Raw genomic sequence first — 50,523 nt, 5'->3', positions numbered from 1 at the left:
CGACATCCTCGCGGCCGCCCGGCTCGACGAAGCCACCGCCGCTTCCGTCGCCACGACGCTCCAGGCCCTGGCCACACCGTCCCGCCTGCTGATCCTCACCACTCTGCGGCAGCGCCCGTACCCGGTCGGCGAACTCGCCTCTGCCGTCGGCATGGAACAGTCCGCCGTCTCCCACCAACTGCGCCTGCTGCGCGCCCTCGGCCTGGTCACCGGCCGCCGCGACGGCCGCCGCATCGTCTACAGCCTCTACGACGACCACGTCGCTCACCTCCTCGACCAGGCCGTCCACCACATCGAGCACCTGCGCCTCGGCGTGCGCGACCTCGACTGACAGTGTGTCCCAGCTGCCGCGACACTCCCCTCACATATGCCTGGATTGCCCTATATTGAGCCGACGATGCACGGCCTGCGACAGCAGCACACACAGGCCACCCAACGGCACCCCAGGAGCAGCGCATGGCCACCGCCGCCGAACACCGCACCCACGACGACCACGCCCACACCCACGGCGAGGGCTGCGGCCACGTCGCCGTCCCGCACGGCGATCACACGGACTACGTGCACGACGGGCACCTCCACAAGCCCCACGACGGCCACGTCGACGAGTGCGTGACCGCCGGCCACACCACCCACGAGAATCACGACCACCAGCACGGCGAGGGATGCGGACACGTGGCCGTGCCCCACGAGGACCACGTCGACTACGTGCACGACGGCCACCACCACGCCGCCCACGAGGGGCACTGGGACGACCACTGACGCAACGGACATCGTCCGCGAGCCAACACAAGGCAGGTACGTCCACCAACCCGTCAGCACCCTCGGAGTGGGCCACCGCAACCACTGCCGACCGGAGCCGGACTGCGCCGCATCGCACGCCTGGCGAGCACGTCAATAACTGGCAACGGTTTTCATGTAGGACGGGAAGCGACTTGGTTTTGACATTCGTTTTCATTTAGCGTGATGCGCGCCCGGTGCTGCACCGGCCGCGCATCACGCGTGTGAAGACACCGCCCCGACCTGTCATGGAGGAACCATGCCCCCGTCCCCGTCCCGGTGCCTGGCACTGATAGCCGGCGCCGCATGCCTCGCCCTTCTGGCGGGCTGCGGCAGCTCAGCGGGCTCCGGAAGCGATGGGAGCGCGCAGCGTCCGGCGTCCTCGTCGGCCGTCCCGGTGGTCGCCTCGACGAACGTGTACGGTGACATCGCCCGGCAGATCGGCGGCGACCACGTCGAGGTCACCTCAGTCATCAGCGATCCCAGCCAGGACCCGCACTCCTACGAGGCCAACACCCAGAACCAGCTGGCCCTGTCCAAGGCGAAGGTCGTCATCGAGAACGGCGGCGGCTACGACGACTTCATCGACAAGATGCTGAAGAGCGGCGGCAACTCGTCCGCGGAGGTGATCAACGCCGTCAAGGTCTCCGGCAGGACCGCCCCCAATGGGGGTGAGCTCAACGAGCACGTCTGGTACGACTTCCCCAGCGTCGCCAAGATCGCTGACAGCATCGCTTCCGCCTTGGGCAAGACCGACCCCGCGAACGCCGCGACCTTCACCGAGAACGCGGACACCTTCCAGGCGAAGCTGAAGCCGCTGGAAGCGAAGGAAGCCCAGATCAAGAAGGAGCACGGTGGCGATGCGGTGGCCATCACCGAGCCCGTGCCGCTCTATGTGATCGAGGCGAGCGGCCTGGTCAACAAGACGCCCGCGGAGTTCAGCGAGGCCATCGAGGAGGGCGGCGACGTCTCCCCGAAGGTCCTGCAGGAGACCCTGGCGCTGTTCACCGGCAAGAAGGTCAAGGCTCTGGTTTACAACGAGCAGACCTCCGGCCCCCAGACGGAGAAGGCCGAGCAGGCGTCCACGGCGGCAGGCATCCCCGTGGTACCCGTGACCGAGACCCTGCCGAAGGGCAAGGACTACCTCGGCTGGATGACCGCCAACGTTGACGCGCTCGCGAGCGCGCTGGACAAGTGAGGCGGCCGGGCATGGCCTCCCTGCCCGGAGCCCGGCGAGGCGGGCGCGTGGGCGGCGCCGCGGCGATCAGTCTGCGCGGCGCCGCCCTGTCCTACGGCGACCGCACGGTGTGGAGCGGCCTTGAACTCGACGTGTACCCGGGCGAGTTCGTGGCTGTGCTCGGACCGAACGGCGCGGGCAAGACCAGCTTCGTCCGGGCGCTGCTGGGCCGGCAGCCGCTGTCGGCCGGGACCTTGACCGTCCTCGGCCGGCCGCCCCGCGCGGCCAGTCGGGGCATCGGCTACGTCCCCCAGCAGGCCGCCCTGTCCGCGCAGTCGATGCTGCGGGCCCGCGATCTCGTCCGCTTCGGCATCGACGGACACCGCTTCGGGCCGCGACTGCGCACCGGCGCCGTCCGCCGCCGGGTGGACAAGATCCTCGAGTCGGTCGGGGCGTCGGCGTATGCCGATGTCCCGCTCGGCCTGCTGTCCGGCGGCGAACGCCAGCGCGTGCGCATAGGGCAGGCCCTGGCCACCAACCCGCGGATCCTGCTGTGCGACGAACCACTGCTCTGCCTCGACCTGCACCACCAGCGGGCCGTCACCGGCCTCGTCAACGCCCGGCGCCGTTCCCACGGCACGGCGGTGGTCTTCGTGACCCACGAGATCAACCCGGTGCTCGGCCTGGTGGACCGGGTGCTGTACCTGGCCGGCGGCGGCCACCGGGTCGGCACCCCCGAGCAGGTCCTGACCTCCGAGTCGCTCTCCGAGTTGTACGGCACGCGGGTCGACGTCGTCCGCGTCCACGGCCGGGTCGTGGTCGCGGGAGCGCCCGGCGAGCCGGCCACACCTCCCCCTCACACCCACGAGACCCGCGACACCCGCGAGACCGACGGAGTCCGCCCATGACGCTCGCCGACGGGATCTGGCACCAGATCTTCAGCTTCGACAACTACGGCGAACTGCTCACACTGGTGCGCAAATCGCTCATCGCCGGTGCGGTGCTCGGCCTGGTCGGCGGCCTGGCCGGGGTCTTCGTCATCATGCGCGACCTGCCCTTCGCCGTGCACGGCATCAGCGAACTGTCCTTCGCGGGCGCCTCGGCCGCGCTCCTGCTGGGGACGAACATCGTGGCGGGCTCGATCACCGGCTCCCTCCTCGCGGCCGGCGCGATCGGCGTCCTGGGCGCGCGGGCCCGGGACCGCAACTCGGTGATCGGCATCATCATGCCGTTCGGCCTGGGCCTGGGCGTGCTCTTCCTCGCCCTCTACAAGGGCCGGGCGGCCAACAAGTTCGGCCTCCTCACCGGCCAGATCGTCGCCGTGGACACACCCCAGACGACCTGGCTGCTCGGCACCTCCGCCGTCGTACTCATCGTCCTCGCGGCCATATGGCGACCGCTTGCCTTCGCCAGCGCCGACCCCGACGTCGCCGAGGCGCGCGGGGTGCCGGTGCGTGGCCTGTCGATCGCCTTCATGCTCTTGCTCGGACTCGCCATCGCCCTGTCGGTACAGGCCGTGGGCGCGCTGCTGGTCCTCGCCCTCATCACCACACCCGCCGCGGCGGCCGCCCGAGTAACCGCATCGCCGGTCCTGCTGCCGGTGCTCAGCGTGGCCTTCGCCGTGGCCTCGATCGAGGGCGGCATCCTGCTCGCACTGGGCAGCAGCATCCCCATCAGCCCTTACGTCACGACGATCTCGTTCACCCTCTACGCCGTCTGCCGACTGGCGGGCAGCTACCGCGCCCGGCGGTGGGGAGCCAGGAGGCCGACGCCGCAATCCGCCTGACCGACGGGAGCGCCTGTAGGCCGACGGGTGTGCACGCACGCGCTGCCGCCCACTCCCCCAAGCTCGTCAGTCGGCCAGCCAATTAGTAATGAGATTCGTTTTCATGTAACGTCCTGCGTGCTCACCGATCCAGGAGGACCTCATGGCCGTGCCCAAGCGCAAGATGTCCCGCAGCAACACCCGCCACCGCCGCGCCCAGTGGAAGGCGGCCACCCCGACGCTCGTCCCGATCACCGTCGACGGCGTCCCCTACCTGGTGCCCCAGCGGCTGGTGAAGGCGTACGAGCGCGGCCTGCTGCGCCCCGAGGGCTGACCGTTCATGCGCTACGGCCGACTGCCCGTCACGGTCCTGTCCGGATTTCTCGGCGCGGGCAAGACGACTCTCCTCAACCACGTGCTCGGCAACCGCGAGGGGCTGCGCGTCGCGGTCATCGTCAACGACATGAGCGAGGTCAACATCGACGCTGCCCTGGTGCGCGGCGGCGAGGCAGCCTTGTCGCGCACCGAGGAACGCCTGGTCGAGATGACCAACGGCTGCATCTGCTGCACCTTGCGCGACGACCTGCTTCAGGAGGTCGACCGGCTGGCCCGCGAGGGCCGTTTCGACTACCTGCTCATCGAGTCGTCCGGCATCTCCGAACCCATGCCGGTGGCCGCGACCTTCGCCTTCGCCCGCGACGACGGCGCCACCCTCGGCGAGGTCGCCCGCCTGGACACCATGGTCACGGTCGTCGACGCCGCGGGCTTCCTGCCCGAGCTGACGAGCGGCGACGAGCTCGTCGAGCGCGGCCTGGACCAGTACGAGGAGGACGAACGCACCGTCAGCGACCTTCTGATGGACCAGGTCGAGTTCGCCGACGTCATCGTGCTCAACAAGCTCGACCTCGTCGACGACGAGACCGCGGACCGACTGCGGGCCACGCTCACCCGCCTCAATCCGGTCGCGCGCGTCGTCCCGGCTGTCCACGGCCGCGTGCGGGCCGCCGACGTACTGGGCACCCGGCTGTTCGACCTGGAACGCGCCCAACAGGCCCCCGGATGGGTGATGGAGCTCAACGGGGACCACGTTCCCGAGACCGAGGAGTACGGGATCTCCTCGACCGTCTTCCGCGCCGAACTGCCGTTCCACCCCGGCCGGCTGTGGACGTTCGTGACCCAGGAGCTCGACAGCGGCGCGTACGGGCAGATCCTGCGCTCCAAGGGGTTTTTCACGCTGGCCAGCCGCCCGCAGGTGACGGGCCTGTGGTCACAGGCCGGCTCCGTCGCACGCTTCGAGCCCTCCGCCGCCCGCGACACCGACAGCCCGGAAGGCCAGGAACTGGTCTTCATCGGCACGCATCTGCACGCGGACGCACTGCACGCTGCACTGACCGACTGCCTCATGGCCGACGGCGAGAACCTGCCGCCCGTCGACCCGTTCCCCGCCTGGGACACCCACGGCATCGACGACACCTGCGAGCACGAACACCCCGAGGCCGTAGCGGGCGTCTGAAGACCCCGGGCCGGGCGGTGGACGCAGCCACGGCGCCGCCCGGCCCGGCAGCCGCCCGGTCACCCAAGATGCCCGGGCGGCAGTTGAAGCGCGCGACGTGCCGGGAGCAGCCCCGGGCGTACCGCCACCCTCACGTCGTGACATCCCCGGATTGCCATCATCGCCCCGGCGGGCGGCCGGGACGCCGCGCACCGCTTCGCGGACCCGTCAGCCGTCGGGTGGCCTTCCCCTGCTCATCGGGTGAGCACTCGGGAAAACGCCCCGCCCGCACGGGAGAGTTCGTCCCATGTGCCGGTCTCCGCGATCCGACCGTTCTCCAGGACCGCGATCCGGTCCGCTCGCTGCACGGTCGTCGGCCGGTGAGCGATCACCACCGTCGTGCGCCCCCGGGACGCGGCCGCGAGTGCCGCGGACAGCTCCGCGTCCCCCGCCGTATCCAGGTGGGCCGTTGTTTCGTCCAGGACGAGGACCCGTGGGTTCGTCAGCAGCGCCCGCGCCAGGGCAATGCGGGAGCGCTGCCCGCCGGAGAGCGTCGCGCCGCGCTCGCCGACCTGTGTGTCGTATCCGTCGGGCAGGGCCTGGGCGATCCGGTCGACGCCGCAGACGCGGGCGGCCGCGTGCAGTTCCTCTTCGGTCGCGTCCGGGCGGGCCAGGCGGAGGTTGTCGGCGAGCGTGCCGTGGAAGAGCGGAGTGTCCTGGCCGACGACCGAGACGGTATGGCGTAGTTCTTCCTCCGTGAGCTGCCGTATGTCGACGGACGAACCGCCGGCCCCGACCAGCTCGACGGAGCCCTGCGTCGGATCCCAGAAGCGCGCCAGCAGATGCGCGCAGGTGGACTTGCCGGTGCCGGACGCCCCCACCAGTGCGAGGGTCTCGCCGGCGTGGACCGTCAGGTCGAGACCGGCGAGCACGGGCGCCCCGCCGTAGTCGAAGCGAACCCCCCGCATCCGGATGCCCAGGGGTCCGGTCGGTGCCGGGCGGGGCGAGGCGGGCGCGGGTGCCCCCGCCCGGGCGCGGATCGCCGCGCCGACGCGGGAGGCCGCCGCGCGCAGCCCGGCCGCCTGGCCGAGCGCGGTGGCGGAGTCGGCGACCGGGGCGAGCACGCCGAGCGCCAGTGCCATGGCGGCCGGTGCCCATGCCCCGCTGAGCGAGTGCGCGGCCGCCCCCACCACCCCGACGACTGCCGCCACCACGAGCAGGTCGCGCACCGCTGCCGCGCCCGCCTCCCACGCGTGCTCGGAGCTCTGTGCCTCCCCCAGCCGCTCGCCCTGCTTGCGCAGATCGGCGCGCCGCTGCTTCAGCGCGCCGAAGGCGAGTAGTTCGCGTAGCCCGTCGACGGTCTCGACCGCCTCTGCGGACAGCTCGGCGGCTGCCCGGCGCGTGCGGGCACCGCGCGTCGCCCGCGCCCGGCCGTCCAGCAGCGGCGCGAGGACCAGCAACCCGGCAGCGGGGACGATCGGGGCCAGCAGCCAGGTGTCGACCACGGCCAGCACCGCGGTGCCGGCCGCGAAGACGGTGGCGGAGGCGAGAATCTGGGCGACGGCGTGCGCGTAGAAGAACTCCAGCGCTTCCACATCGGCCAGTGCCGCCGCTGCGAGGTCGCCGCTGCGTCGGCCGGCTATCCGCGCGGGCGCGCTGCGGGCCAGCCCGTCGAAGACCCGTACGCGCAGCTCGGCCAGCACCCGGTACGCCAGGTCGTGTGACAGGTCCATCTCCCGCCAGGTGGCGAGCGATCGCGCCAGAACCAGTGCGATGAGAGCGGTGACGGTGACCGGTGCCGGGACGGAGTGCTCCATGACCGCGGTACCGACGGTGTGCGCGGCGAGCGTCACCAGCGCGACGAGCGCCGCCTGATCGAGGAGCGCCGCACCGAGAGTCCGTGCCGTCATGGCCTTGTGCGCCGCCAGCACCGGCAGCAGGGCTCGCAGGGCACCGCGTTCGGTCCCGGTCGCCATGGTGGTCACGCCGCCCTACCTTCTTGAGTGCGTCCCGCGGATACCAGCCGCGCATACAGACCGTCTTGTGCCAGGAGGCTCGTGTGCGTCCCGACCCCGTCGATGCGACCGCCGTCCAGGACGACGATCCGGTCGGCGTCCCGTACGGACGCGAGGCGGTGGGCGACGACCAGGCAGGTGCGGCCGCGCGCCGCACGGAGCAGCTCGCGGCCGATGCGCGACTCACGGCGCTCGTCCACCGCACTCGTGGCCTCGTCCAGAACCAGGACCGGCGCGCCGGCGAGCAAGGCCCGGGCGAGCGCCAGGCGTTGGCGCTGACCGTCCGAGAGCGTCGCACCGCGCTCGCCGACCTGCGTGTCGTAGCCGTCGGGCAGCCGCGTGATCTCGTCGTGTATGCCGGCGGCACCGGCGGCCGCGTACAGTTCCTCGTCGGTCGCGTCGGGGCGGGCCAGGCGGAGGTTGTCGGCGACGGAGGCGTGGAAGAGGTAGGTCTCCTGGGAGACGACCGCGATGCCGCGTCGAAGAGAGGCGAGAGTGAGGGCGGTGTGGTTCGTGCCGTCGAGGGTGATGTTCCCGCCGTCCGGGTCCCACTGGCGCAAAAGGAGCGCGAGGAGTGTCGACTTGCCGGCGCCGGAAGGACCGACGATGGCCGTGGTGCGGCCTGGGTCGGCGGTGAACGTGATCCCGCGCAGTGCGGGGCGTGCGGCGCCCGGGTAGGTGAAGTGCACGTCGTCGAAGCGGATCTCGGGCGGTTGGTGCGGAGCCGGCCCGGTGCCTTCGTCGCGTACGGCGGGTTGCGCGGTGCGGAGCTTGGTGATGCCGTCGGCGGCCGAGAGGCCGAGGTAGCCCGCGTGCCATTCGCGTGACAGGTCCCGGATCGGGCGGAAGCACTCGGAGGCCAGCATGAGGACGAGGTAGGTGCCGGTGGGGGCGGTCCGGCCGGATGCGGCGGAGGCGCATGCGACGAGCGCGGCGGCGACCGTGCCGCCCTGGACGGCCAGGTCCGTGATGCCGGTGTCGACGAGTGAGACCCGCAGCTTGGCGACGGTGGCACGGTGCAAGGCCGCCGAACGCTCCTCCAGGCGCGCTCGGGTGCGGGTGACCGCGCCGGCGGCCCGGAGCACCGGCATGCCCTGGAGCGCCTCGAGGTAGTCCGCGGACAGCGCCTCGTACGAGCCCCAGCGGCCCCTGAAACGAGCGCCCCTGACTCCCACAGGGCAAGGCACACGCCTGCCGTGTCGACGTCCGCGCCGTCCCGCGCGCCTGGCACGATGGTTCTCATGCAGCCGCTGCCGGCTCCCTGCCCCGCCCACCTCATTCCCGACGCGACGGGCATGGCGGTCTTCAAGGCGGCGTACCGGCAGGCCCAGGAGCAGGACGCCGCCTTCGTCGCCATCGAGTCTCTGGGCGAGCACTGGACGGTGAAGCCCGACATGATCACCGCCCCGCAGCACGCCGTCGCCGACTCGGTGTACGACGCCGTCCGCGCCGCGGTCATCCAGCTGATCCGCGCCGGCGAGATCCGCTCGGACTCCTCCGCGGGGCCGGTCTACTTCGTACTGCACGACGCGGCAGAGGAGGGCCGGGCCCGCGAACTCGCAGCCGCCCTGCGCGCCGCCCTGTACGGAAACCTGGCGCCGCTCGCCCGCGCGATGCCTACCGCACCCTGACCAGCCTTCAGGACTCCAAGATCATCTCGTGGCGGCTTTTGGGCTCACCTTGGCTGGATCCCTGGAGCCCGGTGGGTTCAGGGAAACTGAAGCCTGTTCAGCGGGAACTCGCGGGTCGGCCCGTGTGCATTAGCTGGGCGCGTCCGTGGGTTCGGCTGGAACGTGGGGGTGGGCTGCGAGGCGGCGGGCTTCGGCCGTGACCTCGCCATCGATCTGGTCCACAGTTCTGTCGCCGTGTTCGAGGACGTCGTACTCGTCATCGAGTTCGGCGAGCCGCTCAGTCAGGGGCAGCTCATGTCCGTATCGCTGGTGAATACGGAATGTGAACTCCCGAGGTGTCAGCTCGCCTGCGAGTATGCGGCGTGCGAGCGCTCGGGCGGCGGCCTCTTGGCCGACATCGCTGGCGAGCGGATAAAAGGTGAGGCCGAGTTCGTTGAGTACTTCGGGAAGTAACTCGTGGATGTCGTAGTCCGCCTCGGCACGTGTGCAGGCGGCGAGGACCCGAAGGCCGGGGGTGTCGAGTCCGGCGACGAGCACATCGTGAAGCCCGGAATCCACCCCGCCTACCGCCCGGTCGCGCACGCCGACGCCCGCCGGGCCGCCGACTCAGCGCTCCTCACGGAAGTCGACGTGGCGGCCGACGACCGGGTCGTACTTGCGCAGCGTCAGGCGGTCGGGGTCGTTACGGCGGTTCTTGCGGGTCACGTAGGTGTAGCCGGTACCGGCGGTGGACCTCAGCTTGATGATCGGGCGCAGTTCGTTTCTGGGCATGGACACGCACTATACAAGAGATTGGTTTTCATTTTCATCTAGCTGCTACTGTGCTGCCCCGTACCAGGTCGCGATCGCCCGACCCCGCAAGAACCGCACACGGGACCACGATCCACGCACGAGGAGGAAACATGTCCGCCCACTGCCAACTCACCGATCGACAGCCCGGCTTCGGCCATCACATCTCCCACTCCCACCGGCGCAGCAAGCGCCGCTTCGACCCCAACATCCAGCGCAAGCGCTACTGGCTGCCGAGCGAGGGCCGCCACGTCCGGCTCACCCTCTCCGCCAAGGGCATCAAGACGGTCGACACGATCGGCATCGAGGCCGCGGTGGCCCGCATCCGCGCCCGGGGCGGGAAAGTCTGATGGCGAAGAAGAGCAAGATCGCGAAAAACGAACAGCGACGCCTCGTCGTGACCCGCTACGCCGCGCGCCGCGCCGAGCTGAAGGCGATCATCTCGTCACCCCAGGCGTCCGACGACGAACGGGCCGCCGCCCAGAGGGAACTGCGCCGACAGCCCCGCGACGCCAGCGCCACCCGCCTGCGCAACCGCGACTGCGTGGACGGCCGCCCCCGCGGCCACCTGCGCGCCTTCGGTTTGTCCCGCATCCGCGTACGCGAGATGGCCCACGCGGGCGAGCTCCCCGGCGTGACCAAGAGTAGTTGGTGACCCACACCACTTCCTCGGCCGTCCGGGCATGCCTGGCGTGCCCGGACGCCCACCCCAGAGCGACGGCGAACCGTGTGCACCCCCGAGCAGCGAAGCACCCGCCGGAAGCGCTCGCCCGGCGGAGCGCGGGAAGAGCACTCCTGCCCGCGCCAGACCCCGCGTCGCCGCACGTCCTCATCGGCCGCCGCCACCAGTCCGGCGCTCTCGCGACGCCCAGCGCCCACGCCACGACCCTTTCCTCACCGGCAGCGTCGACGTAGTCCGCGCCGTGCCGCGGCTCGGCCTGTGTGACCACATCGAAAATGCGGCATGAGGGCCCCTGTACCTGCGCCCCTCGCCTTCCCCACCGCCAGGCCGGTAACTGAAAATGATAACTATCATCACAGCTACAGTGGCGTACTACGGAGGAAGTGACAGACGATGTACGACGTGATCGTGGTCGGCGGGGGGCCTGCGGGCCTCAACGCCGCGCTGGTGTCAGGGCGTCAGCGCAGGCGGGTCCTCCTGCTGGACTCGGGCCGCCCGCGCAACGCGCCCGCGGCGCAGATGCACATGTTTCTCAGCCGTGACGGGTTCCCGCCCGCAGAACTGCGCCGCATAGGGCGGGAGCAGCTCAGCGCCTACCCGAACGTGGTCGTACGTGAGGCGACCGTCACGGCCGCCGTGTCCGAGCCGCCGGGGTTCGCCCTGACGCTGACGGACGGCGCGGTGGAGCGGACCCGCAAACTGGTCCTCGCCACGGGTCAGGTCGACGAGCTCGACGAGCAAGTGGAAGGGCTGTCCGCGCTGTTCGGCCGGGGGGTGTACCACTGCCCGTTCTGCCACGGCTGGGAGACCAGCGGGATGAGCCTGGCCGTCCTCGGGCATGAACTGCCGCAGGTCATGCAGGCCCTGTACGTGGCCGACCGCTTCAGTGACGACGTGGTCGTGTGCACCAACGGACACCCGGTGCCCGAACAGGCCGCGGGCAAGCTCGCCGATGCCGGTATCACCGTGGAGGAGACGGCCGTGACCCGGATCGAGGGCGAGGCAGGTGCACTCCGCCTGGTCCTCGCCGACGGCCGGGTCCTCGAACGGCAAGGCGTCTACCATCGGGCGCCCACTCGTCAGCACTCCCTGCTGGCCCAGCAGTTGGGGTGCCGAATCCTGCCGGACGGCTGTGTGCGGGTGGACGAGTTCCAGCGCACGTCCGTGCCGGGTGTGTACGCGGCCGGGGACACCGCCCGTCTGGAGGCGTTGCCGGACGCCCTCACCTTCGTGATCACGGGTGCCGCCGACGGCGCCCGTGCCGCGGTCTGGCTGGACCAGGAACTCTTCCGCGAGGACGCCGGCCTGGGTGGCTGACCCCGGAGTGCGGCGGGGACGGCCTCCGCCCCCGCCGCACTCCACTCACCGTTCGTCCGGTTCCCGCAACGCGGCGGCGAGTCCCGCCACCGTCGGCTGCCGGAGGAAGCGGCGCGGTGTCACCCGCCCCAGTCCCTCCCGGGCGAGTGATGCGAGCATCCGCACGGCGAGCAGCGAGTCGCCGCCGAGCGCGAAGAAGTCGGCGGTGCGCTCGTCCACCGCACAGTCCAGCAGCTTCTGCCAGTGCGCGGCGACGGCCCGTTCCACCTCGTCCCGGGGCGGTCCCGGCTCCGCTCCGTCGGCCGCCGTCGCGGGTACGGACAGGCGTCGTCCGGGTGCCAGCCGGGTCGTCTCCGCCTGCTCACCGTCGACCGCCTCCGGCAGTTCGACCAGGGTGGACCAGCCGTCCGGCTCGACCAGCGACTCCACGGTGGCCATGAGATCGCCGAACATACGGTCGACGTCCTTGCCCGCGAACAGCTCCTCCACCAGCGAGAAGGCGACGACGAGTTCGCCACGCAGCTCGAACAGCCGGACCTCAAGGGCCACCTGAGGCGTCCGCAGCTGCTGGTGGTGGCTCAGCAGGTCGATCACTCCGAGCGGTCCCGCCTCCTGCGGCACCTCGCTGCCCAGCGCCGCGTCCACGCCCAGGGTCGACTGGAAGACGACGGGGGCCACCGGACGGTGGGTGCCTCGCCGGCGGCCCAGTTCGCGGGAGACCTCCACCCCGGTGATCAGGTTGTGGGCGAGCGCGTCGCCGATCTCCTGCTGGGCTTGGGTGGCGAGGTCGGCGAAGACCGGGGCCGGCGGCAGGTCGACGGGCAGCAGCATGGTGGAGGAGAAGGCTCCCACCAGCCTGGACACGTCGGGATGGAGCGGGAGCCGGTTCAGCTGAAGGGTGTTGAGCAGGAAGCGGCGGTGGCCGCAGGCCCGGGCGACGGCCGCGGAGAAGGCGGCGAACATCGCCGCCGACGGGGTCACGCCGTGTTCGGTGCACAGACGGCGCAGCGCCGACCAGCACTGCGGGTCCAGCACCGCCTGCCGGGTACCCATCAAGGTAGGGCGCACCTCCCCGGGGTCGGCCACCAGCGGCAGGGCCGGCGGCAGGGGGAAGCCGTCGAGCCGGTCCCACCACCAGTCGCGGTCCTGCTGCCACGCCCGTGTGCCGGGCAGGTCCCGCAGGGTCGTCACGTAGTCGCCGTAGTCGATGTCCAGGGGGGCGAGGACGGCGTTGTAGTCGGAGACCAGGGCGAAAAGATCGCGGTAGAAGACGCTGGAGGACCAGCCGTCGATGATGAGCAGGCTGGTGGAGGAGTGCAGCCGCGCGCGGTGGCCGGGCATCAGAGTCAGGCGCATGTCCAGGCCGCAACCCTGGGACGGGTCGGGGCCCTCGGTGCTCATCTCGTGCCGGATCTCGGCGAGCCGTGCGGCGGCCGTCTCCTCGTCGGCGTCGCGCAGGTCGGTGACCTGCAGCTGCGGTATCGCCTGCGGATCGTCCAGGGGCAGGATGTGCTGCCGGCCGTCGGGCAGGATCCGGGCCCGCAGGACGGCCTGGTGCTCGGCCAGTCTCTCCAGGGCGTCCTGCAGCGCTTCGGGGGCTTCGTCGGCGTCGATGTCCTCCAGCCCGATGTCCACGTAGTGGTGGGCGGAGCGGTAGGACAGCTCCCAGGCGTCCTGCTGGCCCACGAAGTAGCCCTGCTGGAGCGGCAGGAGCGGGAACGGGGCGTCCGGGTCCTCGCGTCGGCGCAGGTCCAGGGGCAGCGGGCGCAGCGCGCCGGTTGCGGAGCCGGTGCTGCGTTCGTGGACGAGCGCGGCGAGCTGCGCGGCACTCTGCTCGACGCGGACGTCCGCAAGGGCCAGCGGCGTGCCCAGCCGCTTGCGCAGCATCGCAGCCATGCGGACGGCCAGGACGGAGTCGCCTCCCAGACTCAGGAAGCTGGCATGGGCCGGTACGGCGGTGAGGTCGGTCTCCAGGGCGTCGGCCCAGACAGCGCGGACGGCGTCGACGAGATCGGCCGGGGCCGTCCGCGCGTCGGCGGTGAGGTCGGGGGCGGAGGAGGAGGTCAACAGGAAGCTCCAGTCGGGAGGGTGGTGCGGATGATGTCGTCCACGGCGTGGACCCGTGGGAGGGGAACGGCAGGTGGCAGCCGGTCGGCGAGCGCGGCGCGAACGCGGCCGGGGTCCGGTCTGGCGCCGTGGGCCCTGACACGACCTGCGATGACACGCTGGCCCGCGGCCGCGGCCAGGGGATGTCTTTCGTGCGGCAGGACGGGGAGCGGGTCGAAGCCCGCCGCGTCCAGTTGCCGCGTCCACTCATCGGCGGTGAGGAAGACCCGGTCCTGGTCGGCTCGCAGGTCCGTGAACCAGCCCTGCTCGTCGGGCGCGGGCGACATCAGCAGGTACATGGAGGTGAGCGCCTGGTAGTGCTCCTGGCACGATTCGACGAGGACCAGCAGTCCGTCGGGGGCCAGCAGCTCCCGCAGGGCTGCCAGGGACCGGCCGGCGTGCCGTGCGTTGTGCAGGACGTTCGCCGCCAGGACGACGTCCTGGGAGCCTGCCTCGAAGCCCTGCGCGAGCGGGTCGGCCTGGATGTCGAACAGGGCGTGCCGCAGTCCGGGGCGGTCGCCGAAGACGTCCTTGGCCGCTCGCAGGAAGAACGGGGAGACGTCCGTGAAGAGATAGTCGACGGGGGTGTCGCCGAGGGCTTCCAGGACGGTGCCGGTGGTACCGCCCACTCCGGCCCCCGCTTCCAGGACGCGCAGAGGAGTCGGTGCCGTCCGTCGGCGGGTCTCTTGGGCGATCAGGGACGCAGCTGCGTGATTGGCCCAGCGGCTGGGGACGCTGTCGCGGTAGTTGCCCTGCGCGGTGTTCGTCTCCCCGTCGGGGAAGAGCACCTCGTGCAGGGTCGCGCGGTCCTGGAGGAGCAGCGGCAGCCGTTCGGCCGCGGCCCGGAAGAAGCGGGTCATGGACGCCGGGTAGCCCAGGCCCCGGCAGGCGGCGTCCAGCTCGCGCAGCGCCCGGGCGTGGTCGCGGCGGTCGGGCACCTCCAGGGAGTGGTGGCGGCTCGTCGACGCGTCCAGGCCGAGCCGGCCCTCGGCGGTCAGGGTGCGCAGCCAGCGCCGTACGATCCACGCGTGCCGGGGGGCGACCGCCAGGGCTGCGAGGACCTCGTCGGTGCCGTGTCGGCCACCGTCGCGGAACAGGCGGGTCCGGTCCAGCACCCGGGCCATCGTCAGCAATGCCGTCTCGTCGAGCTGCCGCATCAGTGCCGGGAGAGCGGCCAGGTCGGTACCGCGTACGGCGGTGTCGCCGGCGTCCGCGGCCCGGCTCGCGGCGCGGGCGTCGTCCTGGCCCGCGGATATCTCCCCCGTGGCCGGAGGCGGTCCTGCCACCAACAGGGTGTCCTGCTCGTCGTCACCAAGGAGCTGCCAGTCCCTCACGCCTGGCAGCCCGGTGAGGGCGGCGTCGGTGAGCGCCTCGTTCACGAGTGGCCGTCCTCCATGCCGTCCGCCACGGTGATCGCCGGCGGTGTCGCGTGCGGCTCGGCTTGGCGCAGGTGGTCGCGCAGCACTTCGGGCAGGCGGCGCCGTACGAACAGGGGGAACGGCTCGTGGGCGGCCGGACCGGAGGGCATCGGGGTGTCCTCGGCCGCGGCGGGGGCGCAGTGTGCGGGAGCCGCCACGGCCAGCATGCGGGGGTCGGCGACGTCGAGCAGTACGGCGGCGTCCACTCCGTCCAGGGCCTGGCGCAGGGCGTATGGGGTCACCGCCCCCGGCGCGTCGCGAAGCAGGGCGTTGGGGATGCCGTGGACGACGACGAGACCACCGGCGAGCGCACCGCGCAGCACTTCCCGCACGTCGCTCCCCCGGTGTTCGTCCCAGGACGTCCGGCGCACACGTTGAGCGCCCGGTCCGCCGGTGTGCGGGCCGACGTGCAGGACGACGTCGTAGCGGTAGCGGGTGAGTTCGGTGTCCTCGGCCATGGTGCGGGCGTGGACGCTCATGCGGACCGGCCGCGGCTGGGCGGCGGCCGCGGCGGCGACAGCCGCGGGGGTGAAGGACAGTTCCTCGTCCGCCTCAGCGGCCGCCGCGGCCCTGGCGGCGATCGTCGTGTCGTCCGCCTCGGGGTCACGCGCCCGTTCCAGCCGACCGAAGTGGTCGAGCAGCAGGCCGGAGTGCCGGATGTCCCCCACGACCACGGTGCCGCCGTCCTGGACGGCGGACAGCGCGCCGTGCAGAACGGCCCTCAGATAGGCCAGGTCGGGGAAGCACTGGGTGACCGAGTTGAGCAGCACGCAGTCGGGGAGCACATCGGGACCGAAGACGGCGTCCATGGCGTCCCACACCTGAGAGGAGGCCGTCTCGTGGGCGGCGGCCCGGACGAAACCGGTGCGGGGCAGGCCCGCGGCGGTGAGGCGGTCCACCGCGACCTGGGCGACGTCGGTGCCCACGTACCCGTCCAGGCGCGGGTGCAGGCGGTGGGCGAGCAGGCCGGTGCCGCAGCCGAGTTCCAGCAGTCTGGTCGGGTTCTGGGCCAGGACGAGGTCCACGGTGCGGTCCACCCAGTCGCGCATGTGGGCCTCGGGCAGCGGCGCCCCGGTGTCGGATGCCCGCCATCCGGACAGGTCCAGGTCGTCGGCGTGCCGACCCTCCCCCGTTTCGTACACCCATTCGTAGACTTCGGCCCATTGTTCGAGGTGCTCGCGCAGCAGGGGGCCCGGCTGGGGTGAGGCGGCCACGGCGCTCGGGTGCGGGACGACCAGGACGCCGCCGTCGGGTGCGGGGCGTGCCCGCGCCACCCAGGGGTGGGCGGACAGTAGGTCCGCGATCCGTGCGGTGTGGTCAGCCGTACTGTTGTCGGACACCGGGGTGCTCCGTTCGATCGTCGTGGGGATGGTCGGGGGCCACGGGCGACCCCGTGGTCAGGCGGCGCCCGGTCAGGTGCAGGACGCGGTCGGCGCGGGCGGCCGTGTCGGCGTCGTGGGTGACGGTCAGGACCGCCGGACCGCTCCTGCGCAGCCGGTCCAGCAGGTCGAGGACGACGCGCGCCGAGGCCGGGTCCAGGCCCGCGGTGGGCTCGTCGAGGAGCAGCACTTCGGGGCCGGCGGCGAGGGCCCGGGCGAGGACGACCCGACGGCGCTGGCCACCGGAGAGCGTCGACGGTCTGCGGTCGGACAGTTCGGCGGGGAGTCCCACGGCTTCGAGGAGTTCTCTCGCCCGTTCCCGCCCGGCGGTTCCGGTCATGCCGTGGAACACCTTCAGCGGCCGGGCCACCGACCGGCCGGCGGTGTGCGCCGGGTTGAGTTCCGTCAACGCGTCCTGCCCGGCCAGTTGGACGGCTCGCAGCATCCGCGGGCCACGCAGGCGGGTGGCCCAGGGCAGCGGGCGTCCGTGCAGCAGCAACTGTCCGCCGGCCGGTGGGCGGCGGCCTGCCAGGGCGTGCAGCAGTGTCGTCTTTCCGGTGCCCGACGCTCCCATGACGGCAAGCCAGCCGCCTGCCGGCAGTTCCAGGTCACTGGGGTGGAGCAGCGGTGTGCCGTCCGGGGTGAGCAGAGTCAGGCCGTGCGCCGACAGCACGGGGGACGGTGACGGGACGGTGGCGGCCCACGCAGGCGGGGACGGATGCCCGGTCACCGGCACCGGGGGTTGGGTGGTCGGCCGGATCGGATTCCGTACCGAACGTGCCTGGGGTGCCGGGCCTGGGGCCGGCCGCGGGTCGGCGGCGAGCACCAGGGTCCGGTCGGCCAGTTCCGCGGCCAGCCGGGCCTCGTGCGTGACCAGGACGACACCCCGGCCGGGAACACCTCGCCGGGAGCGCACCACTTCGGCGACCAGATCGGCCGTGGCGCGGTCCAGCGCCGAGGTCGGCTCGTCCAGTACCAGCAGTTCGGGGTCGGCACACAGGGCTCGGGCCAGGGCGACCCGCTGGGCCTGCCCGCCGGAGAGTTCCCCCGCGCGCAGGGAGGCGAGCCCGGGCGGAAGGCCCAGCTGGTGCATCAGGGCCTCGACCCGCTGTGCGCGGGCGGCGGCGTCGCCGGTGAACTCCTCGCCGATCAGCCGGTCCACCCGCCACAGCGGGTTCAAGGCCGCGCCAGGGTCCTGGCCCAGCACGCCGCACCGGGCACGCCGCCACCGCCTGGCCGCCCGGCCCCGCGGTACCGCCGCCCCGCTCCAGCGCACTGTGCCTGCCGCGCGGTGCAGGCCGTCCGGAAGGACGTCGAGCAGGGCGCGCAGCAGGGTGGTCTTTCCCGCGCCGGATGGGCCGGTGACGGCCAGTACCTCCCCGGAGCCGACAGTCACGTCGACCGGTGGCAGCATCGTCGCGCCGTCACGGGTGAGGCGGACAGTCAGGCCCTCGGCCGCCAGCAGGGGCGTACGGGCGGTTGCGTCCGACGCAGTGGGGACGTGGGCCGTCATACCGCCTCCCCCGGCCTGCGGGCGGCCGTCCGGGCGGCCGCGGCGAACACCCAGGCGCAGCCCGCCAGGGGAACGGCGGGGGCCAGCAGTGCCAGGGGGTTGAGCGCGGCGCCGGGAAGGTTCTCACTGAGCATCAGGGCCCAGTCGGGAGCCGGGGGTTGGGGTCCCAGACCGAGGACGGAGAGAGCGGCCGCGATCTGTAGTGCGGTGACCAGCCGGAGCCCGGCGTCGGCGGCGACGAGGCGACGCAGGGCGGGCAGCACCTCGTGGAGCAGAACGGCAGGTGTGCGCTCGCCCCGTGCGACGGCGGCGTGCACATGACCGCTGTCGCGCAGCTGCGCGCACTGGGTGGCGACGACCCGTGCGGTCAGCGGCGCACCCGCGAGCACCGCCGCGACCATGACCGCCGTGGCCCCGGGCAGCGCCGTGGCCAGCACCAGCGCCAGGACGAGGGCGGGGACCGCAAGCAGCAGATCGCACAGGGCCCGCACGGCACGGGTGGTGCGGCCGCCCGACCAGCCCGCGGCGAGGCCGAGGGCCGTGCCGCAGACCACAGCGGCGGTCGCGGCGAGCAGAGATACGGTCAGGAGCTGGGTGCCTCCGGCCAGGACCCGGGACAGCACGTCGCGCCCCAGGACGTCGGTGCCCAGCGGATGCCGTCCGCCGGGCGGTGCCCAGGGCGCGGCGACGGTACGCTCCGGCGGGTGGGGAGCGGCGTACCGGCCCAGCGGTACGCACACCAGCAGGACGACGGCCGCGGCCCAGGGCGCCGTACGGCGGGCGGCGGCCGGGAAGGACGGCACGGACCGGCCCATCACCCGCCCCCTTCCGCGGCTTCCGGCACGGCCTGGCCGCCATGCCGCGCCGGGCCCGGCACCGTGGTGCGGCGGGCGGCCAGGTCGGCCAGGAGCATGCCCAGCAGCAGGACGGCAGCCGGCAGGAGGGCCGCGGCCTGGATGACGGGAACGTCTCGCACCGCGACGGCCGACACCAGGAGCTGACCGGTGCCCGGGTAGCCGAACACCGTCTCCGCCAGGGCGGTTCCGGCCATGAGGCCGCCGGCCAGCAGGGCTGTCACCTGGAGCGCCGGCGCGTACAGGAAGGGCAGGACGTGCCGGTACAGCACCAGCGGGGCGGGCAGGCCGCGCAGCCGCGCGTCGGTCACGTGGGGACGGCGCAGGGCGTCGCCCATCGCTCCACGCAGCAGGACGGTGGCGAACGCGGCCGAGGGCAGGGCCAGGGTGAGGGCGGGCAGCGCCAGGAGCCGCGGATCGGCCAGGGGCGAGGCGCCGGGCGGAAGCAGGGACACGGGAGGCAGCCAGCCCAGCAGCCCGGCCAGGACCGCGCCGAGCACCGCCGCGTAGACCGGCTGCGGCACGGCGGCCAGCCCGGTGGCGGCCGAGCCGCCCCGGCCGCCGCGCAGGTACGTGACGGTCAGGGCCGCCACGGTCAGCAGCACGGTGCCGGCCAGCGCCACTGCGACCAGGACGGCGGTGGCGGGCAGCCGTTCCGTGAACAGCGCGGCCACCGGCCGCCCGCCCGCCAGCGAGTGTCCCAGGTCCCCCCGGATCACGCCGTACAGCCAGTCGAGGTAGCGCACCATGGCGGGCCGGTCCAGCCCGAGCCGGTCGCGCTCCGCGGCGACGTCCTCCGCGGAGGCCCGACCCGCCGTCCTCAGTTCCCCGGCGTCGCCGGGAAGCAGTTCGGTGGCCGTGAAGACCACGGCCGTGACGGCGACGGCCAGGGCCGCGGCGCGGCCGACCGGACGCAGGCCACGGCTGACAGTGCGCAGGGTCACTTGGCCATCCACACCTGGTCGATGAACATGCGCTGGAAGCCGGGTCCGTCGGGCAGTCCGCGCACGCCGGGCGCGGCGAGGTCCAGGCCGTCCCCGGTGCCCCAGACGACGTAGCCGCCGTCCTTCCACAGCTCACGCTGGATGCCCGAGAGCAGTTGCCTGCGCCGCGCCTCGTTCGCGGTGGACATGGCCCGGGCGAAGCCGCTGTCGAAGGTCTTGCTGCGCCAGGCCGTCTCGTTGGTCGGGGAATCGGACAGCAGCCCGACGCGGACGAGATCCGGGAAGGAGATGCCGCCGTAGTAGCCCGTGTAGAACGCCTTCTTGGCGTAGACGGCGGTCCAGTAGGTGTCGGCGGGCTCGACCTTCACCTCGGCGTGGACGCCGATGTCGGAGAGCTGCTGTGCGTAGAGGGTGGCCGCGGTGTCCATACCGGGGTAGGAGGTGGTGGTGTGCAGGGTGACGGACAGTCCGTGGGCGTGGCCCGCTTCCGCCAGCAGTTTCCTGGCCTTCTTCACGTCGCGGGTGCGCTGCGGCAGGTCCTCGGGGGCCGAGGGGTCGTAGGGGGTGGGAAGGTCGTTGGCGACCTTGCCATAGCCCAGGAACACGGTGTCGACCAGGGCCTTGCGGTCGGCCGCCAGGCGGAACGCCTCGCGGACCCTGGGGTCGTCGAACGGTTTGGTGTCCAGGCGCATGATGAACGGGTACTCGGTGACTCCGTTCCGCCGGATCACCTCTGTCTTCGCCGAGGAGCCGGCGCTCTTGACCGCGGCGGGGCTGACACTGCCGGCGACGTCGGCCTGTCCGGAGGCGACGGCGTTGGCCCGCGCCTGTGGGTCGGCGACGGCCTGGATCTCCATCCGGTCCAGGTGCGGTCGCTCGCCCCACCACTTGTCGTTGCGGACCAGGACGGTGGTCTGGGCGCCGGTCCGCTCCACCCGGTACGGACCCGAGCCGGTGACGGGGCGGGAGAAGTCCTTGGTGCCCTCGGGTACGACGAAGGTGACGGATTCCAGGGCCCGGGGCGCGTCGGCCATCGGGGCGCGCGTGGCCAGGACGACGGTGTACTCGCCGCGGGCCGTGGACTTCTCCATGTCGAAGTCGGCGAGCCGGCCGTAGTTCTCGGCGGCTTTGCTGCTGATACGCCGCAGGGAGTACAGCACGTCGGCGGCGCGTACCGGCGTGCCGTCGGTGAAGCGGGCGTCCTTGCGCAGGGTGAAGGTCCAGCGGGTCATGGCGTCGTTGGGCTTCCACGACGTGGCGAGCCGCGGTCGGGTCCTGCCGTCCTCGCCGGGGACGGTGAGCACGTCGTACGTCAGGGCGAACCGCAGGACGTCGGACTCGTTGCCGAGACCGCCGTGCGGGTCGTCACTGGCGGTGGCGGGCGATCCGGCGAGGGCGTAGCGCAGGGTGCCGCCGTCGACCGGTGCGCCGGTGCCGGATGCCGGCGTGTCGGCGTCGGGTGCGTCGGAGCAGGCGCTCAGCAGCAAGGCGCCGATCGCCGTCAGGGCGGTGAGGGCGGATCTGCGGCGCAGGGTGGCACGGGGCGATGAGTGCTGGTGCATGGGTGCTTTCCACGAGAGGTTCGGATGTCAGGACGAAAGGTCTGGGGGCCTACCGGTCGGCGCGTACGGCGGCCAGGGCCCGGTCGATCAGGGCGGCGGTCCGGCGTACCGCCGGGTCATGCAGCAGTGAGTAGTGGTGGCCCTGGACGGTGTGGGCATCGACCGGGCCGTTGACGTGCGGCAGCCATCCCAGGGCGGGCAGGTCCCCGGCGTCGTCGACGCCCATGCCGACGCCGGCGTTGTGCGGCGAGGGGCGGGACGCGGCGATGAGCAGCAGGCGGGTGGCCGGATCGGTGAGGTGTCCGGCCCGGTGGTCCGCCAGCGCCCGCAGGTGGCGTTCGAAGACCTCCAGCCGGGTGTCGGCGGTGTCCCGCGGGCCGAGCAGGCCGGCCAGCCGCAGCCGTTCGGTGACGGCCTGGCGTACAGCCGCCGGACTCAGGGCCTTGCGGATCACCTCCGCGTCCGCGCCCAGGCCGAGATCGAGGTCGAGGAACGCCTCCAGCGAGCGCTGGTAGCGGATGGCCGCGAAGGCGGTGTCCTGGGCGCGGTCGGTGCCGCCCAACGCCCGTATGCGGTCGGGGGTGTTGGAATCGATCAGGACGAGGAGGTCGGTTCTCTCGCCGCGCCGTTCGAGTTCGACGGCCATCTGGTGGGCGACCGTGCCGCCCATCGACCAGCCGCCCAGCAGGTAGGGGCCCTGCGGCTGGTGGGGGCGCAGCGCGTCGAGGTAGCGGTCCGTCATCTCGGCGATGGTCCCCGGCCCGGTGCCGCCGGTCAGTGCGGGATCGGTGAGGGCGACCACGGGCCGGCCGTCGGTGAGGAGACGGGAGAGTTCGCCGTAGCACAGCACGTCCCCGCCGGAGGGATGCATCAGGAACAGTGGGCGGTCGCCATTGCCGTCGTGCAGCAGCATGGCCGCGTCGGTGTCGGGACTCGCACCGTACCCGGACGGTTTCCGTGTCCGGGTTGCGTCGGCAGGTACCGCCCGATCCGGCTCTCGGACCGGGGCCGCGGACGCGGAACGGGGCTCCTCGAGGTCCCACGCTTGCGGTGCGTCGGCCAGTCGACGCACGCGCGCGGTGTAGGCGGCGAACGCCGCGTCCGCTTCCTTGGCGGGCAGGGCGCTTTCCAGTACGTCCCACTGCAGCAGGAGCGCCCCGTGCTGCTCGATCACCTGGTGGTCCAGCCAGGTCTGCGGGGTGCTGCTCACGCCGTACACGGGTGTGCCCGCCCAGTCCAGGTCGTGTCCGCCGCCGAGCGGACCGGACAGGCCCAGGGCGCTGGTGAAGACCACGGGAACGGACTCGGTGTGGCCGGTGCGCGAGGACTTCTCTGCCAGCAGGTCGAGTGCGGAGAACTCCCGGTGGTCCAGGTCCTCGAAGAGGGTGCGCTGGGCCCGCACAGCTGCATCTGCGAAGCAGCGGGTGTCCGAGCGGTCCACCTCGTGCAGCATCAGCGAGGTGAAGTCGCCGACCACTGCGTCCGCTCCGGGAAGGTGCGTGGGCCGGTCGAAGAGGGTGAGGGTGAGGGCGAACCGGTCCTGCTCCGACCACTGGGCGAGGGCCTCCCCATAGGCCGCCAGCAGGACGGCGGTGGGGGTCAGCCCACGCCGGGCTGCCTCGGCCTTGAGGGCGTCCCAGCGGTCCGGCTCCAGACGGGCGGTGCGCCGGGCGAAGCGGGGCCGGTCACCGAGATTCTGTGTCTGTACGGGAAGCGCAGGCGCGCCGGGCACGTCATCCAGTCTGGCGCGCCAGTAGGCGGCGGCCCGCGCGTATTCGGGGCCGTCGGCACGGCGCTCGAGCGCGGCCACGCAGTCCGCGAAGGTGGTGTCCAGTGCGGGCAGGTGAGCACCGGGATCGCGGTAGAGGATACGCAGTTCGCGGTCCCACATCAGGTAGCTGGCGGTGTCGCACACCAGCACGTCCACGTTGACGAACAGCCGGACGACGTCGCCGGGCAACCGGGCTGCCCGGATGTCGACCAAGGGCCAACGGCCCGGGCGGGGTTCGCGGCGCACCATGCGTTCGCGGACGCGCTCCAGCTTCCGGGCGCGTTCGGCGTCGTCGTCCTTCGTCAGGTCCTGCACACGGATTCGGTAGCGGGGCACCCTCTCGAGGACCCGGTTGCGGCCTTCCGGTGAGATGACCGCGCGCAGCATGGGATGGCGGGCGATGACCGCGTTCCACGCCGCTTCGTAGCGGTCGGTGTCCAGGCCTGGACAGTCGTACTCCAGGTGGAAGGAGCACGGGACGTCGCCGAGGCGGTAGCCGCCGGATCCGCCGACCCAGTAGGCGTGCTGCACGCGGGTGAGGGGGAACTCCCGCGGGCCGTCGCCGGGTGCCTGGGGCAGGAGCGCCGTGTTCCCCGCCTCTACGGGCGTGTGCCGCGGCTCCCCGCCGGACAGCAGCGGGGCCAGGGCGGCGATGGTCGGCCGGGCGAGCAGGTCCTGCAGCCGGAGGTCGGCTCCGTGGTCGTCGCGCAGGCGGGCGAGCATCCGGGTGGCCAGCAGGGAGTGCCCGCCGAGTGCGAAGAAGTCGGCGTCGCGGTCGGTGACGGGGAAGCCCAGCAGGTCCGACCAGACCTCGGCCAGTTGTGTCTCGGCACCCGGGGCGAACTCGGCACCGGTCTGCGGCTGTGCCGTGGACGCGCCCGAAGCGGGTACGGCGGTGGGCGTGCCCGCAGTACGGGGCGCGAGATCGGCCGGCGATACCGCGACGGAGGCCGGGGCACGGCCCCGGGCCGCCAGCGCCAGCAGTCGGTCCACGGTGCGCATGCCGTCGGCCAGGCCGATCGAGTGCCTGGAGGCCACCGTGCGCTCGCTCCGGCCGGGGCCCACACGCCAGCCGTCCCAGGCCACACTGAGCCAACTGGGGGATCCCAGGCCCTGGGTGTGCTCGTGTTCGGCCAGCGCGTCCAGATAGCGGTTGACGGCGGCGTACGGGGCGAGGCCGAGGCCGCCGACGAACGCCGTGGCCGAGGACATCAGCAGCACGGTGGCCGGGCGGCGGTCGGGAGGGAGGCTGTGCACGGCGGTGCGCAGCGCGAGGGCCGCGGTGACCTTGGCGTGCGCGTGCGCGCGCACGGTGTGCTCCTCGGTGGCCCGCAGCGGTGCGACGGCGGCGGAGGCGACCACGCCGGCGGCGTGCACGACCAGGTCCAACGGTCCATCACGGTTGGTTAGTTCTCGCAGCAGTTCCGTGGTGGCGGCGGTGTCCGCGGCGTCCGCGGCACGGACCTCGATGTCGGCGCCGGAGTCCCGCAGGAGGCGTACCGTCTCCGCCCTTTCGGCTTCGCTGCTGCCGGGTACCGGGTTCGGGCCGAGCCCGGTGCGGCCGGTCACCACGACCCGTCGTCCGGAGCGGGCCAGATGCCCGGCCAGGGCCAGGCCCACGTCTCCGAGGCCGCCGAGTACCACGGCCGTGCCGGTGGCACCGTCAGCGCCGGCGGGCCCTTCCGGGTCCGGTGCAGGCATCGACGGCCGCCAGGGCGTGATGCCGCGCGTCCAGCGGTGTCCGCCGCGGACGGCGCACTCGATGCCGCTCGGGCCACCGGACACCAGGTCCGCGGCCTCCGCGAGCACGGCCTCCGGATCGATGGCGTGCGGCGGTCCGGCCGGCAGGTCCAGGGCGCGCCAGCGCAGGCCCGGGAACTCCTGGGCGAGGACACGGGGGACGGCAAGGGTGGCGGCGGCGTGGGCCGCGGGGCGGTCGGAGCTCTCCACCTGCTGGGCGTTGTGGCTGATGTGGAGCAGACAGGTGCGGTGCGCCCAGGATGCGGTGGTCCGCGCCACCCCCGCATAACGCAGTACCGATGCGGCGACGGTTCCGGCCGGGTCCGCTGCGTCGTCGGCCGGGTCCTCGCCGGTGTCGCTGTGCGGGCCGATCACGACGACGCCCTCACAGAACGTGTCCGGGTCTCGGGCCGCCTCGTCGAGGGTGACGGCGTGGGCGCCCGCGGCGGCGAGCGCCGCGCGCACCCGCTCGGGCAGCGGTGAGTCCGACGGGCCGTCGACGAGCCAGCGGCCCCGCAGCGCCGACCGGTCCGTGTCGGCCGGGGGCGTGCGCCGCCATACGGGCAGTTGGAAGGGTTCCGCCTCATCGGGAGCTGCCTGCGCGGTGTGGTGGCCGTGCTCCGGTACTGCCGCGGCCGACCGGTCGGCCGCGGAGCTTGTGGCGGGCGGATCGATCCACAGCCTGCGGCGTGCCAGGGGCAGGCCCGGCATGACGACCCTGCGGCGTCCCGGGCGGTGCAGGGCCGCGGCGTCCAAGGGAACTCCCAGTGTCCACAGCTCTCCGGCGGCCGCGAGCAGCGCGGCACGCCCTCCGCGAGGCTCGTCGCGGTCGGGGAAGGTGGCCAAGGTGGCCAGTGGCCGCCGGTCTGGCTGCTGCCGGGCCAGTTGGAGCAGTGCGCTGCCCGGTCCCGCCTGAACAAGGACGGACGGCCCTTCGCCCAGGGCGGCGGCCAGGGCGTCGGAGAAGCGCACCGTGGAGCGCAGGTGCGCCACCCAGTGGTCGGCGTCGGGAGCGGTGTGCAGCAGCTTTCCGGTGAGGGTCGTGGCGAGCGGGATGCCGGGGACGCGTGGCTGGACGGTGTCGGCGGCCGCGCGCAGTTCGGGCAGGATCGGGTCGACCAGGCGGGAGTGGGCGGCCGCGTCGAGGGAGAGCCGTACGGTGCGCTCGCCGCGCGCGGTCAGGGTCCGCTCCAGTTCGGTGACGGCCCGCGAGGGTCCTGACACCACGCAGGACTGCGGGCCGTTGACCGCGGCCAGGTCCAGTTCCGGATGGTCGGCGAGCAGCGACAGGGTCTGCCGCTCGGCCAGCGGGACCGTCAGCATCGCCCCGCCCCCGGCCGCCCTGGACATGCCGCGTGAGCGGACCGCCACCAGGGCGGCGGCGTCGGGCAGGGACAGGGCTCCGGCCAGGACGGCGGCGACGTACTCGCCGAGGCTGTGGCCCACCACCGCGTCCGGTTCGACGCCCCAGGAGCGCAGGGTGCGCGCGGCGGCGAGGGAGACGGTGAACAGGGCCGGGAGGCCGTGGGCGGGGTCGCGCAGCAGCCGGCGCGCCCGGTCGTCGGACGGCTCGGCCGTGATCAGCGTGGTGAGGTCGGTACCGGTGCCGTCGTCGAACAGATCGGCGCACTCGCGCACGGTGCGGGCGAACTCCTCTTCCTCGGCGCAGAGTTCGCGGCCCATGCCCGCGTACTGCGCTCCGCCGCCGGGGAAGGCCAGCACGATCCGGGGCGCAGTGGGGCCAGGACGCCGTCGGGAGGCGGTGCGCAGCGCACGGGTGTCGGCCTCCGTCGCCCCGGTGATCACCGCGGCGGCGCGGTACGGCAGTGTGGCGCGGCCGGTGTGCAGGGTGTGGGCGGCGTCGGCGGTCTTGACCGCCGTGGTGCGCAGGGCGGTCGCGGTGGCCTCGGCCAGGCGGGCGAGGGCGTCGTCGCGGTGCGCGCTGAGCAGGGCGAGGTGCGGGCGCGGGTCGACGGGGGGTTCCGGCCGGACGGGGGCACTGCCCAGGACGACGTGGCAGTTGGTGCCACCGATGCCGAAGGAGCTGACTCCCGCGTACCGGGGGCCGGTCCAGTCGGTGGCCTCGTGGACGACGGTGAAGGGCGAGTCGTCCAGGTGAAGGTCGGGGTTGAGGGGCAGGGCGTCCAGCGTGGACGGCAGCAGACCGTGGTGCAGGGCGAGTACGGTCTTGGCGAATCCGGCGATGCCGGCTGCGGAGTTGGCGTGTCCGATGTTGCTCTTGACCGAGCCGAGGGCGCACCAGGCCGGGCCCGTGTCGCCGAAGACGCGGCGCAGCCCGGCGACCTCGACGACGTCGCCGAGGCGGGTGGCGGTGCCGTGGGCCTCGACGTAGCTGATGTCCCTCGGCGTGAGACCGGCCACGGCAAGCGCCTCGGAGACGACACGGGCCTGTCCGCGCGGCGAGGGAGCCGTGAAGCCGGTGCGGTCGCCGCCGTCGTTGTTCACGGCGGAGCCGTGCAGGACGGCCAGGACGGGGTCGCCGTCGGCAAGGGCGTCGCGCAGCCGTCGCAGTACGGCCACGCCGACGCCCTGGGTGTGCACGATGCCGGTGCCCTCCGCCGAGAAGGCGCGGACACGGCCGTCGGCGGAGAAGATCCCGTCGGGGACATGGAGGTAGCCCCTGCCCTGCGGAACGATCAGGGAGGCACCCCCGGCGAGGGCGGTGTCGCACTCCCCCGCCAGCAGCGACTGCGCCGCCAGGTGCACGGCGACCAGGGACGTCGAGCAGGCGGTGCCGACCGCGACGGCGGGTCCGGTGAGCGCGAGGCGGTGCGCGACGTGCAGGGGGAGATAGTCGGCCACCCCCGCGAGGGCCGCCTGGAGACTGCCGACGGGGTCGGTTGCGGAGGCGGCGTAGCGGTCCGCGAGGTTACGGGCGAGGTAGTCGCTGTGGGCGGCGCCGGCGAAGACGCCCACAGCTCCCGCGCCGGCGCCGCCGCCGTGCCCGGCGCTCTCCAGGGCACGCAGGCAGGCTTCCAGGAAGAGCCTCTGCTGGGGGTCCATCACCGCCGCTTCGGCATCGGTCAGGCCGAACGGCTCGGGGTCGAAATGGTCCTGTTCGTCGATGACCCCGCTGACGGGGATGTGGGCCGGGTTGGCCAGCAGGCGCGCGGGGACACCGCGTCCGGCCAACTCCCGCTCGCTGTGCCGGGTCAGTCCGCTGCGGCCCTCGACCAGCAGGTTCCAGTACGCCGCCGTGTCGGGGGCGCCGGGGAACCGGCAGTCCAGGGCGGTGACCGCGATCAGGTCGTCCTCCACGGCCGGTTGATCCGGCTGGGGGGCGTCCGTCATGTGTGCGCGGGGGAAGGTTGGTTCGGTCATCGCGTGCTCTCCTCGGCCAGGGCGCGTGCGGCGACGCGGGAGGTCCTGCGCGCGGGCCGTTCGGGCTGCGGGGTCGTGGGCAAGGGAACGGAGCCGGTGCCGCCGGCGCCGGGAGGTGGGGAGGTGTCCCGGGCACGTTGCGCGGTGATGCGGGCGGCCAGGGCGGCGACCGTGGGGTGCTCGAACATGTCGGCGAGCGCGAGGCGGGGGGCGATGCTCTCGCGGAGCCTGCGGTGGGTGAGGACCAGGGTCAGGGAGGTCGCACCGAGGGCGTTGAAGGTGCTGTCAGGTGTCACCGGCAGGTCGGTGAAGTCGGCCAGGACGGCGGTGAGCGCCTCCAGCACGGCCGGGTCCACCGTGCCCTGGCCGCGGCCGTGGGGGGACGTACGAGGTTCGGTGACGTGCCGGTCGGAGGCGGGGGCACCGGACGTCGTTGCAGGACCGGTGGCCGAGGAGGGCGTCGTGACGGCGCTCCCGCGGAGGTGGCAGACCACCTCCGCGAGTCCGCCGACGGCCAGGCGCGGTTCGGCGGCCGTGCCGTCGGTGGTTCGTGCCACCTGCCTCAGCCAGTGGGCGGACGCCTCCAGTGCCTGGTCCGGCCGGAGCCGTCCGGGACGGATCACGAGGGCGGCCTCCAGCCCCAGGGCGGCCGCCTCGGCGAGCGCGGCAGCGACCCATTCCTCGCCCGTGGCGGTGGGGGCGGCGGGCCCGGCCGGGACCGTACCGGAGGGCGCGGAGGGCTCGTTCTGCTCGGCGGCGACCGTGCCGGACACATCGGCAGTCGTGTGCTGGGCGTCGGCCGGTGCGGCGGTCAGCGCCGCGTGGTCGATCTTGCCGTTGGCCGTCACCGGCAGTTGGTCAAGGATCACGAACCGGCTGGGCACCATGTAGTCGGGAAGCCGTTCACGCAGGGCGTCCGCCAGCTCCTGAGTCGTCGGCGGCTCGCTCGCTCCCCGGGGGGACAGGTGCGCGACCAGCCGGGGACGCCCGTCCGGGCCCCGCACCGCCGACACCACGCACTGGCGGACCGCCGGATGGCGGGCAAGCACCGCCTCCACCTCGCCCAGTTCGATGCGGTGCCCCCGGATCTTCACCTGCCGGTCGACGCGTCCGAGGAACTCGATGGTGCTGTCGGCGGACCACCGGCCGAGGTCCCCGGTCCGATACAGCCGACGGCCCAGTATGGGATGGACGGCGAACCTCTCGGCGGTCTGGACCGGATCGCCGGTGTAGCCGCGGGCCAGTCCGTCGCCGCCGATGAACAACTCCCCCGCCTCACCGACCGGGCAGGGCGCGCCGTCCTCGTCGAGGACGAAGAAGCTCTGACCGCGCAGAGCCCTGCCGTAGGGGATGCTGCGCCAGCGCGGATCGGTGCGCTCGATCGGGTAGGTGATGGACCAGATGGACGCCTCGGTGGCCCCGCCCAGGCTCATCACCCTCGCCTGCGGGGCGAGTCGGCGCAGCCGGTCGGGCAGGGACAAGGGGATCCAGTCGCCGGAGAGCATCACCAGACGCAGGGTGCGCAGCGCCGTGGCGGCCTCCTCCGGTTCCATCTCCGCGTACTCGACGAGCATTTCAAGCAGGGCGGGGGCGGTGTTCCACACGGTGACGCCATGACGGCCCGCCAGCTCGAGCCAGTGCTGCGGGTCGCGCTGCCGCGCGGGGTCGGGCAGTACCAATGAGCCACCGGCGCCGAGGACGCCGTAGATGTCGAACACGGACAGGTCGAAGCTGAGTGCCGACAGGGCCAGCACCCGGTCCTCGGGGCCGATGGCGAACCGGTCGACGATGTCGTCGATGGTGGTGCGAGCGGCCCGGTGCTGGATCTCCACGCCCTTGGGGCTGCCGGTGGAGCCCGAGGTGAAGATGGTGTAGGCGAGGTCGTCGGCGCGTGGGGCTGCGGGCGATGGCACGGGTTCGGCGGGGTCTGCGACGCTGCGGGCGGGCCGACCTGCGGCGGTCAGGCGGTGCGCGGTGACGCCGTCGGGCCAGTCGGCCTTCACTCCGCGGCCGGTCAGTGCATGCCGGACGCCCGCCCGCTCACAGACAGCGGCGATCCGCGCGGCCGGCCAGGAGGGTTCGACCGGCAGGTAGCCCGCTCCACTCAGGTTGACGCCGAGTACGGCGGTGATCTGCGCGGGCCCCTTCTCGCAGGCGACGGCGACCATGTCGCCGGGTCCCACTCCGTGAGAGGCCAGCAGCGCCGCGGTGGCGGCGGCGTTGTCCGCGAGGCGCCCGTGGGTGACAGTGGCGGCGGAGGTGCGCAGGGCAGGCCGCTTCGGCTGCCGGCGTGCCGCGTCGACGGCCGGATCGTGCAGCAGCGGGCCCGCAGTCGGGAAGGGCACGGCGTCGAGGGGCTCTTCGGGGTGGAAGGAGGGATCCCAGCCCAGCGCCGGGTCACGCCAGGCGTCGGGCCGCGTCAGGGTTTTCAGCAGACGTACGTAGGCGCCGAGCAGGGCCGGGATCCAGCCATCGGGGAAAGCTCCCTCGACGGCATCCCAGGCCAGGCGGAGGCGCCCGCCCTCGTCCCACACGATGTGGTCGAGCAGGACCTGGGGGGTCTGGGAGATGCCGTACACCTCCCGGCCGAGCCAGGCGGCCGGCGGTTCCCCGTCACCCGCGAGACCCACCCCGCTGGTGAAGACCACCGGGTGACTGGGGGCTCCCACCGTCTGCGAGGTGCGCGCCCGCAGGTCCCGGAGCACTTCGACACCGGAGACGGACCGGTGGTCCAGGTCCTCCCAGAAGCGGTGGTTGACGGCGGTGGCGTAGTCGGCGAAGCCCTTCCAGTCGGCGGGGCTGAAGCGAGGCGTGCCGACCAGGGCGGTGGTGGTGAAGTCGCCCACCACGCCTTCGGCCCCACGGCCGGATTCCGGACGGTCGAACAGGGTGGTGTTCAGGCATATCCGCTCCCCGGCGCCCCACCGGCCGAGTACGACGGCGAAGGCCGCGAGCAGGGCGGCGGTGGGTGTGACCGCGTGCTCGGCACATCGGGCGCGCAGCTCGGCCCAGGTGCCGGCGTCGAGTTCGGCAGCGGAGCGGACGAAGCGGGGCGGGGTGGTGTCGGCGGGGTCGCGCAGCAGGGGCAGGCGCGGCGACGGCGGCAGCTCGGAGGCGCGTTCGGCCCAGTAGGCACGGTCGCGTGCGCGCCGGTCCGCCCACTCGGGGTCTCCGGAGCGGGCGCGCTGGAGGTCGGCGAACTGCGCCGGCGGTTCGGGAAGCCGGTCGGCGGGGTCCTCGACGAGACGGCCCCACTGACGCATCAGCAGCATCCAGCCGGCCAGATCGGTCAGGAGTACGTCCACCCCGACGTGCAGCCGGGTCCGCCCGTCGGGCAGCAGCGTGGCGTGGATGTCGAACAGCGGCCAGGAACCGGTGGGGTGGTTCTGGTGGGAACGCTCCTGACGCAGGACCGACAACATTTCCTGGACCCGCTCGGCGGGTTCGTGACGCAGGTCGGTGACGCCGACCCGGTAGGGGCCGGGGGCTTCGGCGATGTGCTGGCGGCCTCGGTCGTCCACCGTCATGCGCAGCATCGGATGGTGTTCGATCAGCCGGTTCCATGCGGTTTCCAGTCGGCCCACGTCCACGAGCGGGTCCGCGTCGTCGGGCGTGCGGTCGTACTCGTAGTAGTAGTAGGTGGCCACTCCGCCCAGTGGCATGCCCTCGGCTCGTCCAGCGAGGTACGAGGCTTGAATGGGCGTCAGGGGGAAGCCCTCCGCTGACGTCTCCTCACCGCGCCGGACATCACGGGGTGCCGTTCCCGCCTGTGCCTCGCGGTCGAGAGGCCCGGAGCGCGGTGCGCCGTCCGGCACCTGTACGGCGAGAAGGCGGTCCGCCACCGCGCGGGCCGTTGCGGCGTCACCGAGGAAGGCGGTCAACGGCAGGTCCTGACCGGTGCGTTCGCGGATCCGTCGCCTCAGCCGCACCGCGGTGAACGATTCGAGTCCCAGGGCCGCGAGCGGAGTCGTCAGCGTGACCTTCTGCGGTGGTGTGCCGAGGACTTCGGCTATGCAGTCGATGACGCGGGCAAGGATGTCGTCGCTCGGCACAGGCTGGTTCATCCGGTCTCCGTTGCAGCGGCAGGCAGGAAGGCGCTTCCCCCTTCAGGCAGGGGGAAGCAGGACACCAGTGAACCTAAATGAAAATGATTATCAGATCAACCACTGTGTGACGACGTTGTGCTCACACGCTCCAGAACACACAACCCCAGCACCGGATCACCGGCCCGGCGCAGAGTGAGCCCCGCCTCGGCAGCCTCGGCCGTCAGGGCGTCCTCCGTTGCGACCCACCAGCGGTACTCGACCGAGGCCCCGGCCAACACCTGCCCTTGACGCAGAACGTGGTAGTCCATGCGCCAGGTGATCTCGTCCACTCCGGAGGGGCGCGCGCTCGCCCAACCCTCGTACTCCAGTTCACCGATGGCGACATGAGCCATCCGCACGCGCCCCACCTCCGTCGGGGCGAACGGCGGAGTGACGTTGAACACCAGCACTCCGCCAGGGGCGAGTTGCCGGGCGGCGCGGTCCCACAGCGCGCGCCTCTGGTCGGGCGGCAGATGGCCGATCACGTTGAGTGCCACGACCGCGCGCACGCCGTCGGGCCATTCGGTGCTCGCGCAGTCGCCGGGAACCACCGTGACCCGCTTGCGCAGTTCGCCGTCCTCATGGACACGGGCAAGCAGGACGGCGCGCATCGCGGCGGAGGGTTCGACGGCGAGCACCGGCACCTGCGGCAGCGCGTCGCAGATGACGCGCACACCCCGGCCGGATCCGGCCCCGAGGTCCACCACGGCCCCCGTCACTGGCCGAACTTGCGACAGGACATCCGCCAAAGCCGGAGCCAACGGCTCCCAGGCATCGGCGATCAGGATGTCGAGATACTCCGCGGACCGCTCGTAGGGGTCGCTCATCACTGCTCCAGGAATCCGGTGTCACACGCGTCGTCGACGAGCGGGCGCGCACGCCGGACGCCTGGGTCCGCTGCCGTGGACACCGCAGACGCCGGATGGCCGGGGCACCCCTTCAAGGCAGGGCGCGCGACGCTCGCGCCGTACATTAATCGCAAATGAATACCATTACCAGAAGCGGGCTGACACAGGGATCTTGATGCAGCGCCGGACGGACACCACGGCGAGCACCCCTCGCACGGCGGGCGCGGGCGCCATCAGACGACTCAGTGGCCGTCCCAGTGACCCGCTTGAACGGCATGCCGGTGCCCGGCGGCGAACGTCATGGCTCGCGCATGCTGGGTGGTACTGGGCTTCTGGTTCGTGCTCCAGGCGTTCCACTCCTCCGGCCAGGCCGTCGCCGAGGCGGGCACCGTGGCCTACGCGGCCCACGTGGTCGGCTTCATCGCGGGCATGGTGCTCGCCTGGCCCCTCAAGCCTGGCACTCCCCCACCCCCCGAACCGCGCAGCATCCTCTTCGGACGGCAGACGCGACGCGCCTGGTAGGGGGCGAGTCGGACCTCCTTGCTCGGGGGCACCGGCCGGCACGCGGTAAACCGGTGTCCTGGACGGCGCGTTGCCGCGATCATGGACCGGACACCGGCACGCAACCGATGAGGAACCGCCCGCCATGCCTGTCCCTGCCGACCCGACGGTCCTTCACCCGATGCCCGGACAACCGCGGGTGGTGCTGCTCCGGCCGCTGGTGAAGTCCCCGCTGATCGAGGTCGGGGAGTACTCCTACTACGACGACCCGGACGACCCGACCGCGTTCGAGACCCGCAACGTGCTCCACCACTACGGGCCCGAGAAGCTGATCATCGGCAAGTTCTGCGCGCTGGGCACGGGAGTGCGGTTCATCATGAACGGCGCCAACCACCGCATGGACGGCCCCTCGACCTTCCCCCTCCCCACCATGGGAGGCTCCTGTCCGAGCACTTCGACCTGCTCACCGGCCTGCCGAACCGAGGGGACACCGTCGTCGGCAACGACGTCTGGTTCGGCCATGGCACGACGGTGATGCCCGGTGTGCGGATCGGACACGGCGCGATCATCGCCACCGGCGCCGTGGTCACCTCCGACGTACCCGACTACGGCATCGTCGGGGGCAACCCGGCCCGCCTCATCCGCACCCGTTACGACGACCGGGACATCGCCCGGCTGCTGGCGGTGGCCTGGTGGGACTGGCCCGCGGAGCACATCACCGAGCATGTGCGGACGATCATGTCGGGCAGCATCGCCGATCTCGAAGCCGCCGCCCCGGGCGCCCCGCACATGTGACGCGCGCACGGCCGGCCCGCGCCGGGGGCCATGCCCCGGCGCGGGCCCCGGCGGTCAGAGGTCCAGCACCAGCCGGGGGCAGCGGGCGCGGCCGACGCAGATCATCATGGTGTCGTTGGCGGCGCGTTCCTCCTGCGACAGGAGGCTGTCCCGGTGGTCGGGCACGCCCTCGACGACCTTGGTCTCGCAGGTGCCGCAGATGCCCTCCCGGCAGGAGTTCGGGGCGTCGATCCCCTGGTCCTCCAACGCCTGGAGGATCGTCGTGCCGGCGGGCACGGTGACACTGCGGCCGGTGCGCTGGAGCACCACCTCGAACTCCCCGTCGGCGTCCGGGGCGCCGGGCTCCCGGGGCGCCGCGGCGAACCGCTCGGTGTGCAGGGCGCCGGAAGGCCACGGGGCGCAGAACCGCTCGACGGCGGCGAGCAACGGCTCGGGGCCGCAGCAGTAGACCGCCGTCCCCTCCCTCGGCACGCCCAGGAAGGGCTCCAGGTCGAGCAGGCCGTACTCGTCCTGCGGGCGCACCAGCACCCGGTCGCCGTAGCGGGCCAACCGCGGCAGGAACGCCATGCTCGCTCGCGTCCGCCCGCCGTACAGCAGCGTCCAGCGGGCGCCGACGGCGGCGGCCCGGTCCAGCATCGGCAGCAGCGGGGTGATCCCGATGCCTCCCGCGACGAACAGGTACTCGGGGACGTCGACCAGCGGGAACCGGTTGCGCGGCCCGGTCACCTCGACCTCCTGGCCGGGGCGCAGGGTCTCGTGCACCGCCCGGGAGCCGCCGCGGGACGCCGGTTCCCTGAGCACGGAGACCCGCCAGACGGACCGGTCCGCGGGCGACCCGTTGAGCGAGTACTGCCGGGTGAGGGAGCCGGGCAGGCACAGGTCCACGTGCGCCCCCGGCTCCCACGCCGGCAGGTCGCCGCCGTCGGGCCGCCGCAGGTGCACCGAGACCACCCCTTCGGCCTCCCAGACCAGGGCGGACACATGCAGCCGAAGCCGCCGCTCCCCGTCCGCGACGGGTGCCGCCGCCATCAGGGCACCCAGCTCAGGGTGCGGCCCCGGGCGGAGCCGAGGCGGACCACGGCGACCCGGGATTCCGGACCGGCCGAGGGGCCTGGGCCGTCCGGGTGCCGGACGGCCACGTGCAGGGGGTCGTCTCCCGCCAGCACCATCGCGTCCGCGTCGGCCAGCAGGTGCCGTTCCTCCACCAGCAGCCGTCCCCCGGTGGAGACCAGGACCAGCACGTCGTCCTCGGCGCGGTCCACGGTCGTCCCGGCGCCGGGGTCGAGTACCTCGACACGGGCACGGACCGCGGCGGGGTCGGCGGCGACCTCCAGCAGCGCCCCGTCCGGCAGGGCTTCGGTGATCCGCCGCGCCCCGGGCAGCGGGGCGGTGCTGGGGCCGTGTCCTTCGGCGAGCAGCCGCACCTGCCACTGCCAGGGCTCACGGCGGGGCGTGTCCGGTGCGGCCGCGACCTCCCGGCAGCCGCCGTCCACCTTCCGGTGGGCGTTGGCGCGGAGCAGGAGCCTCATCGGTCGTCCTCCTTCGTCGTCACTCGGAACTCGAGGGGGTTTCCCACTCGAGGGGGTTTCTCAAGAGTGGGCGCCGGGGGCGCTCATCGCACGGCGGCCAGGAAGGCCTTGGTCCGTTCGTGCCGTGGTGCGGTGATGACCTGCCGGGCGGGTCCGGTCTCGACGACCTGGCCGCCGTCGAAGAAGACCACCCGGTCGGCGACCTCGCGGGCGAAGCTCATCTCGTGGGTGACCACGATCATGGTCATGCCGGACGCGGCCAGGTCCCGCATCACCCGGAGCACGTCGCCGACGAGTTCGGGGTCCAGGGCCGACGTCGGCTCGTCGAACAGCATCAGCTTGGGCCGCATGCACAGCGCCCTGGCGATGGCCACGCGCTGCTGCTGCCCGCCGGACAGGTGACGCGGGTAGGCCTGGGCCTTGTCCTTGAGTCCCACCTGGTCGAGCAGGTCCAGCGCCCGCTCGGTGACGACCGCCTTGGGCTCCTTCAGCGCCCGCCGGGGCGCCTCGACGAGGTTCTCCAGCACGGTCATGTGGGGGAAGAGGTTGAAGTGCTGGAACACCATGCCGATCCCGGTGCGTCGGCGGCAGATCTCCTTGTCGCCCAGTTCGTGCAGCCTGGTCCCGCGCTGCTCGTAGCCCATCACCTCGCCGTCCACCCACATCCGGCCGCCGTCGACGGTCTCGAGATGGTTGATGCAGCGCAGGAAGGTGCTCTTGCCCGAGCCTGAGGGGCCGATGAGGCAGACCACCTCACCCCGCCGGACCTCCAGGTCGACTCCCTTGAGGACCTCCAGCCGCCCGAAGTGTTTGCGGACCTTCTCGGCCCGGACCATCGGGGCCGGTTCCGCGGTGGCACTGCCGGTGGTCATGACTGCCTCCCGGTGGCGATCGGCGCGTGGGTGCTCAGCATCTGCCTCAGTCGCTGGAACGGGGTGGGCGGCAGCGTGCGGTTGCCGCGCGCGAACCGGCGCTCGACGTAGAACTGCCCGATGGTGAGGATGCTGGTGACGACCATGTACCAGATGCTCGCGACGATGAGCAGCGGGATGGTCTGGAAGTTGCGCGAGTACAGGATCTGCGCGGAGTAGAGCAGGTCGGGCACGGCCAGCACGCTCACCAGGGCGGTGGTCTTGAGCATGCCGATGGTCTCGTTGCCGGTCGGCGGGATGATCACCCGCATGGCCTGCGGCAGGATCACCCGGCGCATGGTCTGCATCCGGGTCAGGCCCAGCGCTCCGGCCGCCTCGGCCTGGCCGTGGTCGACGGACAGGATGCCGGCCCGGACGATCTCCGACATGTAGGCCGCCTCGTTCAGGCCGAGGCCGAGGATGGCCGCGACCAGCGGAGTGATCAGCCGGTTGGCGTCCAGCGACAGGCCCGGGATGCCGAAGGTCAGCGTGGGGTAGAGCGCCGCCAGGTTGTACCAGAACAGCAGTTGCACCAGCACGGGCGTACCGCGGAAGAACGAGACGTACAGGAACGCCGCGGACCGCACGACGGGGTTGACCGACAGCCGCATCACCGCGAGGACGATGCCCAGTACGACGCCGAGGACCATGCAGATCGCGGTGAGTTCCAGGGTGACGGCCAGTCCGCGACCGATGGAGACGTCCCGCAGGTAGGTGTTGACGACGTCCCAGCCGAAGCGGGGGTTGGTGAACACCGACCGCAGCGTCGCCGCGCCGATCAGCAGCAGTGCGGCCGCCGTCAGCCAGCGGGCCGGGTGCCGTTTGGGGACGACGGTCGGCTCGGTGTCCGGTGTCTTCGCCTCGGTCTCCCGGGCGAGCGGGGTGGGCAGGGCGGCCATGTCAGCTCCCGGACTTCAGGAGCAGGCCGGCGGGGACGTCCCACTTCTTCATGAGCGACTCCATGGTGCCGTCGGACAGGAGGGCCTTCATGGCCGCGTCCAGGGCCGGCTTGAGCGCGGAGCCCTTGGGCAGCGCGATGCCGACGGGGGACGGCTCGTAGTCGGTGCCGGGGGCGAGCTCGAACTTGCCGTTGGACGCCTTGGCCTGGAGCGCGAGGGAGACCGAGTCGGCCATCACCGCGTCGACCCGGCCGCTGACGACCGCGAGGTTGGCGCCGTCCTGGGAGGGGAAGAGCTCGGCCTTCACCGGGGCCTTGCCCGCGCCGGCGCACTGCTGGGAGATCGCGGGCAACTGGTCGAGACCCTGGAGGCTGCCCTTCTGGGCCGAGACGGTGTGCCCGCACAGCGCCATCGGGTCCATCTTCAGTCCCAGCGGGTTGCCTGCCTTGACCGCGACGCCCGAGCCGCCGTTGAGGTACGGCACGAAGTCGACGGTCTTCGACCGCTCGGGGGTGATGGAGAACGCGGAGGCGCCCATGTCGAACTTGCGGGCGGCCAGGCCGGGCAGGATGCCGTCGAACCCGGCGTTGACGTGGGTGACCTTCAGGCCCAGCCTGGCGCCGAGGGCGTCGGTCATGTCGACGTCGAAGCCGATCATCGTCTTGTTGTCGGTGTCGAAGTACTCGAACGGCCGGTAGGACGCGTCGCTCGCCACCGCGAGCACGCCCTTGGACTTGACGTCGGCGGGGAGCAGCGCCGCGGCCGCGGCGTCCACCGCCGCCGTGCCGGCACCACCGCCGGACGCCGCCGCGGACGGCCCCGGCCCGGCGGAACCGCCTTCGGCCGATGCGTTGGTACAGCCGGCAAGAGCCAGCGCGACGACTGCCGCGAGGAGGGGAAGACGTATCGGATGGCGCACGGGATCGTCCTTCTTGAGGGAGGGCAGGACAGGGGCGGGTGGTACGTCGACGGGGGCTGAGGGGCGACCCCCGGGCGGCGATCAGCCGGTGCCCGGAGCGGCGGTACGCCGGACGGTCGGCGGGTGGCAGGACTGGCGAACGCCGGGCAGAGGGTGGCCCGACCGGTACGCCGGGCTGTCGGCGGGTGGCAGGACTGGCGGTGAACCGGACGGTCGAGCGGGTGGCGGGACCGGAAGCACCACGACGGACAGGGAGTCACAGGAGCGGCGGCAGGCCGGGCTTTCGACGGCCGGCGGGGTACGCCGGGCGGTCGGTGGGTGGCAGGACCGCCGGCACCATGACGGCCGGCAGGTGACCGGACCAGCGGTGCGCCGGGCGGTCGGCGGATGGGCGGGACGGGTGGTGCCCCGGACGGTCCAGCAGGTGGCAGGACCAGAGGCACCATGGCGGACAGGCGGTGTCAAGGCCGGCGGAACACCGGACGGCGGACGGGCGGCGGGACGGCGGCGGCATGCCGGAGGGTCGGCTGGTGGCCGAACTGGAGCTGCGCCAAAGGGCGTTGGTGGGGCCGGGGGAGCACCGGGCGGTCCAGCGGGTGGCGGGACCGGCGGCGCCGTGGCAGTCGGCGGGTGGTCGGAGCCGCGTGTGCCGGCGGTCAGCCGGAGGACAGGGTGCCGGCGGTCAGCCGGAGGACAGGGTGCCGGCGGTCAGCCGGAGGACAGGGTGCCGGCGGTCAGCCGGTGGACGGGGTGTCGGCGTCCGGGCGGTGCGCCGCAAGGCGGTAGAGGGCGTCGCCCAGGTCCACCAGGGGTGGGCGGCGGACGACCGCGACGACGCCGGTGCGGTGGGCGAGGACGGGGACGGAGGGGCGGGCGAGTTCCTCGACGGGGTGGATCCGGGCGATGAGGTCTCCCTCCTCGATCTCCTGGCCGAGGCGGGCGATCGGCTCGAAGAGCCCCCGGGCGGGGGTGTACACGGCTCCGTCGGGGAGCAGGTCGATCCAGCGGGTCGGCGGGGCGGGCGGGGCGTCCGGCTCCGCCGGGAGGATCCCGGCGCCCGCCAGCACCCGGCGCAGTCCGTGGACCGCGTCGGACACGAACGCGGGGTTGACCTCACCGCCGCCGCCCAGCTCGGTGGAGATCATCGCGACCCCGGCGTCGTCCGCCGCGGTGGAGAACGAGCCGGGCTCGAACCGCGCGGGAACGACCATCGTCCACGGCAGCCCCATCCGTTCCGTCAGCCGCCGCTTGGCCTGCCAGGCCTCGGGGCCGGGGCCGTCGTAGACGAAGACCGACGGGAGGTAGTGGCCGGTCGATCCGCCGGAGTGCAGGTCCATCGCCAGGTCCGCGTGCGGCAGCAGTTCGCGGACCAGGGCGTCGGCGAGTTGGTCCGTGGGACCGCCCGTGCCGTTCCCAGGACAACTGCGGTTGAGGTTGCCGCCGTCGAGCGGGGAGACCCGGGCCGCGGCGCGGACCGCGGGCAGGTTCAGCGCCGGCAGGACGATGAGCCGGCCGGTCAACTGCCCGGGGTCGGTCTCGCGCAGCAGGCGGTGCAGGACGACCTGCCCCTCGTACTCGTCGCCGTGGGTGCCGGCCACGAGCAGGGCCGTCGGGCCGGGTGCGCCGGAGAGCACCGCGACCGGGACGGGGACGACCCCGTTGTCGTGCCGGTTGTCCGAGTGGGTCAGGTGGAGGGCGCCGACCTGGCGCCCCGGCGCGTCCAGGTCGATGCCGTGCAGCCGCGTCACGGCCCTCAGCCCTTCACAGTCCGGTCGGCGGCCCGGTCGGCGGACTGCTCGGCGGACTGCTCCGCGGCGAGCAGCCGGTTGAGGATCCGGCGGGCCTTGGCGACACCGGCGTCCTGCCCGATGAGCACGTCGTGCTCGCTGTCGGGCCGCTCCCGCATCCCGGTCTCCTGCTCCCGCAGCGCGTCGGCGTCCTCGCGCAGCACGGTCTCCAGGCCGACCTCGAGTTCCTTGGTGGCCCACTCGGCGTCGACCGCGAAGTTGCGGCTGAACGCGTAGTAGTACCAGGTGGTCCGCTCGTCGACCGGGGTGATCCCGTTGAGCACCTTGATGAGGTGGCCCTCCTCGCGCGGGCGCCCCTGGGCGGTGATGCCGGAGTGCAGCACGTGGTAGCCCGGGATGTGGAACTCGGTGGCGTGGAACCGGTCGTAGAGTCCCTCGATGCCCATGGTCCGCGCGTACAGCGGCGGCGCCTCTACGCCGGGCATGAACCGGTCCACGGTCACGACGTCGCCGTCCACCTCGACCGTGATGCCGTACTCGGGAATGTAGTCGTCGCCGACGGTCGTCTTGTGCAGGAACGTCTCGTGGGTGAGGTCCAGCAGGTTGTCGTGGATGAGGTCGTGACGGCACTCGAAGAGCATCGTGTGGGTGACCGTGGCCCACGCGGGGTCGTTCATCCAGTGCGTGTCGGGGACCAGGCTCTCGTCGGCGAGGTCCGCGTCGCCGGTCCACACCCAGATCCAGCCGTCCTTCTCCACGACGGGGTAGCGGCGTACACGGGCCCGGGCGGGGATGGCGGCCTGCGCGGGGACGCGGGTGCACACTCCGTCGGGTCCGTAGGCGAAGCCGTGGTACCCGCACTCGACGGAGTCCCCCACGGTGCGGCCGGCGGACAGCGGGTAGGCGCGGTGGGCACAGCGGTCGGCGAGGGCCACCGCCGCGCCGTCCTGGGTGCGGTAGAGCACGAGCGGTTGCTTGCAGACGACCCTGCGCACGGGATCGCGGGTGACTTCCGTGGACCAGGCAGCGACATACCAGGTGTTCAGAACGAACACGGCCAGACCTCCTCTGGATGCAGTGCGCACACCGTATACAGTGAGTTCAGAGAAGACAACGGTCCGCGCGAGGTGGAATTCTTCGGCGGAAGCGGTATCCGGTTGGGGGTACGGCCCTCAGGGACGGAGAGCAGACGTGGAGCCTTTGCGCAGCGATCCCAGGGACACCAGGCCGTTGGGCGTCCGCGTGTACGAGCGACTCCGTGACGAGATCGTCTCGGGCGGTCTGGAAGCCGACGCCACCCTGGTGCAGGAGCAGGTCGCGGAGCGCCTTGGCGTGTCCCGCACCCCGGTACGGGACGCGCTGAACCGCCTCGCCCACGAGGGACTGGTCACCTGGCTGCCGGGCAGCGGATACATCGTCAACGCCCTCCAGCCCAAGGACATCGCCGAGGTCTACCAGGTGCGCCAGTCGATGGAGACGCTGGCCCTGCGCCTGGCCTGCGGCCGGCACGACCGAGCCCGGCTGGCCCGGCTCGAGGCGGTGATCGAGGAGATGGCGGCCACGGAACCGGCCGACGCGGCGGCGCAGTTCGAACTCAACCGGACCTTCCACCGGCTGCTGATCGAGCCCTGCGACAACGCGCTGCTCCTGCGCATGATCGACACCCTCTGGGACCACCCGGTCAACCGCCGCATCACCCGCTCCTACGTCCACGAGCCGGGCAGCGTCCCGGTCATGGTGAGCGAGCACCGCGCCATCCTGGAGGCCGCGGGCGCGGCGGACGAGGACCGCCTGGTCCGCCTGGCGACCGAGCACATGTACACCGGCTACCGGCAGACCCTGCCCGCGGACAGCGGCCTGGAGCTGGTACCGGGACCGGGGCCGGAGCAGTCGCGCTGAAAAGCCGAACGGGGCCGCCGGCGGTACGGCGGCCCCTCGGCCCGAGAACCCGGGTCCCGGGTCCCGGGTCCCGGGTCAGACCGTTTCGGGGGTCCTGGTCTCCTCGGTGAAGTCGATCTCCGGCGGCGGAGTCCGGAACAGCCGGGTGAGATGGGCGAGGTAGAGCACGCCCACGGCGAGCCAGATCAGGCCCAGGATGATGGCCTTGCCGTCGAGGCGGGTCAGCAGCCAGATATCGACCGCCGCGCCGATCACCGGGAAGGCGACGTAGGTGAGCGGGTTCAGTCTGCGGCCCGCGCGGCGCTCGCGCAGGAAGGTGGCGATCACGCTGAGGTTCACCGAGGTGAAGGCGGTGAACGCGCCGAAGTTGATGAACGACGTGGAGGTCGCCACGTTGAGTCGCAGCGCGATGAGTCCGATCGCCCCCGTCAGCACGATGTTGACGGCGGGGGTGCGGAACCGGGGGTGGACGAACCCGAAGAAGCGGCGGGGCAGCACACCGTCCCGGCCCATCGCGAACAGCAGGCGGGAGGCGCTGGCCTGGGCGGCGATGCCCGAGGCGAACTGAGCGACCACCAGACCGGCCAGGAAGATCGAGGAGAACAGGCTCCCGGCGATCGTCTTGGCGATCTCGAAGGCGGCCGAGTCCGGGTCGGTGAAGGTGCTCCCCGGGTGCACGAGCTGGGTCGTGTACGCGAGCAGGACGAAGATACCGCCGCCTATCAGGGCGATGAGCATGATCGCGCGGGGGATGGTGCGCCGCGGCTCGACGGTCTCCTCGGTCAGGGTGGTGACGGCGTCGAAGCCGAGGAAGGAGTACGCGGCGATGGCCGCTCCGGCCGAGACGCCCACCAGGGTGCTGTTGTCGTTGAGGAACGGCGTGGCGCTGAACAGCCCTCCGGCGCCCGAGTGGCGGAAGACGTGGAGCAGCGAGAAGAGCGCGAAGAAGCCGATGACGAGGACCTGGAAGATCATGAGCAGGTCGTTGGTCTTCTCCGCGGTGCGGATGCCGCGCACGTTCAACGCGGTGGTGATCGCGATGAAGCCGACGATCCAGACCCAGAAGGGCACGCCGGGGAACTGGGCGTGCAGGTAGGCGCCGCCGATCAGCCAGATGACCATGGGCAGGAAGAAGTAGTCGAGGAGCGTCGCCCACCCGACGAGGAAGCCCGCCCTGGAGTCGATGGCCCGCCGCACGTAGGTGTAGGCCGACCCCGCCACCGGATGGGCCGCGGCCATCTTGCCGTAGCTGTGCGCGGTGAAGATCATCGCGACCATGGCCAGCAGGTAGGCGGTCGGCACGGTGCCGTTGGTCGTCTGCGCGATGACCCCGTACGTGCCGAGCACGATCAGGGGGGTCATGTAGGCGAGGCCGAAGGCGACGACTGATCTGAGGGTCAGGGTCCGGTTCAGCGTCGGGGTGGGCTGTTCCATGGCGGGGCTCCAGGGGGGCGCGTAGGGGCCGGGCGGGCTTCCGGCGATGTGTCGGCGGGCGCGGGGGACGGGGCGGAGGCGGACGTGCCGGGCGGTCAGCCGCCGGCGCGGCGGTCCGGATTCCAGCGACGGGGGTCGATCCGCCCCTGGTACAGCGGCAGTTCGATCGGGGCGTCACCGTCCTGGAACTGGTCCCACACGCGGTTGAGGCCCGCCGTGCCGTGGGTCCGGACCCGGGTGACGTCGTCGAGGTCGAGCACGTCGGTGAGGACGGTGGGCAGGGCGTCGGGGGCCTCGACCCGCACCCGGCCCTCCGGGTCCACCACGAGACTGCGGCCGGTGCCGACCGGGCCCGCGGTGTTGACGCTGATCACATAGACCTGGTTCACCATGGCGTTGGCCCGGGCCAGGACCAGTTCCTGGGCACGGTCGGCGGTCGTCGTCATGACCGGATTGACGATCACTTCCGCGCCCATCCAGGCCAGATGCCGGGAGACCTCGGGGAACCACGCGTCGTAGCAGATCGCGAATCCGATCCGGCCCGCCTCGGCCAGGTCGGCCACGACGAAGCGGTCGCCGGGGTCGTACGGCTCGTAGGGGCGCCACGGGAAGACCTTGCGGTACGAGGCCGCGAGCCGGCCCTCGGGCGAGAAGGCCAGAGCGGTGTTGAACAGCTCGCCCTGCGGACCACGCTCGCACACGCTGCCGGGCAGCAGCCAGATCCCCAGGTCACCCGCCAGCTCGGCGAGCATCTTGGTCCGGGGGCCGTCCAACGGCTCCGCGGACTCCCGCAGCCGGGCCTCCCGCTCCTCCCGGGCACCCTCCACCCCGCACAGGTGCAGCTCGGGATAGACCGCCAGACGGGTCCCGGGGAACCTCGCGAGGAGGTCCTGGACCTCGTCGGCGAAGCCGGCGAGCGGCGAGCGGGAGGAGCGCGGAGGGGCCTGCGCGAGGGCGATGGGCAGGGGCCGGGACACGGGAGTCACCACTTTCGGACAGCAGGTGGCCTGATGGCGAAAAAATAGAGCACGATGAGCACTTAAACAAGAGTGTTCAAGATGAGCACTCTTGAGTACGGTGTCGCCATGCCCGGCTCCCCCGTGAACTCCCGCCCGGCGCGCGCGGAGCAGGCCACGCACGGCCTGAACGCGCCGCCGCTCACCGCCATCCGGCGGCTGTCCGCCCTGGACGCCGTACGGGCCCGTATCGCGCTCGCCGTGGATCTCGGCCTGCTGGCGCCCGGTGAGCGGCTGCCGGGCAGCGACCGGATCGCCGAGGCCCTGGGCGTTTCCGAGATCACGGTCCGCCGGGCCCTGGTGGCCCTGTGCAAGGAGGGCGTGCTGGAGCGCAGACGCGGCCGCACCGGCGGGACGCTGGTGGCCGAGCGGCCGGCGCACTCGGCGGTCGGGGCCATCGAGACGTACCGGGCGGCGTCGGCCGACGTGCACCAGTTGATCGACCACCGGCTCGTCCTGGAGTGCGGGGTCGCGCATCTGGCCGCGGTCCGCGGGCTCGACCCGGAGTCCGCGCGGGAACTGGACCGGCTGCTCGAGGAGATGGACCGGGCCCCGAGCTGGGCGGAGTTCCACGGCTGCGACGAGCGGTTCCACATGGCGGTGGCCGCCGCGACCGGACTCGACTCCGTCGCCGACCCCTACGGCGCCGTACTACGGGAGCTGTACCGCTACTACCTGCCCTACCCGCTGGACTTCCTGCGCCACTCCAACGACGAGCACCGCGCCCTGGTGAAGGCGATACGGCGCGGGGACGCGGCGGAGGCGGCCGAGGTGGCGCGCCGGCATGTCGAGGAACTCCACAAGAGCATGTTCATGGACCTCCTCGACCGACGCTGACGGGCACCGGCGGTCCACTGCCGCGCCGGACGCACCCCCTGCCCCGGCCGGGCGCACACGCGGCCGGTCCCGGCACCCGCACCCGGCCGCTGCGGCTTTCGCCCACGTCACCGAAGTGATCCGGGGCGGGGGCTGCGGCCGCCGGCGACCCGGCGGCGATCACACTCAAGAGCACGACCGCGGAGCCGATCACGGCCGCACGCGGTGAAGGAGGATGCCATGTCCACCGCGCGCGAGGAGCGGGCCCGGGCGGCCGGGGAGGCCGACCGGCTGACGGCGCAGGGAGTGAGCGGGGTCGTCCTCACCATGGTGGACACCGCGGGCATCACCCGTGTCAAGACCGTGCCGGTCTCGGCGCTGCCGGACGCCGTGCGGTGGGGTGTCGCCATGCCGCCGGTCTTCGACCTGTTCCTGGCCGACGACTCCGTCACCACCGGCGGGCACACCGGCGCCCCCGAGGGCGACCTGCGGCTCCTGCCCGACCTCGACCGGCTGACCCCGCTGGCCGCGCAGCCCGGCTGGGCCTGGGCGCCGGCCGACCGCCACGACCAGCGGGGCACTCCGTACCCCGGCTGTCAACGGCTGTTCGCCCGGCGGATGACCGAGCGGGCCGCCGAACGCGGCCTCGCCCTGCGGATGGGCTTCGAGACCGAGTGGGTGGTCGGCCGAGACACGGATCCGTCCCCCTCCCCGTCCCGCCCGGCCGCGGGCCCCGCGTACGGCATGGCACGCTTCGTCGAGCTGTCCGACTACCTGCGCGACGTGCTGGACGCCCTGGTCGCCCAGGGCGTCGCCGTGCAGCAGCTGCACCCGGAGTACGCGCCCGGCCAGTTCGAGGTGTCCGTGGCACCCGCGGACCCGGTGGGAGCGGCCGATCTGGCGGTGCTCGTGCGGGAGACGGTCAGGGCGGTCTCCGCGCGGCACGGGCTGACGGCGTCGTTCGCCCCGGTCGTCGAGGCGGGAGCGGTCGGCAACGGACGCCACCTGCACCTCAGTCTCTGGCAGGACGGCCGGAACCTGTGCCGGGACGGGGACGGCCCGCACGGCATGACGGCGGTCTGCGAAGCGTTCCTCGCGGGCGTCCTGCGGGAACTGCCCGCGCTGCTCGCCCTCGGCGCACCCTCGGCCGCCAGCTATCTGCGGCTCGAACCCTCGCGCTGGGCCGGTGCGTTCCAGTGCTGGGGTCCGGAGAACCGGGAGGCCGCGATCCGCTTCGTCGCCGGGGCGCCGGACGCCGGCTGGGCGGCGAACGCCGAGATCAAGAGTTTCGACGCGGCGGCCAACCCCTACCTGGCGGTGGGCGCGGTCATCGCCGCCGGCCTCGGCGGGATCGACGCCGCCGCGACCCTGCCGCCACCCGAGGTGGGTGACCCCGCCGAGGTGGGAGGGCACAAGCGGCTGCCCACCTCGCTCACCGAGGCACTGGCGCACTTCGAGCGGTCGGCGGTGCTGCGCGAGGCGCTCGGGGATTCGCTGTTCGGCGCGGTCGTCGCCGTACGGCGTGCGGAGGCCGCGCGGTTCGAGGGGGCGACCCCGCAGAGCATCGTGGCGGCCACCCGCCTGCGGTACTGACGGCCGGCGACCGGCCGCCGAAGGGCCCGCGTCCCTTCCCCCGGTGCTCCTGGCACCGGGGGAAGGGCGGCGGGTCAGCGCGCGGTCTGCGTGTGGACGTACTCGACGAGGTGGGTGAGCGCGTCGGGGTCGGTCGAGGGCATGACGCCGTGGCCGAGGTTGAAGATGTGGCCCTCCAGTCCCGCGGCGGCGTCCAGCACCTCCCGGGCCTTGGCCTCCATGACCTTCCGGGGCGCGAACACCACGGTCGGGTCGAGGTTGCCCTGGAGCGCCTTGCCGGGGCCGACACGGCGCGCGGCCTCGTCGAGCGGGACCCGCCAGTCGACGCCGACGACGTCCGCGCCCGCCTCGCCCATCAGGCCGAGCAGCTCACCGGTGCCGACGCCGAAGTGGATGCGCGGGACGCCGTACCCGGCGACGGCCTCGAAGACCTTGGCGGAGGCGGGCAGCACCGAGCGGCGGTAGTCGACGGGCGAGAGGGCTCCGGCCCAGGAGTCGAAGAGCTGCACGGCGCTCGCGCCCGCCTCGATCTGCACCTTCAGGAAGGCGGTCGTGATGGCGGCGAGGCGGTCGAGCAGGTCGGCCCACAGCTCGGGGTCGCCGTACATCATCGCCTTGGCGTTCTCGTACGTGCGGGAGGGGCCGCCCTCCACGAGGTAGCTCGCGAGGGTGAAGGGTGCGCCGGCGAAGCCGATGAGCGGGGTGGACCCGAGTTCGCGGGTGAGCAGGCCGATCGCCTCGGTGACGTAGGAGACGTCCTCGGGGGTCAGGTCGCGCAGCCGCGCGAGGTCCTCGCGGGTGCGCACCGGGCGCTCGACGACCGGGCCGATGCCGGGCTTGATGTCCAGGTCGATACCGATGGCCTTGAGGGGCACGACGATGTCGCTGAAGTAGATCGCCGCGTCCACGTTGTGCCGGCGGACCGGCTGGAGGGTGATCTCGGCGACCAGCTCCGGGCGCATGCAGGACTCGAGCATCGGGATGCCCTCGCGCACCTTGAGGTACTCCGGCAAGGAGCGCCCGGCCTGCCGCATGAACCACACGGGCGTGTGCGGCACGGGTTCACGCCTGCACGCCTTCAGGAAGGCGGAGTCGTAGGTGGCTGTCTGCGGCTGCCGGCTTGCGGGCGTCTGGTTGGCACTCACGCCCGCAAGTCTCGCATGCCCCCGATGACGCGAAGGCCCAGGTGTGCGGCCCCCGGACGGCGGCGCCGACGGCGGCGGGGTGTCTTGCCCTGCACAAAGGCCCGGTTCCCCTTAATCTTCCCGGCATGGCTGCGGCTCAGGGACGACTGTCGGACGGCACTGGCGGAATGGACGATCCGAAGGATCCGGGAAAGGGGGACGGCGATGCGAGCAGGGCGGCTCAGGCTCCCTTGCCCTTCCGGGCGGCGGTCGAGGCGCTGAGGGCCGCGCGGCTGCGGCCGCAGCTGGAGATCGAGCAGGTCCCGCCGCCGCAGCGGCTCGCCCCGTTCACGTACGCGCTGGAGGCCACGGTCGTCGACGGGGAGCAGGACCTGGCCGACGGCCGGCTGGTGCTGCTGCACGACCCGGCCGGGCACGACGCCTGGCAGGGCACCTTCCGGCTGGTGACGCTGGTGCGCGCGGAGCTGGAGCCGGAGATGGCCGCCGACCCGCTGCTGCCGGACGTGTGCTGGTCGTGGCTGACCGGGGCGCTCCAGGCGCGCGGGCTGATGTACGGCGAGCCGAGCGGGACCGTCACGCGCGCGAGTTCGCACTACTTCGGCGGGCTGTCGTCGCGCCCGGCGGCCTCGCAGATCGAGATCCGCGCCTCCTGGACGCCCCGGGAGGGGCTGGGCGGGGTGCCGGACACCGCGGCGCACCTGGCGTCCTGGTGCGATCTGCTCGCCCAGGTCGCCGGGCTGCCGCCGGCCGGTCCGGGGGACGCGTCGGTGGTGACGCTGCCGCAGCGGCGCGGCCCGCAGTCGCGTTGACGCCGGACCCGTCCCCGCGCTGACGAGGGACTGGCACCCACGCTGACGCGGCCCCGCACCCGCCCGCGTACACCTGTCCGGGCGACTTACCGGCTTCTTGCCGTTTCTTTGTCGATACGGCCACTTTCAGGCAAGTATCGCTCCCGAATGACACCCAAGTGAACCGATTCGACCTTCGGATTATCGACAATACGTTCGAATTAAACGCTCGGTGACTCACCAGATCGTGATCATTCTCTAAAGGACACCGGGTTTGGTGCCGAAGACCACTGTGACCTTGCAAGCACGGTTCTTCCCGGCTTCATCCCCACAAGCCGGCCCCGTCCCCCCACCCCCAGGAGGCCTGGTGTCCGTTCTCCTCGAGCAGCCCGCAAGCCTGGTCGCCTACCGCCCGAACAAGCCGACCGCCATGGTCGTCGTGGCGGACCCGCGCGTCCGTTCCACCGTCACCCGTCATCTGTGGGCGCTTGGAGTCCGTGACGTCATCGAGGCGTCGTCCGTCGCGGAGGCCCGTCCCCGTATCGGCAATCCGCGTGACATCTGCGTAGCCGACGTCCACCTGCCCGACGGCTCCGGGCTCACACTGCTGTCCGAGACCCGTGCCGCCGGATGGCCCAACGGCCTGGCCCTGTCCGCCGCCGACGACATCGGCGCCGTTCGCAACGCCCTGGCCGGTGGCGTCAAGGGCTACGTCGTCACCGGCACCCGCACCAACGTCGGGCTACCCACCCGGCCCGGCGCCGCCCCCATCGGCGCCGCGGCCGCCCGACTGCACCGCCGCCCCCCGGGCGCCCCGAGCCACCCGGGTGGTTTCCGCGAGCTCTCCGGCCGCGAGGTCGAGGTGCTGCGGCTGGTCGCGGAGGGCCAGTCGAACAAGGCCATCGGCGTCTCGATGGGCCTGTCCGCGCTGACCGTCAAGAGCCACCTCGCCCGCATCGCCCGCAAGCTCGGCACCGGCGACCGGGCCGGCATGGTCGCCGTAGCCCTGCGGACCGGCATCATCCACTGACCGCCCCAACCGCCCCGACCAGCCCCTTTCTCGATTTGTCCGTCTCCATCCCCGATCCCCCGTACGCCTCTCCCCCGTCCCCCCACCAGCACGTTCAGCACCCGATCCGTCCGCCCGAGAAACCGTCCCCTCCCCCGGTCGTCCCCCCGGTCGCGCTCCGCGCGTGCCCCCTGCCGGTCGTGCACCGGACGTATCACCTGCCTGACCGGTTTACGACCCTCCGGCGCCCGCCGACGGAACGGGGCGCGGGGGGGGGGGGGCCCGCCACCCCGACAAATGTAGAAAAAAGGGGA

Annotated in this window: 39 protein-coding genes and 3 pseudogenes; 18 read left to right on the top strand and 24 right to left on the bottom strand. The window is 72.6% G+C overall.

Annotated elements, in window-relative coordinates; genetic code table 11:
• Nucleotides 1-4 precede the first annotated feature (4 nt).
• The 7 genes from ABZ818_RS30655 (at nt 5) to ABZ818_RS30625 (ending at nt 5,232) form a co-directional block, all read left to right on the top strand.
• Nucleotides 5-331 carry a metalloregulator ArsR/SmtB family transcription factor gene (locus ABZ818_RS30655; RefSeq protein WP_361421690.1) on the top strand — a complete coding sequence of 109 codons (327 nt, stop codon included), beginning with the start codon at nt 5-7 and terminating at the stop codon, nt 329-331.
• 125 nt (nt 332-456) lie between these two features.
• Nucleotides 457-759, top strand: coding sequence for a hypothetical protein (locus ABZ818_RS30650; protein ID WP_361421684.1), 303 nt, complete (start codon nt 457-459; stop codon nt 757-759).
• Between the two features lie 277 nt (nt 760-1,036).
• Nucleotides 1,037-1,975 (top strand): zinc ABC transporter substrate-binding protein, encoded by a 939-nt coding sequence (locus ABZ818_RS30645; protein ID WP_361421681.1) that lies wholly within the window; start codon nt 1,037-1,039, stop codon nt 1,973-1,975.
• 11 nt (nt 1,976-1,986) lie between these two features.
• A complete protein-coding gene (locus ABZ818_RS30640) occupies nt 1,987-2,862 on the top strand; it encodes an ATP-binding cassette domain-containing protein (RefSeq protein WP_361421678.1) in 876 nt (291 codons plus the stop codon).
• Nucleotides 2,859-3,740 carry a metal ABC transporter permease gene (locus ABZ818_RS30635; RefSeq protein ID WP_361421675.1) on the top strand — a complete coding sequence of 294 codons (882 nt, stop codon included), beginning with the start codon at nt 2,859-2,861 and terminating at the stop codon, nt 3,738-3,740. Before ABZ818_RS30640 ends, ABZ818_RS30635 begins: the two co-directional genes overlap by 4 nt.
• Nucleotides 3,741-3,882: 142 nt before the next feature.
• Entirely contained in the window at nt 3,883-4,053 is a 171-nt protein-coding gene (rpmF, locus tag ABZ818_RS30630; protein WP_030069935.1) for a 50S ribosomal protein L32, read from the top strand.
• A 6-nt stretch (nt 4,054-4,059) separates the two neighbouring features.
• Nucleotides 4,060-5,232, top strand: coding sequence for a GTP-binding protein (locus tag ABZ818_RS30625; RefSeq protein ID WP_361421672.1), 1,173 nt, complete (start codon nt 4,060-4,062; stop codon nt 5,230-5,232).
• A 233-nt stretch (nt 5,233-5,465) separates the two neighbouring features.
• On the opposite strand, the gene ABZ818_RS30620 is transcribed toward ABZ818_RS30625, so the two are convergent.
• Both ABZ818_RS30620 and ABZ818_RS30615 read right to left on the bottom strand, forming a co-directional pair.
• On the bottom strand, nt 5,466-7,187 hold the full coding sequence (locus ABZ818_RS30620) for an ABC transporter ATP-binding protein (protein ID WP_361421687.1): 1,722 nt from the start codon (nt 7,185-7,187) through the stop codon (nt 5,466-5,468).
• Between the two features lie 5 nt (nt 7,188-7,192).
• Nucleotides 7,193-8,368 (bottom strand): annotated as a pseudogene (locus ABZ818_RS30615) (ABC transporter ATP-binding protein); the annotation flags it as partial.
• A gap of 99 nt (nt 8,369-8,467) precedes the next feature.
• Here ABZ818_RS30615 and ABZ818_RS30610 point away from each other — a divergent pair.
• A complete protein-coding gene (locus ABZ818_RS30610; protein ID WP_361421669.1) occupies nt 8,468-8,857 on the top strand; it encodes a hypothetical protein in 390 nt (129 codons plus the stop codon).
• Between the two features lie 129 nt (nt 8,858-8,986).
• Here the strand turns inward: ABZ818_RS30610 and ABZ818_RS30605 are convergent, their stop codons facing one another.
• Together ABZ818_RS30605 and rpmG are read right to left on the bottom strand one after the other, a co-directional pair.
• Nucleotides 8,987-9,439, bottom strand: coding sequence for a hypothetical protein (locus ABZ818_RS30605; protein WP_361421666.1), 453 nt, complete (start codon nt 9,437-9,439; stop codon nt 8,987-8,989).
• Nucleotides 9,440-9,463: 24 nt separating this feature from the next.
• Nucleotides 9,464-9,628, bottom strand: a complete 165-nt coding sequence (rpmG, locus tag ABZ818_RS30600; protein WP_361421663.1) for a 50S ribosomal protein L33 — start codon at nt 9,626-9,628, stop codon at nt 9,464-9,466.
• A gap of 131 nt (nt 9,629-9,759) precedes the next feature.
• Between rpmG and rpmB the strand changes: the two genes are divergently transcribed.
• The 3 genes from rpmB to ABZ818_RS30585 all read left to right on the top strand — a co-directional run bounded on the left by rpmB (nt 9,760) and on the right by ABZ818_RS30585 (nt 11,645).
• Complete coding sequence (rpmB, locus tag ABZ818_RS30595; protein WP_361421660.1) at nt 9,760-9,996, top strand: 50S ribosomal protein L28; 237 nt, start codon at nt 9,760-9,762, stop codon at nt 9,994-9,996.
• Entirely contained in the window at nt 9,996-10,301 is a 306-nt protein-coding gene (rpsN, locus tag ABZ818_RS30590) for a 30S ribosomal protein S14 (RefSeq protein ID WP_361421657.1), read from the top strand. The genes rpmB and rpsN overlap by 1 nt, the downstream gene beginning before the upstream one ends.
• 420 nt (nt 10,302-10,721) lie before the next feature.
• A complete protein-coding gene (locus tag ABZ818_RS30585; protein WP_361421654.1) occupies nt 10,722-11,645 on the top strand; it encodes an NAD(P)/FAD-dependent oxidoreductase in 924 nt (307 codons plus the stop codon).
• A 45-nt stretch (nt 11,646-11,690) separates the two neighbouring features.
• On the opposite strand, the gene ABZ818_RS30580 is transcribed toward ABZ818_RS30585, so the two are convergent.
• The 10 genes from ABZ818_RS30580 to ABZ818_RS30535 form a co-directional block, all read right to left on the bottom strand.
• On the bottom strand, nt 11,691-13,712 hold the full coding sequence (locus ABZ818_RS30580) for a condensation domain-containing protein (protein ID WP_361421651.1): 2,022 nt from the start codon (nt 13,710-13,712) through the stop codon (nt 11,691-11,693).
• Nucleotides 13,709-15,130, bottom strand: a complete 1,422-nt coding sequence (locus tag ABZ818_RS30575; RefSeq protein ID WP_361421648.1) for a class I SAM-dependent methyltransferase — start codon at nt 15,128-15,130, stop codon at nt 13,709-13,711. Before ABZ818_RS30575 ends, ABZ818_RS30580 begins: the two co-directional genes overlap by 4 nt.
• Nucleotides 15,127-16,509, bottom strand: coding sequence for a class I SAM-dependent methyltransferase (locus tag ABZ818_RS30570; RefSeq protein ID WP_361421645.1), 1,383 nt, complete (start codon nt 16,507-16,509; stop codon nt 15,127-15,129). Before ABZ818_RS30570 ends, ABZ818_RS30575 begins: the two co-directional genes overlap by 4 nt.
• Nucleotides 16,487-18,061 (bottom strand): ATP-binding cassette domain-containing protein, encoded by a 1,575-nt coding sequence (locus ABZ818_RS30565; RefSeq protein WP_361421642.1) that lies wholly within the window; start codon nt 18,059-18,061, stop codon nt 16,487-16,489. Before ABZ818_RS30565 ends, ABZ818_RS30570 begins: the two co-directional genes overlap by 23 nt.
• A complete protein-coding gene (locus tag ABZ818_RS30560) occupies nt 18,058-18,876 on the bottom strand; it encodes an ABC transporter permease subunit (RefSeq protein ID WP_361421639.1) in 819 nt (272 codons plus the stop codon). Before ABZ818_RS30560 ends, ABZ818_RS30565 begins: the two co-directional genes overlap by 4 nt.
• Nucleotides 18,876-19,859 (bottom strand): ABC transporter permease, encoded by a 984-nt coding sequence (locus tag ABZ818_RS30555; RefSeq protein WP_361421636.1) that lies wholly within the window; start codon nt 19,857-19,859, stop codon nt 18,876-18,878. Before ABZ818_RS30555 ends, ABZ818_RS30560 begins: the two co-directional genes overlap by 1 nt.
• Nucleotides 19,856-21,421, bottom strand: a complete 1,566-nt coding sequence (locus ABZ818_RS30550) for an ABC transporter substrate-binding protein (RefSeq protein WP_361421633.1) — start codon at nt 21,419-21,421, stop codon at nt 19,856-19,858. The genes ABZ818_RS30555 and ABZ818_RS30550 overlap by 4 nt, the downstream gene beginning before the upstream one ends.
• A gap of 49 nt (nt 21,422-21,470) precedes the next feature.
• Complete coding sequence (locus ABZ818_RS30545) at nt 21,471-28,274, bottom strand: SDR family NAD(P)-dependent oxidoreductase (protein WP_361421630.1); 6,804 nt, start codon at nt 28,272-28,274, stop codon at nt 21,471-21,473.
• Nucleotides 28,271-32,338, bottom strand: coding sequence for an amino acid adenylation domain-containing protein (locus tag ABZ818_RS30540; protein ID WP_361421627.1), 4,068 nt, complete (start codon nt 32,336-32,338; stop codon nt 28,271-28,273). The genes ABZ818_RS30545 and ABZ818_RS30540 overlap by 4 nt, the downstream gene beginning before the upstream one ends.
• A 95-nt stretch (nt 32,339-32,433) precedes the next feature.
• Entirely contained in the window at nt 32,434-33,186 is a 753-nt protein-coding gene (locus ABZ818_RS30535; RefSeq protein WP_361421624.1) for a class I SAM-dependent methyltransferase, read from the bottom strand.
• A 336-nt stretch (nt 33,187-33,522) separates the two neighbouring features.
• Here ABZ818_RS30535 and ABZ818_RS30530 point away from each other — a divergent pair.
• Both ABZ818_RS30530 and ABZ818_RS30525 read left to right on the top strand, forming a co-directional pair.
• Nucleotides 33,523-33,729: pseudogene (locus tag ABZ818_RS30530) on the top strand (rhomboid family intramembrane serine protease); the annotation flags it as partial.
• A gap of 124 nt (nt 33,730-33,853) precedes the next feature.
• Nucleotides 33,854-34,503: pseudogene (locus ABZ818_RS30525) on the top strand (CatB-related O-acetyltransferase).
• A 54-nt stretch (nt 34,504-34,557) separates the two neighbouring features.
• Here ABZ818_RS30525 and ABZ818_RS30520 read toward each other — a convergent pair.
• From ABZ818_RS30520 to ABZ818_RS30490, 7 genes are all read right to left on the bottom strand, one after another.
• Nucleotides 34,558-35,532, bottom strand: coding sequence for a PDR/VanB family oxidoreductase (locus tag ABZ818_RS30520; RefSeq protein ID WP_361421621.1), 975 nt, complete (start codon nt 35,530-35,532; stop codon nt 34,558-34,560).
• Nucleotides 35,532-36,032 (bottom strand): hypothetical protein, encoded by a 501-nt coding sequence (locus tag ABZ818_RS30515; RefSeq protein WP_361421618.1) that lies wholly within the window; start codon nt 36,030-36,032, stop codon nt 35,532-35,534. Before ABZ818_RS30515 ends, ABZ818_RS30520 begins: the two co-directional genes overlap by 1 nt.
• A gap of 83 nt (nt 36,033-36,115) precedes the next feature.
• Nucleotides 36,116-36,904 (bottom strand): amino acid ABC transporter ATP-binding protein, encoded by a 789-nt coding sequence (locus tag ABZ818_RS30510; RefSeq protein WP_361421615.1) that lies wholly within the window; start codon nt 36,902-36,904, stop codon nt 36,116-36,118.
• Nucleotides 36,901-37,842 (bottom strand): amino acid ABC transporter permease, encoded by a 942-nt coding sequence (locus ABZ818_RS30505; protein ID WP_361421612.1) that lies wholly within the window; start codon nt 37,840-37,842, stop codon nt 36,901-36,903. The genes ABZ818_RS30510 and ABZ818_RS30505 overlap by 4 nt, the downstream gene beginning before the upstream one ends.
• 1 nt (nt 37,843) lies before the next feature.
• Complete coding sequence (locus ABZ818_RS30500) at nt 37,844-38,761, bottom strand: ABC transporter substrate-binding protein (protein ID WP_361421609.1); 918 nt, start codon at nt 38,759-38,761, stop codon at nt 37,844-37,846.
• A gap of 734 nt (nt 38,762-39,495) precedes the next feature.
• The gene (locus ABZ818_RS30495) at nt 39,496-40,509 is read right to left on the bottom strand and encodes a succinylglutamate desuccinylase/aspartoacylase family protein (protein WP_361421606.1); all 1,014 of its coding nucleotides are present in this window, start codon (nt 40,507-40,509) and stop codon (nt 39,496-39,498) included.
• Nucleotides 40,510-40,514: 5 nt separating this feature from the next.
• Nucleotides 40,515-41,564 (bottom strand): aromatic ring-hydroxylating dioxygenase subunit alpha, encoded by a 1,050-nt coding sequence (locus tag ABZ818_RS30490; RefSeq protein ID WP_361421603.1) that lies wholly within the window; start codon nt 41,562-41,564, stop codon nt 40,515-40,517.
• Nucleotides 41,565-41,751: 187 nt separating this feature from the next.
• On the opposite strand from ABZ818_RS30490, the gene ABZ818_RS30485 reads away from it, so the two are divergent.
• A complete protein-coding gene (locus ABZ818_RS30485) occupies nt 41,752-42,408 on the top strand; it encodes a GntR family transcriptional regulator (RefSeq protein WP_361421600.1) in 657 nt (218 codons plus the stop codon).
• A gap of 75 nt (nt 42,409-42,483) precedes the next feature.
• Here the strand turns inward: ABZ818_RS30485 and ABZ818_RS30480 are convergent, their stop codons facing one another.
• Nucleotides 42,484-43,842 (bottom strand): APC family permease, encoded by a 1,359-nt coding sequence (locus ABZ818_RS30480; protein WP_361421597.1) that lies wholly within the window; start codon nt 43,840-43,842, stop codon nt 42,484-42,486.
• 95 nt (nt 43,843-43,937) lie between these two features.
• On the bottom strand, nt 43,938-44,819 hold the full coding sequence (locus ABZ818_RS30475) for a carbon-nitrogen hydrolase family protein (protein ID WP_361421594.1): 882 nt from the start codon (nt 44,817-44,819) through the stop codon (nt 43,938-43,940).
• A gap of 81 nt (nt 44,820-44,900) precedes the next feature.
• On the opposite strand from ABZ818_RS30475, the gene ABZ818_RS30470 reads away from it, so the two are divergent.
• Complete coding sequence (locus ABZ818_RS30470) at nt 44,901-45,695, top strand: FCD domain-containing protein (RefSeq protein ID WP_361421592.1); 795 nt, start codon at nt 44,901-44,903, stop codon at nt 45,693-45,695.
• Between the two features lie 219 nt (nt 45,696-45,914).
• Entirely contained in the window at nt 45,915-47,267 is a 1,353-nt protein-coding gene (locus ABZ818_RS30465) for a glutamine synthetase family protein (protein ID WP_361421589.1), read from the top strand.
• A gap of 74 nt (nt 47,268-47,341) precedes the next feature.
• On the opposite strand, the gene hemE is transcribed toward ABZ818_RS30465, so the two are convergent.
• Complete coding sequence (hemE, locus tag ABZ818_RS30460; protein WP_361421586.1) at nt 47,342-48,412, bottom strand: uroporphyrinogen decarboxylase; 1,071 nt, start codon at nt 48,410-48,412, stop codon at nt 47,342-47,344.
• A gap of 125 nt (nt 48,413-48,537) precedes the next feature.
• On the opposite strand from hemE, the gene ABZ818_RS30455 reads away from it, so the two are divergent.
• Complete coding sequence (locus ABZ818_RS30455; RefSeq protein WP_361421583.1) at nt 48,538-49,221, top strand: DUF3000 domain-containing protein; 684 nt, start codon at nt 48,538-48,540, stop codon at nt 49,219-49,221.
• Nucleotides 49,222-49,567: 346 nt separating this feature from the next.
• On the top strand, nt 49,568-50,230 hold the full coding sequence (locus ABZ818_RS30450) for a response regulator transcription factor (RefSeq protein WP_100572546.1): 663 nt from the start codon (nt 49,568-49,570) through the stop codon (nt 50,228-50,230).
• The last annotated feature ends 293 nt before the right edge of the window (nt 50,231-50,523 follow it).

This window comes from Streptomyces sp. NPDC047453 (assembly GCF_040643155.1).
GTDB lineage: Bacteria > Actinomycetota > Actinomycetes > Streptomycetales > Streptomycetaceae > Streptomyces.
This window is presented reverse-complemented; position numbering and strand designations above follow the sequence as displayed.

Coding starts and splice junctions, on each gene's coding strand:
- ABZ818_RS30640 (WP_361421678.1), top strand. CDS start 1,987: ATGGCCTCCCTGCCCGGAGCCCGGCGAGGCGGGCGCGTGGGCGGCGCC.
- ABZ818_RS30565 (WP_361421642.1), bottom strand. CDS start 18,061: ATGACGGCCCACGTCCCCACTGCGTCGGACGCAACCGCCCGTACGCCC.
- ABZ818_RS30610 (WP_361421669.1), top strand. CDS start 8,468: ATGCAGCCGCTGCCGGCTCCCTGCCCCGCCCACCTCATTCCCGACGCG.
- ABZ818_RS30650 (WP_361421684.1), top strand. CDS start 457: ATGGCCACCGCCGCCGAACACCGCACCCACGACGACCACGCCCACACC.
- ABZ818_RS30480 (WP_361421597.1), bottom strand. CDS start 43,842: ATGGAACAGCCCACCCCGACGCTGAACCGGACCCTGACCCTCAGATCA.
- ABZ818_RS30625 (WP_361421672.1), top strand. CDS start 4,060: ATGCGCTACGGCCGACTGCCCGTCACGGTCCTGTCCGGATTTCTCGGC.
- rpsN (WP_361421657.1), top strand. CDS start 9,996: ATGGCGAAGAAGAGCAAGATCGCGAAAAACGAACAGCGACGCCTCGTC.
- ABZ818_RS30520 (WP_361421621.1), bottom strand. CDS start 35,532: ATGGCGGCGGCACCCGTCGCGGACGGGGAGCGGCGGCTTCGGCTGCAT.
- ABZ818_RS30505 (WP_361421612.1), bottom strand. CDS start 37,842: ATGGCCGCCCTGCCCACCCCGCTCGCCCGGGAGACCGAGGCGAAGACA.
- ABZ818_RS30510 (WP_361421615.1), bottom strand. CDS start 36,904: ATGACCACCGGCAGTGCCACCGCGGAACCGGCCCCGATGGTCCGGGCC.
- rpmB (WP_361421660.1), top strand. CDS start 9,760: ATGTCCGCCCACTGCCAACTCACCGATCGACAGCCCGGCTTCGGCCAT.
- ABZ818_RS30545 (WP_361421630.1), bottom strand. CDS start 28,274: ATGACCGAACCAACCTTCCCCCGCGCACACATGACGGACGCCCCCCAG.
- ABZ818_RS30560 (WP_361421639.1), bottom strand. CDS start 18,876: ATGGGCCGGTCCGTGCCGTCCTTCCCGGCCGCCGCCCGCCGTACGGCG.
- ABZ818_RS30455 (WP_361421583.1), top strand. CDS start 48,538: ATGGCTGCGGCTCAGGGACGACTGTCGGACGGCACTGGCGGAATGGAC.
- ABZ818_RS30550 (WP_361421633.1), bottom strand. CDS start 21,421: ATGCACCAGCACTCATCGCCCCGTGCCACCCTGCGCCGCAGATCCGCC.
- ABZ818_RS30515 (WP_361421618.1), bottom strand. CDS start 36,032: ATGAGGCTCCTGCTCCGCGCCAACGCCCACCGGAAGGTGGACGGCGGC.
- ABZ818_RS30540 (WP_361421627.1), bottom strand. CDS start 32,338: ATGAACCAGCCTGTGCCGAGCGACGACATCCTTGCCCGCGTCATCGAC.
- rpmG (WP_361421663.1), bottom strand. CDS start 9,628: ATGCCCAGAAACGAACTGCGCCCGATCATCAAGCTGAGGTCCACCGCC.
- ABZ818_RS30645 (WP_361421681.1), top strand. CDS start 1,037: ATGCCCCCGTCCCCGTCCCGGTGCCTGGCACTGATAGCCGGCGCCGCA.
- rpmF (WP_030069935.1), top strand. CDS start 3,883: ATGGCCGTGCCCAAGCGCAAGATGTCCCGCAGCAACACCCGCCACCGC.
- ABZ818_RS30585 (WP_361421654.1), top strand. CDS start 10,722: ATGTACGACGTGATCGTGGTCGGCGGGGGGCCTGCGGGCCTCAACGCC.
- ABZ818_RS30535 (WP_361421624.1), bottom strand. CDS start 33,186: ATGAGCGACCCCTACGAGCGGTCCGCGGAGTATCTCGACATCCTGATC.
- ABZ818_RS30470 (WP_361421592.1), top strand. CDS start 44,901: ATGAGCACTCTTGAGTACGGTGTCGCCATGCCCGGCTCCCCCGTGAAC.
- ABZ818_RS30620 (WP_361421687.1), bottom strand. CDS start 7,187: ATGGCGACCGGGACCGAACGCGGTGCCCTGCGAGCCCTGCTGCCGGTG.
- ABZ818_RS30465 (WP_361421589.1), top strand. CDS start 45,915: ATGTCCACCGCGCGCGAGGAGCGGGCCCGGGCGGCCGGGGAGGCCGAC.
- ABZ818_RS30635 (WP_361421675.1), top strand. CDS start 2,859: ATGACGCTCGCCGACGGGATCTGGCACCAGATCTTCAGCTTCGACAAC.